The organism is Pseudomonas sp. W2-17 (assembly GCF_041060445.1).
Lineage (GTDB): Bacteria > Pseudomonadota > Gammaproteobacteria > Pseudomonadales > Pseudomonadaceae > Aquipseudomonas.
Genome location: NZ_JAUFNS010000019.1, coordinates 57,672 through 104,782 on the forward strand (window position 1 = coordinate 57,672; position 47,111 = coordinate 104,782).

Here is a 47,111-nt window from a genome sequence, read left to right on the forward strand (position 1 = left end):
TTGTACAGATCGGCGGGCGAGCCGATGAGCTTCTCGTCCACCAGTTGCTCGATGGTCTTGTCGCCCAGCCCCTCGATGTCCATCGCCCGGCGCGAGACGTAATGGATGATCGCCTGCTTGAGCTGCGCGCCGCAGGCCAGACGGCCGACGCAGCGATACACCGCGCCTTCGCTGATGGTTTCCTTGCCCTTGCTGCGCTTGATCAGCTGGGTGCGCTCGACCTGTGAGCCGCACACCGGGCAGGTCTGTGGGATCTCGACGGCGCGCGCGTCCTTCGGGCGGCGCTCCTGCACCACTTGCACCACCTGGGGAATCACGTCACCGGCGCGGCGGATGATCACCGTGTCGCCGATCATCAGGCCCAGACGCGCCACTTCGTCCATGTTGTGCAGCGTCGCGTTGGCGACGGTCACACCGGCGACTTTTACCGGTTTCAAACGGGCCACCGGCGTAACGGCACCGGTGCGGCCGACCTGGAATTCCACGTCCAGCAGTTCAGTGAGCTCTTCCATGGCCGGGAATTTGTGGGCGATCGCCCAGCGCGGTTCGCGGGCGCGGAAACCCAGCTCGCGCTGGGCGGCAATGCTGTTCACCTTGAACACCACGCCGTCGATTTCGTACGGCAACGACAGACGTTTCTCGCCGATGTCGTGGTAGTACGCCAGACACTCTTCGATGCCGTGGGCGATTTTCATCTCGCGGCTGATCGGCATGCCCCACTCTTTCAGCTGCTGCAGATTGCCGGTGTGGGTGTCGGCGATGTCATGGGACACCTGGCCGATGCCATAACAGCAGAATTCCAGCGGGCGGTTGGCGGTGATTTTCGAATCCAGTTGACGCAGGCTGCCGGCGGCCGCGTTGCGCGGATTGGCGAAAGTCTTGCCACCGACTTCCAGCTGGCTGGCGTTCAGACGCTCGAAGCCGGCCTTGGACATGAAGACCTCGCCGCGCACTTCGAGGGTGTCCGGCCAGCCCTTGCCGTGCAGCTTCAGCGGGATATTGCGCACGGTGCGCACGTTGACGCTGATGTCTTCGCCAGTGGTGCCGTCGCCGCGGGTGGCGCCGCGAACCAGCGCGCCGTTCTGGTACAGCAGGCTCACCGCCAGGCCGTCTAGCTTGGGCTCGCAGCTGTATTCCACCTTCTTCGACGCAGCGGGCAGGTCCAGCCCTTCGTTGACCCGACGATCGAACTCGAGCATGTCGGTTTCTTCGAAGGCGTTGCCCAGGCTGAGCATGGGGATTTCGTGGCGCACCTGGGTGAACGCCGACAGGGCCGCTCTGCCCACCCGCTGGGTCGGCGAGTCCGGGGTCACCAGATGCGGGTTCTCCGCCTCCAGCGCCTTGAGTTCGTGGAACAGCCGGTCGTATTCGACGTCCGGGATGCTCGGCTCGTCAAGGACGTGATAGCGGTAGTTGTGCTGATCAAGCTCAGCGCGCAGTTCAAGGATGCGGGTTTCGGCGGCTTTCATAGGTGTGTTCTCGAAATGCAAAAGAGCAGCCGAAGCTGCTCAATTGGTGATGCTTGAATCTGTGGGAGTGCCAATCAACGACGCTGGGTCAGGGCGCGACGTTCGAACTCGACGATGCGCTGACGGTAATGCTCGATGGTCTGCGCGGTCATGACGCTGCGCTGGTCGTCTTTCAATTCACCGTTCAGCTCATGGGCCAGTTTGCGAGCGGCGGCGACCATGACATCAAACGCCTGCTTCGGATGACGCGGCCCTGGCAGACCCAGGAAGAAGCTGACGGCGCGGGTGCTGAAGTGGTCGATATCGTCCAGATCGAACACGCCCGGCTTGACCGCATTGGCCATCGAGAACAGCACTTCGCCGTTGCCGGCCATGCTTTCGTGACGGTGAAAAATGTCCATTTCGCCGAAGCGCAGACCGCTTTCCAGAATGTTCTGCAACAGCGCCGGGCCCTTGAAGCCGCTTTCGTCACGGGAGATCACGCTGATCACCAGCACTTCTTCAACGGGCGGCAGGTCCTTTTCCTCGGTGATGCGCTGGTTCGGCTTGTCGTCCGGGAAATCATCGTCGCGGGCACTGAACAGGTCAGGGCCGGCGCTCAGGTTCAGGTCGCCCTGGTGCGGCTCGTCCTTGCGCTTGCCGCGTCGCGGTTCACGTTCAGCGCGCTCGCGGGGCGCTGCACTCATCGTCGGCAGGTCGTGCTCGTCGAGTTTCGGTTCTTTATGGGTGTCCAGAACGCGCGCAGGGCCCAGCACTTCGGCGGACGTCGGTTCGTCGTCGTCCGGCAGGTTGGATAAGCTGCGGTCCAGTCTGAATTTCAATTTGCCCTTGCCGCCGCGCATACGGCGCCAGCCGTCAAACAGAATACCGGCAATGACAATAATGCCGATGACGATCAGCCACTCTCGCAGACCGATTTCCATGTAGTCCCGTGCCTCTAATAAAATTCTGAAAATTAAGGGCGTCAAACCCCTTTAAAACGTGGAGCCAACTCTATGTTCTGAATGGCCTTTTACCCACGCGAAATGGAAAAGTGGACATTAAGCTAGCACGACCAAAGGCAACTTTACACCGTCTGTTACATCTGGCAGGTCACAAGCATCTGTCACCCTGCGGCGGTGGTTCCTGTACTGGACGTCCGTGCGCCACTTTTCCCTGCAAATCTGCATGATCGCCACGCGATCAACTGCGCATCCCGCTATGACTCCACCAGCGCCATCGCCTCCTCTACGTCCACCGCCACCAGCCTCGAACAACCTGGTTCGTGCATGGTGACGCCCATCAACTGGTCAGCCATTTCCATGGCGATCTTGTTGTGGGTGATGTAGATGAACTGCACGGTCTGCGACATCTCTTTGACCAACCGGGCGTAGCGCCCCACGTTGGCGTCGTCCAGCGGCGCATCGACTTCGTCGAGCATGCAGAACGGCGCCGGGTTGAGTTTGAAGATGGCAAAAACCAGCGCCAGCGCGGTCAGGGCTTTCTCACCCCCGGACAGCAAATGGATCGTGCTGTTTTTCTTGCCGGGAGGACGCGCCATGATCGTCACCCCTGTATCGAGTAAATCTTCGCCCGTCAGTTCCAAATAAGCGCTGCCGCCACCGAAAACTTTTGGAAAAAGTGCCTGAATTCCGCTGTTTATCTGATCAAAGGTCTCTTTGAAGCGGTTCCGGGTTTCCTTGTCGATCTTGCGGATCACGCTCTCCAGCGTGTCCAGCGCTTCGACCAAATCGGCGTCTTGGGCGTCCAGATAGCGTTTGCGTTCGGACTGCTGCTGATACTCGTCGATCGCCGCGAGGTTGATGGCGCCCAGACGCTGGATCCGCGCGGCGATGCGTTCCAGTTCGTCTTCGGCGTGTTTCTCGTTGGCTTCGGCGGTCAGGGTCGCCAGCACGCCATCCAGGTCGTAGCCGTCTTCGTGCAATTGCTCCTGAAGCGCCTTGCGTCTTACGGTCAGGGTCTGCCATTCCAGGCGCTGCTGCTCCAGTTGCCCACGCAACAGCGCCGATTGCTGCTCGGCCTGGTTGCGACGTTTCTCGGCTTCGCGCAGTTCGCGGTCGGCGTCCTCCAGGGCATTCTTGGCGGTGCGCATCTCTTCGTCGACGACCATGCGTTTTTCCAGCAGCTCTTCGAGCTTCATGCGCAGTTCTTCCAGCGGCGCGGCGCCCTCTTCCAGATTCAGGCTCAGTTGCTCGCGCTTCTCGGTCAGGCGCTCGGACTGCATTTCCAGCCGCTCCAGGGCCTGGCGCGTGGAATCATGCTGCGCGCGCAGCGAACCCAGGCGCACGGCCAACTGGTTGGCGTGATCCTTATGCTGACGGGCTTCCTGGCGCACCCGGTCCAGGCGCTCGCGCAGGCTGTCGCGCTGGGCCAGCAGCAACTCGCGCTGTTCGGTGTCCAGCGCCATGCTGTCGAGGGCGTCCTGCAATTGCAGGCGGGATTCGCCGAGTGTTTCCTGCTCCATGGCCCGCTGTTCGGCCAGTTCGGTCAATTCTTCGTCGAGCCGCGTGCGGCGCAGGGTCAACTGCTCGACCTTGGCTTTGGCAGCTGACAACTGCGCCTTGAGCTCGCTCTGCTGACGGGCTTCGTCCTGCAAGCGACGGCGCAATTGCTCGCGGTTGTCTTCCTGGGTGCGTTGCTGTTCGCGCCGGGTCGACAGCTGCTCATCCAGCGCGGCCAACGTTGCTTCGCGTTCTTCACGCTCGGCTTCCAGACGCTGCAATTCCTGACCCCGCGCCAGCACGCCGCTTTCGGCCTCGCTGGCACGGCGCACACGCAGAAAATCCCGACCGACCCAATAGCCGTCGCGGCTGATCAGGGTCTCACCGGCGCCCAGTTGCCCGCGCAGCGCCAGCGCATCGTCGAGGGTTTCAACGGGTTTGACCTGGCCCAGCCAGTGGGTCAGATCGACCTGCGTATCGACCTTGTCCAGCAGGCTGCCGGGGATGCGCGTGATGTCAGCGCCGGGACTCACCAGACGCAGGTCGCCCTGACTGAAGCCTGCGAGATCGAGCCCGGCGAAGTCGTCCACCAGCACCGCATTCAGGTCGGCGCCCAGCACGGTTTCCACGGCCATTTCCCAGCCGGCCTCGACCTGCAGCCCTTCGGCCAGACGCGGTCGTTCGATCATTTGATGGTCGCGCAGCCACTCGGCGGTGCCCGTGCCCGGGTCGAGTGCCGCCTGTTGCAGGGCTTCCAGCGACGCAAGACGGCCGTTCAACCGTTGCAGATCGCCTTGGGCCTGTTGTTGCGATTGGCTGGCCTGTTGCAGATCGACGCGCAGTTGCTCCAGGCGCTCGATCAGCTGTTCTTCCTCGGCGGTCAGCTCTTCAAAGGCCATGTCCCGCGCAGCGAGGTCTTCGCTCAGCTCGAGAATTGCGGCGTCTTCGGGGTCAGCCGCGAGCAATTGGCGCTCTTCGCCCAGACGCCGCTGACGCTCGGCCAGACGCTCCAGGCTGGTTTCCAGCTGCTGAATGCGCGACTGCTGCACTTCCGCCTGCCGCCGGGGTTCGGCGGACGTGAGGTTGAAGGCGTCCCACTGTTCCTGCCAGCCGTGCATGGCGGTTTCGGCGTCTTCCAGGGCGGCGGCGGATTCTTCGGCGGCCGCGAGGGTGATCTCCTGCTCCGGCTCGAGCATTTCCAGCTCTCCGCCGAGGGTCGCCAGCAGCGTGCGGTCGTGGCCCAGGTGGGATTCGGTTTCCAGGCGCGCACGCTCGGCTTCGCGCAGGTCGTCCTGCAACTGCCGCAAGCGTTGCTGACCGTGCTGAATGCTTTGCTCGACCCGGGCGATGTCGCCGCCCACGGAATAGAAACGCCCCTGCACCAGGTTGAATCGCTCGGACAGGTCGTGATGACCGTCGCGCAGACGCTCAATGGCGGCGTCGGCGCTGCGCTGATCGGCGACCAACGACTCGAAGCCGACCTCCTGATTGCCGATCACCGACTCGCGCTGGGCAACCTGCTCGTTCAGCGCCTGCCAGCGCAACGCCGACAGCTGCGCCTTGAGCTGACGCTCTTCGGCCTTGTATTCCTGATACTTCTCGGCCGCCTGGGCCTGACGCTGCAAGCGCTCCAGCTGCCGACCCAGTTCGTCGCGCAAATCGGTGAGGCGCGCCAGGTTTTCGTGGGTGCGGCGAATGCGGTTTTCGGTGTCGCGGCGGCGCTCCTTGTACTTGGAGATGCCGGCGGCTTCTTCGATGAAATTGCGCAGGTCCTCGGGCTTGGCTTCGATCAGCTTGGAGATCATGCCCTGCTCGATGATCGAGTAGCTGCGCGGGCCCAGGCCGGTGCCGAGGAAGATGTCGGTGATGTCGCGGCGACGGCATTTGGTGCCGTTGAGGTAATAGCTGTTCTGGCTGTCGCGGGTGACTTTGCGGCGAATGGAAATTTCTGCGTAGCTGGCGTATTCGCCGACCAGAGTGCCGTCGGAGTTATCGAAAACCAGCTCGATGCTCGCCTGGCTCACCGGTTTGCGGCTGGTGGAGCCGTTGAAGATGACGTCGGTCATCGACTCGCCGCGCAGGTTCTTGGCCGAGCTTTCGCCCATGACCCAGCGCACCGCGTCGATGATGTTGGATTTGCCGCATCCATTGGGGCCGACCACGGCCGCCATGTTGCTGGGGAAGTTCACCGTCGTCGGGTCGACGAACGATTTGAACCCGGCCAGCCTGATGCATTTGAGGCGCATGAATCAGCTGGCCGCCAGGGCGGAGAGCACCGATTGGCAGCTGCGCTCGGCGTAGCAGGTCAGTACGTCGCGGATCCGCGCCAGATCCCGCGCCACCACCGCTTCGAGCAACTGGCCGAAGAGGGTCAGGTATTCGCTCATTTCCGCCTGGCGTTGATCCAGGGCGAGGAAATAGAAACGGCTCATGGACGGCTGCAGGTTCTCGACGGTCTCTTCCAGGTACGGGTTGTTGGCGAACGGATAGGCCGCGCGCATGACATTGAAGCTCTCTTCGACGAAGCCTTTCACGTCCTGGCGCTCGCAACTGGCGATGAGCCGCTGCTGAATCTGCTGGAACGCTGCGAGGTCGACGGGCTCCTTCCAGCTTCGCGCCACGGCCAGACCGAGGAGGATGTACATCTCACTCATCAGGGCGCAGAGGCTGGTGATGTTGTGCGGGGTCAGGACCGAGACCTGCGCGCCGCGACGGGGCAGGATCACGATCAGATGGCGGCGCTCGAGAATCAGCAGCGCCTCGCGCACCGAGCCACGGCTCACGTTGAGCGCGGCCGTGACCTTCTGCTCCTGAATCCGCTCCCCTGGCTTGAGCTCGCCGCGGATGATGCGCTCGGCAAGGTGGTGAGCGATCTGCTCGGCGAGGCTGTCAGGTGCCTTGAACGTCATTTCTTACCTTCAACTTCTTTGGTCGCAAACAAGCGGCGGAGTGTATCGCACTGCAGGTCTGTGGCGCAGGGCCATACTGTGGAAACTGGCACGAATTAAGCAGAAACACGGACATGTTCTGATCACAGGCACTCAGTCTTTAAACGTCATCGTCAGGTGGGTTATCGGCCATTTCTCGAAATAATGAATTTCTTGACCTTTGAGTCAGAAATTAATTGACCCGATAGTCAGAGCTGATAGATTCATCGACATGTTCGATGACCCATCCGCCGGCAGCTGTGACCAGTGCTTATTAACGACAAGAACGAGGCGCGACCCGTGATCCAGTTTCTCCTGAACCAAGAGCTGAAAACCGAACAGGCTCTGGACCCCAATGTGACGGTGCTCAACTACCTGCGCGAGCACCTGCATAAGTCCGGCACCAAAGAAGGCTGCGCCAGCGGCGATTGCGGCGCGTGTACCGTGGTCGTGGGCGAGCTGACCACCGACGCGGCGGGCCGGGAGCAGCTGAGTTATCGCAGCCTCAATTCGTGCCTGACCTTCGTGGCCTCGCTGCACGGCAAGCAATTGATCAGCGTCGAAGACCTCAAGCATCAGGGCCGCTTGCACAGCGTTCAGCAGGCGATGGTGGACTGCCACGGTTCCCAGTGCGGTTTCTGCACGCCAGGTTTTGTGATGTCGCTGTTCGCCCTGCAAAAGAACAGCGCCGAGTCCGCCTCCTCCGACACCAGGCACGCCCAGGCCCACGAAGCCCTGGCCGGCAATCTGTGCCGCTGCACCGGCTATCGCCCGATTCTCGCGGCGGCCGAGCAAAGCTGCAGTCAACCGCCAGCGGACCAGTTCGATGCCTTGAAGGCTCAGACCATCGCCCGCCTGAAGGCCATCGCACCGACGCAAACCGGCGAGTTGAACAGCGGCGACAAGCGTTGCCTGGTGCCGCTGACCGTCGCCGATCTGGCGGATCTCTACGACGCCTACCCGCAAGCCAGGCTGCTGGCCGGCGGCACCGATCTGGCCCTCGAAGTGACGCAATTCCATCGCCCGCTGCCGGTGATGATCTACGTCGGCAACGTTGCGGCGATGAAGAAGATCGAGCACTTCGAAGACCGCATCGAGATCGGCGCGGCAACGGCCCTCACCGATTGCTACGAAGCCTTGAGCCGCGAGTACCCGGATTTCGGTGAATTGCTGCACCGTTTTGCATCGCTGCAGATCCGCAATCAGGGCACCCTCGGCGGCAACATCGGCAACGCCTCTCCGATTGGCGACTCCCCGCCTCTGCTGATCGCGCTGGGCGCGAAGATCGTGCTGCGCAAGGGCGAGCAGACCCGCACCCTGGCGCTGGAGGATTACTTCATCGATTACCGCGTGACGGTGCGTCAGGAAAGCGAGTTCATCGAGCGCATCATCGTGCCTCGCGCCAACCCCCGGCAGACGTTTCGCGCGTACAAAGTGTCCAAACGGCTGGACGACGACATCTCGGCGGTCTGCGCAGCGTTCCGCGTGCACATCGAAAACGGCGCCATTGTTGACGCCCGCGCGGCGTTCGGCGGCATGGCGGCGATCCCCAAACGTGCGGCCCATTGCGAGCAGGCGCTGATCGGCCAGCCGTGGACGTCTGCCACCATCGAGCGCGCCTGCGCCGCACTGGCCGATGATTTCACGCCGCTGACGGACTTCCGTGCGAGCAAGGAATACCGCCTGCTCAGCGCGCAGAATCTGCTGCGCAAATACTTCATTGAAGTGCAAACGCCTCACATCCAAACGCGGGTGACAGCTTATGTCTAATCATCATTCAGCCAGGTCCCAGGAAGAAATGGTCGCCCTGTTTCAACAGGACCTGACCACCGGCGTCGGCCGCAGCGTCAAGCACGACAGCGCCGACAAGCACGTTTCCGGCGAAGCAATCTACATCGACGACCGCCTCGAATTCCCCAACCAGCTGCACGTGTATGCGCGGCTGTCCGACCGTGCCCACGCGCGCATCGTCCGCGTCGACGTGTCGCCCTGCTACGCCTTCGAGGGCGTGCGCATCGCCATCACCCACGAAGACATTCCCGGCCTCAAGGACATCGGCCCGCTGCTGCCCGGCGATCCGTTGCTGGCCATCGACACCGTCGAGTTCGTCGGTCAGCCGGTGATTGCCGTGGCCGCCCGGGATCTGGAAACCGCACGCAAGGCAGCGATGGCCGCGATCATCGAATACGAAGACCTGGAACCCGTGCTCGACGTGGTTCAGGCCTATTGCAACAAACATTTCGTGCTCGACAGCCATACCCACCAGCGCGGTGATTCGGCCACGGCGCTGGCGTCCGCTCCCCACCGGATTCAGGGCACGCTGCACATCGGCGGTCAGGAACACTTCTACCTGGAGACGCAGATTTCGTCGGTGATGCCCACGGAAGACGGCGGCATGATCGTCTATTGCTCGACGCAGAACCCGACCGAGGTGCAGAAGCTCGTCGCCGAAGTGCTGGACGTGTCGATGAACAAGATCGTCGTCGACATGCGCCGCATGGGCGGCGGGTTTGGCGGCAAGGAAACCCAGGCCGCGAGCCCCGCGTGCCTGTGTGCCGTGATTGCACGCCTGACCGGCCAGCCGACCAAGATGCGCCTGCCGCGGATGGAAGACATGATCATGACCGGCAAGCGGCACCCGTTTTACGTCGAGTACGACGTGGGCTTTGACAACGACGGGCGCCTGCACGGCATTCAGCTGGAGCTGGCAGGCAACTGTGGTTATTCGCCGGACCTGTCGGCGTCCATCGTCGACCGGGCGATGTTTCACGCCGACAATTCGTACTACCTGGGCGACGCCACGATCAATGGCCATCGCTGCAAGACCAACACCGCGTCGAACACGGCCTACCGGGGTTTCGGCGGCCCCCAGGGGATGGTCGCCATCGAGGAAGTGATGGACGCCATCGCTCGGCACTTGGGCAAAGACCCGCTGGCGGTGCGCAAGGCCAACTATTACGGCAAGACCGAGCGCAACGTCACGCACTACTACCAGACGGTCGAGCACAACATGCTCGAAGAAATGACCGCCGAGCTGGAAGAAAGCAGTGACTACGCCGAGCGGCGTAAAGCGATCAAGGCCTACAACGCCAACAGCCCGATTCTGAAGAAAGGCCTGGCGCTGACCCCGGTGAAATTCGGCATTTCCTTCACCGCCAGCTTTCTCAATCAGGCCGGCGCGCTGATCCACATCTACACCGACGGCAGCATCCATCTCAATCACGGCGGCACCGAGATGGGCCAGGGCCTGAACGTCAAGGTGGCGCAGGTGGTGGCCGAGGTGTTTCAGGTCGACATCGACCGCGTGCAGATCACCGCGACCAACACCGACAAGGTGCCGAACACGTCGCCAACCGCAGCCTCAAGCGGCGCCGACCTGAACGGCAAGGCCGCGCAGAATGCTGCGGAAATCCTCAAGCAACGGCTGGTGGAATTCGCAGCCAAGCATTACCAGTGCGATGAATCGCGGGTCGAGTTTCGCAACGGCCACGTGCGCGTCGGCGAGCAGGTCATCAGCTTCGACACCTTGGCGCAGCAGGCATGGATGGGCCAGGTGTCGCTGTCGAGCACCGGCTATTACAAGACGCCGAAGATTTTCTACGACCGCAGCCAGGCGCGGGGCCGGCCGTTCTATTACTTTGCCTTCGGCGCGGCCTGTACCGAAGTGCTGGTTGACACCCTGACCGGCGAATACAAAATGCTGCGCACGGACATCCTTCATGACGTCGGCGCCTCGCTGAACCCGGCCATCGACATCGGTCAGGTCGAGGGCGGCTACATTCAAGGGATGGGCTGGCTGACGACCGAAGAACTGGTCTGGAACGACAAAGGCAAGCTGATGACCAACGGCCCGGCCGGCTACAAGATTCCGGCCGTGGCCGACATGCCGGCGGACCTGCGGGTGAAGCTGGTGGAGAACCGCAAGAACCCCGAAGACACAGTGTTTCACTCCAAAGCCGTGGGTGAACCGCCGTTCATGCTGGGCATTGCCGCGTGGTGCGCGATCAAGGACGCGGTGGCGAGCCTGGGTGATTACCGGCACCAGCCGAAGATCGACGCGCCGGCGACCCCGGAGCGGGTGTTGTGGGGGTGTGAGCAGATGCGGGCGTTGCAGCGCGATGCGGAGTTGGCTGCCGAGATCGTTTCAGAACCTGCTCCGGGGCTCCGCGTGGGAATGCAGCCCGAGACGCTCCGGGTTGATTAAACAGTGGCGGCCTGTGCTGACGCTTTCGCGAGCAAGCTCGCTCCCACAGAGCGTGGGTACGATCGATCTGCCAACCCGCCGATCAGGAGAAATCACATGAATAACTGGATCAGCGCCCTCGCCGACTTGCAGCAGCAGGGCGAGGCCTGCGTGCTGGTGACCATCATCGAGGAGCGTGGCTCGACGCCGCGCAATGCCGGCTCGAAAATGGTCGTCAGCGCCGGGAAGATCTTCGACACCATCGGCGGCGGGCATCTGGAATACAAGGCGATGGAAATCGCCCGGGAGATGCTCGCCAGCGGCAGCCAGCAAACCCGTCTGGAGCGCTTCAGCCTCGGCGCCAGCCTGGGTCAGTGCTGCGGCGGCGTGAACGTGTTGCTGTTCGAACCCATGGGCCAGCCCCAGGCGCACATTGCGGTGTTCGGGGCCGGCCACGTCGGTCGGGCGCTGGTGCCGTTGCTCGCCAGCCTGCCCTGCCGCGTGCGCTGGATCGACTCCCGCGAGGCGGAATTTCCCGCACAGATGCCGGAAGGCGTGACGCAGATCCTCAGCGAGGACGTCATCGAAGAAGTCGATAACCTGCCCGCTGGCAGCTATTGCATCGTCATGACCCACAATCATCAGCTGGACCTGGAACTCGCCGCCGCCATTCTCAAGCGTGGCGACTTCAGCTATTTCGGCCTGATCGGCTCGAAAACCAAGCGCGTGAAATTCGAGCATCGCCTGCGTGATCGTGGCTTTGAGCCCGCAGTGCTGCAGCGCATGCGTTGCCCGATGGGCCTGACCGAGGTCAAAGGCAAACTGCCCATGGAAATCGCCGTGTCCATCGCCGGCGAAGTGATCGCCACCTACAACGCTCATTTCGGCGAGCAGAGCACCACCGCCGAACCTGTCGCCAAGCTGCTGCCGGTGTCCCGCCGCAGCCAGGCCCAATGAATCCCGGAAGAATGATCAACTGACATGACCCCTGATATCAGCACCGCCAAAAAAGCCTACCGCGCCGCCATTATTCACAGCATCGCAGACCCTGCCGACGTGGCGGTGGAAGCGTCGTATGAGTATTTCGAAGACGGCCTGATGCTGGTCGAAAACGGCAAGATCCTCGCCTTGGGCAACGCCGAAGACCTGCTCGGCACGCTCACTGACGACATCGAAATCGTCACCTATCAAGACGCGCTGATCACCGCCGGTTTCATCGACACCCACATCCATTTGCCGCAGACCGGCATGGTCGGGTCCTACGGCGAGCAGTTGCTCGACTGGCTGAATACCTACGTGTTTCCCTGCGAGAGGCAATTCGAAGACCCCGAGCATTCGGCGCAGGTGGCCGACATCTTTCTCAAGGAATTGCTGCGCAACGGCACCACCACCGCGCTGGTATTCGGCAGTCGTCACAAGGAGTCGGTGGAGGCGCTGTTCAGTGCCGCCGAGAAGCTCAATCTTCGCCTGATCGCCGGCAAGGTGATGATGGACCGCAACGCCCCGGATTATCTGGTGGACACCGCCGAATCCAGCTACGTCGACAGCAAGGCGCTGATCGAGCGCTGGCACGGCAAGGGCCGCCTGCATTACGCCGTCACCCCGCGCTTCGCACCGACCAGCACGCCCGAACAATTGACCCTCGCTGGGCAATTGCTGACCGAGTACCCCGACCTGTACATGCAGACCCACATCAGTGAAAACCTGAAGGAAGTCGAATGGGTCAAGGCGCTGTTCCCGGAGCGCAAGAACTACCTGGACGTGTACGACCATTTCAACCTGCTCGGCGAGCGCTCGGTGTTTGCCCACGGCGTGCACCTGTGCGACCAGGAGTGTGAGCGCCTGGCGGAAACCGGGTCCGCCATCGCCTTTTGCCCGACCTCCAACTTCTTCCTCGGCAGTGGGCTGTTCAACTTGCCGATGGCCGAAAAGCACAAGGTCAATGTAGGACTCGGAACAGACGTCGGCGCTGGCACCAGTTTCTCGCTGCTGCACACGCTGAACGAGGCGTACAAAGTCATGCAGCTGCAAGGCGCCAAATTGAGCCCGTTCAAATCGCTGTACCTGGCGACGCTGGGCGGCGCACGGGCGCTGCGGCTGGAAGACAAGATCGGCAACCTGCAGCCGGGCAGCGAAGCGGACTTCGTGGTGCTGGACTTTAACGCCACGCCGCTGCTGCAGTACCGCATGAGTCAGGCGACGAGCATCGAAGAGCAGCTGTTTGTGTTGATGACCCTGGGGGATGACCGGACCGTGAGCGAAACGTATTCGGCGGGGGTATTGGTGCATAAGCGTTGAGGCGATGCCGCAAACGGTAGGAGCGCCTACCCGCGATGCAGTGTGTCAGCCGACGTTGATGTCGCAGGCCCGCCGCTTCGCGACCGTCGTAACCTCCGATTGCTTCTACAGGAGATCTGCGCTCGACGCGGATTTTCGATGACAGCTGGAAACTGTAGGAGTGAGCTTGCTCGCGAAGACTGAGGTACATCCAACACTAATCTGTCAGCTGTGCCGCAGCATTCATGAGCAAGCTCACTCCCACAGGTCCTCGGTCCTACCAGAGTTACCGGAGTCAGCATAGAATTTGTGGGAGCGACCGGGGTGGCGCTCCACCTTGCTCGCGAAGACTGAGGTACATCCAACCTAAATCTGTCAGCTGTGCCGCAGCATTCGTGAGCAAGCTCACTGCCACATTCAGACCGACGTGCTGCGCCCTGCTTTTTTCTTCGGCAGCATCAGGTGCGAGAACACCGCATGGAGGTCGTCGGAGGCGCTGTCTTCGTCGAGGTTGAGCTTGCTGTCGATGTGATCCATGTGATGCATCATCAGGTTCACCGCCAGGGTCGCGTCGCGGGCTTCGATTGCGTCGATCAGCTGAGTGTGTTCATCGTACGAGCAGTGCGAGCGGTTGCCGCTTTCGTACTGGGCGATGATCAGCGAGGTCTGCGAGACCAGGCTGCGCTGAAAGCTGATCAGTGGGGCGTTCTTGGCCGCGTCCGCCAGCTTCAGATGAAATTCTCCCGACAGACGAATCCCCGCCCCGCGATCCCCTTTCGAAAAACTGTCGCGCTCGTCGCTGACCATCTGGCGCAGCTCGCTGAGCTGTTCCGCCGTGGCGTGCTCGACCGCCAGTTCCGTGATCGCCTTCTCCACCAGACGCCGGGCGAAGAACACCTGTCGTGCCTCTTCGACGCTCGGGCTGGCCACCACCGCGCCACGGTTCGGGCGCAGCAGCACCACGCCTTCGTGGGCCAGTCGCGACAGTGCACGACGAATGATGGTGCGACTGACGCCGAAGATTTCACCGAGGGCTTCTTCACTCAGCTTGGTGCCGGGCGCCAGACGCTGTTCGAGAATCGCCTCGAAAATGTGGGCGTAGACGATGTCGTCCTGGGTGCCGCTACGGCCTGATTTGGCCGTGCGTGAGTGTTTCTTGAGGGGTTGCAGCTGATCGTTCATGGGCACTCGTGGTAACAGAATCCGGCGCGGGGCCTTGCCGTGATCAGGGCGGGTACGACCACTGTTGGAGCAACCAATAGCAGATATCCCGGCAAAGTCACAGTAAAAGTAATGGCGCATTGTACACAGCCGGCAAAGTCTGCGCAGGCCCGGAAATGACGGGGCGTTATGCACACAATCCGACAAATACTCCGCACAGGATCGAAAACATTATTTGCATTATTTGTATACAAAAGCATAATCCCTTCGTGCACGTTTCTGACCTTTCAGTCAACAAATCGGCCTGACAGGTCTACCCGCTTCCCGGAGCCAACAGTCGGCTTTGTCATAACAACAAAAACGTCCCGAGGATTTCACTGTGGAAAGTCGCAAAACCGAAGCCACGCCGCTGGATCTCACGCTGCCGCGCAAAGGCCTGCTTGAACGCCTGTTCAAGCTGAGCCTGCACGGCACGACCGTCCGAACCGAGCTGCTGGCAGGGCTCACGACCTTCATCACCATGGCCTACATCATCTTCGTCAACCCGAACATCATGGCCGACGCCGGCATCGATCATGGCGCGGCCTTCGTCGCCACCTGCATCGCCGCCGCGCTGGGTTGCCTGCTGATGGGGCTGTACGCCAACTGGCCGGTGGGCCTGGCGCCGGGGATGGGCCTGAACGCATTCTTTACCTACACCGTGGTCGGCACCATGGGCTACAGCTGGGAGACGGCGCTGGGCGCGGTGTTCGTCTCGGGTGTGATCTTCATGTTCCTGACGCTCTCACGCATCCGCGAATGGCTGCTCAACAGCATCCCGGTCAGCCTGCGTTACGCCATGGGCGCGGGGGTCGGTCTGTTTCTCGGGCTGATCGGCCTGAAAACCGCCGGCATCGTGGTCGACAGCCCGGCGACGCTGATCAAGCTCGGCTCGTTGCGCGAGCCCGGTCCGCTGCTCGCCGCCATCTGTTTTCTGATGATTGCCGTGCTCAGTTATCACCGGGTGTTCGGCGCGATCCTTATCAGCATCATCGCGGTGACGCTGGCCGGCTGGGGCCTGGGGCTGGTGCATTACAACGGCATCTTCTCCATGCCGCCGAGCCTGGCGCCGACCTGGATGGCCATGGACCTGGCCGGCGTGTTCAACGTCAGCATGATCAGCGTGGTGCTGGCGTTTCTGTTCGTGCACATGTTCGACACGGCCGGCACGCTCATGGGTGTGGCACAGCGCGCCGGTTTGGTGCGCGAAGACGGCCGCATCGAGAACCTCTCGCGGGCGTTGAAGGCGGACAGCGCGTCCAGCGTGTTCGGTGCGATGGTCGGTGTGCCGCCGGTCACCAGCTACGTGGAAAGCGCTTCGGGCGTGGCGGCCGGGGGTCGGACTGGTCTGACCGCCGTGACCGTGGGCGTGCTCTTCGTGGCAGCGATGTTCTTCGCCCCGCTGGCTGGCATGATTCCCGCTTACGCGACCGCAGGTGCGTTGATTTACGTGGCGATGCTGATGATGGGCGGCATGGCGCACATCGACTGGGACGAAGCCACCGACAGCATTCCGGCGATCGTCACGGCGATCATGATGCCGCTGACGTTTTCGGTCGCGGACGGGATCGCGCTGGGGTTCATCACCTACGTGGTGCTGAAAGCCGGCACCGGCCGCCATCGGGAAATCTCCATCAGCCTGTGGGTGCTGTGCGCGATCTTCATCGCCAAGTTCGTGTTTTTGTAGGACTGCATGAATAGCTAAACGTAAGGGCGCGCTTGCCCGCAGTTGCAATGGGTCGATGACCGCACTGGGCATTGATGCACCGTCATCGCGGGCATGCGCGCTTCTACACAGACAAAGTCAGAAATCGTTGGCGATACGCTCGACGAACACCTGAATCCCGCTGTCCGAAGAATTGCTGACCCTGATGCCACCCACCAACTTCACCAAGCAGCCATCGTTGCGAGCCTGGGCCACGGCATCGATTGCACGCTCACCCGGGTGAGCCGTCACCCACTCGTCAATCCAGCGGTTGGACATCGGGATCGCACTGTCCAGGCCGCGCAGATCGAATCCGAGCATCGACGTCGACCCGCGCGTCATCTTCAGCAGGTACAGCGGTTCCTGACCGGGCCGGCGGAACAGCAAAATAGAGCGACTGTGCAGCACCGCCTCATTGGCCGACACCACGATATAACCGGCGTGAGTGACCAGCGCCGACAGGTAATCGCGCAGGTTTTTCCTGCTTCCCATGCCGCCCCTGTTTTCGGCTGCCGCCCTCGTGAGGAGGTGGAGCAGCGAGGGTTCCTGGGTCGAGAAGTCCAGACGACTGAACCGTTGCAGCGAGGGTCCGTAACTGATGCTGAGCCGGGCATTCAGCGTTCCCTGGCCGGTCAGATGTGACCCATCGAGCATCAGCAACGGGTCGTTGAGCCCCGGCATCGGCGACGGCTGGCCGTGCTGCCAGGCATTGATAGTGGCCCGCAGATTGATAAGTCGTGACGACGTCATGCCGGTATGGCCAGGGTCTGCACGATCAAAGATCTTTTCCGCCAGCACCCGGTAGCTGGTCGGGGTCATGCCTGGTCGGGCCTGTTCCACCAGTTGCTGAATCTTGCGTTTGAACAACGGGCCATGCACGGTCCACTTCCCCTCTTGAAAGGAGGCCATGATGGGCTGCTCGAATCGATTGCGGCGAATGGTCTCGTTGAGGCCGGAAAAGCTGTCCTCCAGAGTGGCCGGGTTTTTCAGGAGCACAATCGAGGGGTGCTGCGTGCCGCCACTGGGCAGGATGTCGTAGCGCTTGCCGTCCAATTGGATGAAGTCGCTGCCCTGCGTTTCGCCTATCCGGAAAACCGGTGGCTGCTGCGTGATCTGCCGGACGTCATCGGTCTCGATCATCGGCCGCGCCCAGGTTTTCCAGGTGTCGGGGCCCGCGAGTCTCGCGGACGCCGTTGACGGTCCTGCTTCGGGCGCGCGCTTTGCCGGGTTATCCGCAGTCGGCGGGTCCTTGCGCTTGACGCCGCTCGGCCCAGGCTGAGGTGAGGCGTCCGGCACCGCGACGGGACGGCGGTAGGCCTCGGCCCAGTCTGGCAATGCCCGGTGCTTTTCAAAGTGAACGGCGAGGTCCAGCTCCAGGCGCCGTTGATGCTCGGACGGGAATTCAAACTGATCGAGCAATTGCCGCGCCTGTCGATGGGTGAACGCAGGGTCCGGATGGGCCTTGGCGATCAGGGTTTCGGCGATGGTCGACTTCACACCGCCGCGCAGCCCGACGTCGGTGTGATACACCCACTCGCCCTGTTCGAAGCGCACGGGGGGCTCATAGCCCTGGCTGGCGGTTTTCTGCAGCCGCAGGGTGTGTTCGCCGGGACGTCGGTAGGCGGCATAGGCCTGGCCGTCGCGTTGAATCCACAACTGGCCATCCTTGAGCACTGTCCCTAGGTCGCGCCCTGATTGCGGCAGTGCGCCCGCTAGCGAGGCCTGCACTGCGTAGCCATCAAACGGCTTGAGCACATGGGAACCGGCCGCCGACATTGCATTTCGGATACCGGCGCTGCGACGGCCCGCGCGGGTCAGCACGCGAATGCTCGCTGCGCCCGGCACAATCGACAGCGCCACATCCAGCACGCTCAAAGCCACGGCCCCCGAGGCCAGCAGCCCGTCATCAAGACGCCCGCGGCTGAAAGCGTTCACTGCCTCATGCGCGCTGGCCAGGCCCTCGGGCAGACTGATCAGCGTGCCAACGCCGGGCAATAGGCACAACATCGCCGTGAAATACATCAAAAATCCGTCGTTCTGCGCCCTTGATCGCTCGCGTGCAAGATCGAACTGGCTGCGGGCGTCGGATTCGGTCTGCCGATGCAGCATCCATGCGCGACAGTGCAATTGCTGTGCGGGCAATTGCAGATCCAGCGCCGGGGCGAAATCGATGAACCCTTCGAATCGGCGCGCCAATGCCTGATTGATGTAACTGACGTGACGCGCCTGATGGGGCCTGTCCATTGTCCGCTCGGCCAGATACTCGACTAACGCAGCGTCCCGGATGAGCCTTTGAATCAGCCGGGATTTGGCCTGCGCAGGGCTTGACCCTTCAATCAATGTCACATCGCCGGGCGCGTCGGGCAGGTAGATGACCGTCAAGTTGGTCTGGCGATCACGCATCACGCACAACCCGGCCAGTGTGTGACCGTCACGCTCCCCTGTGACAGCGACGCCGGGTTTGAACCGCACCCAGTTCATCTCCAGCTCAGCGGCATCGGTGTGGTAACGCGAGCGTGCCAGCGCCGCCATCTGGAACAACTGATAGCCGGCCTCGCTCAGCCGGTGACGGGAAAACTCACAAAAACCTTCGAGCAACAATTTGTGTTCGTAGGGATCGAGCAGCAGGTCGGCGTCGGCCCAGGCGTATGCGGCGCCAGCTTCGGGCGCAGCGCCGGGAACGCGGAAAACGGCATCGAGCAGCGTTCGATAACGTTGAGCTACGTCCAGTTGCGGGATCATGCGATGCAGGTAGGAGGCGGTCAGGCCGGCTTCGATGTAATGCGCTGCGTTGAGTTCAGACTCGGCCAGCACCAGGCGTTGGGCCATCTGCTCATCATCGCTGGCGAAATTGCGCCGAGCCAACTGACCAAGGCTGAGGTGTTCGCGTTCGCTGCTCGCCACCCAGGGCGCAGCGTAACTTTTGATCCGGCCAAATTGCGGGTCGATGTCGTAATCGCGCCTTACGTTTTTGGGCAGGTCGATAACGATGGTCTCTGGCGCAATATCGATGCCCAGATCCGCCTTGATGCGCGCGGCAATCTGGTTGTCGGTGAAGGTCTCAAACGATGGCAGCACCTTCCTCAAATGCGCTTCGAGCCGGGCGGCGGCGACGTGATAAGCCGTCAAACCCTCGCGATAGGTCTCCAGCACCGTATCGCTGGCAGTGAGCAGCCACTCGGGCAGTGGCGCGGTGATTTCCAGCAGCGTTTGATCAAGGGAAGCATGGGTCGACATCAAGTCGCCCGGGGTCATGTCAGTTGTGGTCATGGGGTGTGTTCTCCAACACGCTATAAGACGGTTGGAGTGTTCACAGTCCACGCAGCGGCCTGACATACATATGTATTGGCAGGACATTATTTATCCGCGGTGCAACGACATTCTGGATCTGCGCCCCTGACACCGGGTCTGCGGGCAGCGGTCCGCTACGCCCGTTCGAAAAGGATCTCCTGGGCGCCTTCCCATAACGTCTTTACACCCAACGCCCGGAGGTTTTCCTGACCCTGAACGACGGTCAAAAAGTGATTGCCGGCCAACTGGCCCATTTTGCTGGCGAAACAGCACGAGCCGTAAGCCACCAGTATTTCGGTTTCGCTGTAAGGGCCGGGGTAAAACAGAATGTCGCCCACTGAAGGGTGGCTGGTGTGATTTTCAAAGCCGATAGGTTGATCATCCTTGATGAGCTGATACTCATCCAGAGGCACCCAGCAGCCTTCGCCACTCCAGCGCACATGGATGAGTTTCTGGCGGTAAGGCAACAGCGCAAGAAAGGCGGCCACGGTGTGCGGCGCATCGGGATGGGTCTGGGCAAGGAACTGATACCCGCCTGCGGTGATTCTCAAAGTGGTCATGGACGCTTTTCTCCGGAACTGGCAAAGGGTCAATCAGGGGGTGACCTAGCTGCCGCGATACGTGGAATAGCTGTAGGGCGAAATCAGCAGCGGCACGTGGTAGTGGTCTTGCCCGGCGTCGATGCCGAAGCGCAGCACCACCTCATCAAGGAACCCATGCTCGCCGGATTGCACGCCTTTGCCGCGAAAGTAATCGCCGGCCTGAAACTGCAGTTGATAGACGCCAGACTGGTAGTCATCGCCCTGCAACAGCGGAGCGTCGCAGCGGCCGTCGTTGTTGGTCACTGCTTCGGCGACTTTCTCCAGCCGGTCGCCATCGACCCGATAAAGCGCAACGCGTATGGAGCTGCCGGGGCAGCCATGTGCAGCGTCCAGCACGTGAGTGGTGAGTCGTCCCATGGCGTGTCGTTGCCTCATTCAGTGAGAGATTAAGAGAGGGCCTGCACCCGAAAAGGGCATGAGCGGTATGAGATGAACAGGATTAAGACAGTTTAAGCACGGATTGTACACAATTAAAATTACCTAAATTTTCACTGATCACCCGCCGCGGCTCCATGCCCCGGATAGCGACGCAAGGCAGACGAATACGCGATGACAAGTGCCATATCTGACCACTCAGGCAGGTTTCTTGCACAGTGATCCCATGGGGCCGAGAGTGGCGGGAAGTGAAAAAACAGGGTTACACGTTGTAAATAAAGTTGTATACAATCTCACCATCGCAGCGACCGTCGCGGCACCTTGATGCATCGCCCTGACGACCACCGCCACAGAACACAGGCTAGATAAGGAAGATTGCAGTGAGCGCCGACTACCCACGCGACCTGATCGGTTACGGCAGTAACCCGCCCCACCCCCGCTGGCCAGGCAACGCCCGTATCGCGCTGTCGTTCGTGCTCAATTACGAGGAAGGCGGCGAACGCAATATTCTGCATGGCGACAAGGAGTCCGAAGCGTTTCTCTCCGAAATGGTCGCCGCGCAACCGCTGCAGGGCCAGCGCAACATGAGCATGGAATCGCTCTACGAATACGGCAGCCGGGCTGGCGTGTGGCGCGTGCTCAAGCTGTTCAGGCAATTCGACATCCCGCTGACGGTCTTCGCGGTGGCCATGGCCGCCCAGCGTCACCCGGACGTGATCCGCGCCATGGTCGACGCGGGCCATGAGATCTGCAGCCACGGCTATCGCTGGATCGACTACCAGAACATGGACGAGGCGCAGGAACGCGAGCACATGCTCGAAGCGATCCGCATCCTCACGGAACTCACCGGCGAACGTCCGCTGGGTTGGTACACCGGGCGCACCGGCCCGAACACCCGGCGGCTGGTGATGGAAGAAGGCGGTTTTCTCTACGACTGCGACACCTACGACGACGACCTGCCCTACTGGGAGCCGAACAACCCCACCGGCAAGCCGCATCTGGTGATCCCCTACACCCTGGACACCAACGACATGCGCTTCACCCAGGTGCAGGGTTTCAACAAGGGCGACGACTTTTTCGATTACCTGAAAGACGCCTTTGACGTGCTCTACGCCGAAGGGGCCGAGGCGCCGAAAATGCTGTCGATCGGCCTGCACTGCCGCTTGATTGGTCGCCCTGCCCGACTGGCCGCGCTGCAGCGTTTCCTTGAGTACGTCAAAGGCCACGAGCAGGTCTGGTTTGCGCGCCGGGTGGAAATCGCGCGGCACTGGCATCAGGTACACCCCTTCAATGGAGCCGCCCAATGAGCCGCTTTCAGACCCTGACGCCCTCGTCCCTCAGTCGCGATGAATTCGTCCAGGCGTTCGCCGACATCTACGAACATTCGCCCTGGGTCGCCGAACAGGCTTATGACCTGGGCCAGCGGCATGAGCTCGATGATATCGAAACGCTGCATGCACGCATGAGCGACATCCTGTTGAGTGCCGATCACGCCGCGCAACTGGCGCTGATCAACGCTCACCCGGACCTTGCTGGCAAAGCCGCCGTGCAAGGCCAACTGACCGAAGCCAGTACCTCTGAACAGGCTGGCGCCGGTATCCACCAATGCACGGCCGAAGAGTTTCAGCGCTTCACCGAGCTGAACGACGCCTATAAAGCGAAGTTCGCGTTCCCCTTCATCATGGCGGTGAAAGGCAGCAACCGGCATCAGATCCTCGCGGCCTTCGAGACGCGCATTCACAACCCGGCCGACGCCGAGTTCGCCTGCGCCCTCGCCGAGATCAACAAGATCGCGATGTTCCGCCTGCAAGCCCTCTGACCGACCTTTCCCACGCCCACTATCAAAGGCAGACAAAAAGAATGAAAGCTTACGCCGCACCCTTCGAGAAGTTCGTCAACCTGGCCGATGCGCGTCTGGGGACGAAGATCCTTTCCGTCACCGATGACTGGTTTGCCGACGCCAACCGCCTGTTCCAGCCGACCCCGGCAGTCTGGAAAGAAGGCGTGTTCGACGACAACGGCAAGTGGATGGACGGCTGGGAGTCGCGTCGCAAGCGCTTCGAAGGTTACGACAGTGCGGTGATTCGTCTGGGCGTCGCCGGTTGGATCAAGGGCGTGGACATCGACACCTCGTTCTTCACCGGCAACTACCCGCCCTCGGCCTCGCTGGAAGCGTGCTTCCTGGCGTCGGGCGAGCCGGACGAAAACACCGTGTGGACCGAAGTGCTGCCGGCTGTGGAGCTCAAGGGCGACAGCCACCATTACCACGAGATCGGTGACGCCAAGGCCTACAGCCACTTGCGTTTCAATATCTATCCGGACGGCGGCGTGGCGCGTCTGCGCGTGTACGGCGTGCCCCATCGGGACTGGTCGGCGGTGGGTGACAACGAGCAGATTGATCTCGCCGCTGCGCTGAATGGCGGTCGTGCGCTGGCCTGCTCCGACGAGCATTTCGGGCGCATGAGCAACATCCTCAACCCGGGCCGTGGCGTGAACATGGGCGACGGCTGGGAAACCGCACGTCGCCGCACCCCTGGCAATGACTGGGTGATTGTGGCGCTGGGGCATGCGGGCGAGGTCGAGCAGATCGTCGTCGACACCCTGCACTTCAAGGGCAACTACCCGGACAGCTGCTCGATTCAGGCAGCCTTCGTCAAAGGCGGCACCGACAGCCAGATCGAAACCCAGAGCCTGTTCTGGCGCGAACTGCTGCCGAGCCAGAAACTGGAAATGCACGCCGAACACACCTTCGTCGAGCAGATCAAGGCACTGGGGCCGATCACCCATATCCGCCTGAACGTGTTCCCGGATGGCGGCGTGAGCCGGCTGCGGGTGTTGGGCAAGGTTGCGAAGTAACGAGGATGCCGTTGTCACACAATGCGGGAACGGACAAAACATAAACCTGTAGGAATGAGCTTGCTCGCGAATGCGGTGGGATGATCGCTGTAGCTGTGGCGGATTCACTGGCCTCTTCGCGAGCAAGGTGGAACGCCACCCCGGTCGGCTCCCACAGGACGGATGTCAGACCAAGAACCTCCGTTGGGCATGACGCACGTTTAGCAACGACGCACATTTATCTTCAACCTGAAAACAGAAGACTCCGCATGCGCACACTGATCATCGAGCCGTTGACCAAGGCAGCCTTCGCCCCTTTCGGCGATGTCATCGAAACCGACGGCAGCGATCATTTCATGATCAACAACGGCTCGACCATGCGCTTTCACCGTCTGGCCGAGGTTGAAACGGCCACGCCGGACGACAAGGCGATCATCAGCATCTTCCGCGCCGAGGCGCTGGAGATGCCGTTGACCATCAGCATGCTGGAGCGCCATCCGCTGGGCAGCCAGGCCTTCATTCCGCTGCTCGGCCATCCTTTTCTGGTCGTGGTCGCGCCACTTGGCGATGCACCTGAACCCGAGTTGACCCGCGCCTTCATCACCAATGGCAGGCAGGGTGTTAATTACCATCGCGGCGTCTGGCACCACCCGGTGCTGACGATCGAAAAGCGGGATGACTTCCTGGTGGTTGATCGCAGTGGCAGTGGCAATAACTGCGATGAGCATTTCTTCGAAGAGAGTCAGAAGATGGTTCTCGATCCCCAACTATAAGAAGGGTCTGACCACCCGTTAAGCGGTGGAAGGCAAAGGGTAAAGACTGTGGCTGCACATCTGATGGAATGGCTGAATCTGGGCGTGCGCTGGATTCACATGATCGTCGGGATCGCCTGGATCGGCGCGTCCTTTTATTTCGTCTGGCTGGAGAACAACCTCAACCGCGCCAACCCCCGTGACGGTCTGTCGGGCGACCTCTGGGCGATTCACGGCGGCGGTATCTACCACCTGGAAAAGTACAAGCTGGCTCCGCCGACCATGCCGGACGACCTGCACTGGTTCAAATGGGAAGCCTACTGGACCTGGATGTCGGGCATCGCGCTGCTGTGCATCGTGTTCTATTCCAACCCCACCCTTTACCTGCTGGCACCCGGCAGCACGCTGAGCGGCGGCGCAGGCATCGCCATCGGCGTCGGCTCATTGATCGCCAGCTGGACGATCTACGATATTCTGTGCGATTCACCGCTGGGCAAGCGCCCTGCCCTGCTGGGCCTGGTGCTGTTCGTGCTGATCATCGCAGCCTGCTTCGGCTTCAGCCAAGTGTTCAGCGGGCGGGCGGCTTACCTGCACACGGGTGCAATCATCGGCACGATCATGGTCGGCAACGTGCTGCGCATCATCATGCCGGCCCAGCGCGCGCTGGTCGCCGCCATCGCCGAGAACCGTACGCCGGACCCGTCGCTGCCGGCCAAAGGATTGCTGCGTTCGCGGCACAACAACTACTTCACCCTGCCGGTGCTGTTCATCATGATCAGCAACCATTTCCCGAGTACCTACGGCAGTCAGTACAACTGGCTGATTCTGGCGGGGATCGCGGTGTGTGCGGTGCTGGTCCGTCACTTCTTCAACACCCGTCACAACAGCCATAAATATGCCTGGGCCCTGCCGGTCGGTGCATTGGGAATGATGTGCCTGGCCTACGTCACCGGCCCGGCGCAAACATCTCGCGGCCCGGACGTGGCGGAGAAAATCCAGTACCAGCCACTGCCGGGCACAGCCATCGGCGGCCATCGCGCTGATGAGCCGAAGCCTGAAATCGCGCCAGCGCCAGCCCCTGCAACTGCAGCTGCCCCGGCACCTGCCGCAGAGGCCGCAGCCCAACCGGCGCAAGCCAGCAGTGGTGGCGTGGATTTCGAGAAGGTCCACAGCGTGATTCAGGAGCGCTGCACCGTCTGCCACTCCGCCAAACCCACCAGCCCGCTGTTCAGCAGCGCGCCGGCCGGGATCATGTTCGACACGCCGCAGCAGATCCAGCAACTCGCGCCGCGCATTCAGGCCCAGGCGGTGACCGCGCAGATCATGCCGCTGGGCAACATCACCCAGATGACCCAACAGGAACGTGACCTGCTGGGGCAGTGGATCGATAAAGGGGCGCAGACGAACTAAGCAGCTGCAAGCTTCAAGCGGCAAGCCACAAGTAAAAAGCAGTACGCGATCGGCTTTAGCTTGTAGCTTGCCGCTAACCGCTCCATCCGCTCCGACCAAAAAATAAAAACAATGAGGTGTTGCATGTCCGAGTCAACTCACGCGCGCATTCCTGCCGCGCCGCCACGACAGCCCCTGCCATTGCTGCAACTGATTCTGGTGGGCCTGCAACACGTCCTGTTGATGTACGGCGGTGCCGTTGCGGTGCCGCTGATCATCGGCCAGGCCGCCGGGCTTTCCCGGGAAGAAATCGCCTTTCTGATCAACGCCGACCTGCTGGTCGCCGGCATCGCCACGGTGGTGCAATCCCTGGGCATCGGTCCGCTGGGGATTCGCATGCCGATCATGATGGGCGCCAGCTTTGCCGCCGTCGGCAGCATGGTGGCGATGGCCGGAATGAGCGGCGTCGGCCTGCCGGGCATCTTCGGCGCGACCATCGCAGCAGGCTTCTTCGGTATGCTGATCGCGCCGTTCATGTCGAAAATCGTGCGTTTCTTCCCGCCGCTGGTGACCGGCACCGTGATCACCTCCATCGGCCTGTCGCTGTTCCCGGTAGCGGTCAACTGGGCGGGCGGCGGCAGCAAGGCGGTGAGCTTCGGCGACCCGGTCTACCTTGGCGTCGCCGCGCTGGTGTTGCTGACCATCCTGCTGATCAACCGCTTCATGCGCGGGTTCTGGGTCAACATCTCGGTGCTGATCGGCATGGGCCTGGGCTACATCCTCTCCGGCTTCATGGGCATGGTCGACCTCAGTGGCCTGGGTCAGGCCGAATGGCTGAAGGTGGTCACGCCCCTGCACTTCGGCCTGCCGCAATTCAGCCTCGCGCCGATCCTGTCGATGTGCCTGGTGGTGGTGATCATTTTTGTCGAATCCACGGGGATGTTTCTCGCGCTGGGCAAGATCACCGACCGCGAAGTCACCCCCGGCATGCTGCGCCGGGGCCTGTTGTGCGACGCGGCGGCCTCGTTTCTCGCGGGCTTTCTCAACACCTTCACCCATTCCTCGTTTGCGCAGAACATCGGCCTGGTGCAGATGACCGGCGTGCGCTGCCGCTCGGTGACCATTGTCGCGGGCGGGTTCCTCATCGTGCTCAGCCTGTTGCCGAAAGCGGCGTATCTGGTGGCTTCGATTCCACCTGCCGTACTGGGCGGCGCGGCCATCGCGATGTTCGGCATGGTCGCCGCCACCGGGATCAAGATCCTCCAGGAAGCGGACATCGCCGACCGGCGCAACCAGCTGCTGGTCGCAGTGAGCATCGGCATGGGCCTGATACCCGTGGTGCGACCGGAGTTCTTCAGCCAGCTGCCGCAGTGGATGGGGCCGATCACCCACAGCGGCATCGCCATGGCGACATTGAGCGCGGCGTTGCTGAACCTGCTGTTCAACGTCCTCGGCGGTGCCGAACGCGCGGCGATGGCCGGGCCGCTGCATTCACACTGAGGGGTTGCCCTGTTTTCGACGGGAGTGCTCTGTGACAGAGCACTTGAGCACGGCTGCGCGAGTCAGTATCCTCCGCCGCCGCTCGAATTCAGTCCAATAACAACACTGCAACTAACCTGACTGACCGGACAACTCTCCGATCAGCCCGTGCATCTTCCAAACGGCATCGATAAATCGACCAATCGACTGTTCTTTGAACAGCCGGCGGGGCTTTTTCGTCTTTTTTCAAGGTGTTGGCTCAGCTCTTGCTATCAACTCGAAGCTGACCAAACAGACAACTTAATCGATTAAAACCAAGGCGCCATAACAGAGCGTCCGTTCGCAAAAAACCACGACGTCAATCCAAGGGAGTATTTACATGAACCGCACGCTTTCCAGCCTGATGGCCGCCAGTAGCCTGCTTGCCGCTGCGCCGGCCATGTCGGGTGATCTGCTGCAGTGGCAGAGCAACAGCCTGACTTATCTCTACGGCAAGAACTTCGCCGTGAACCCTGAGAACCAGCAGACGTTCACCTACGAACATGCCGATGGCTGGAAATACGGCGATAACTTCGTCTTCCTCGATTACATCAACTACAACGGCAAGAAAGACGGCAGCCTGGGCAACGCCTCGACGTACGGGGAGATTTCCCCTCGCCTGTCGATGGGCAAGATCTTCGATCAGAAATTCGAGTTCGGCCCTGTCACCGACGTGTTGCTGGCAACCACTTACGAGTTTGGCGAAGGCGATGTCGAGTCGTATCTCATCGGCCCGGGTTTTGATTTGAAGATCCCCGGCTTCGATTACTTCCAGCTGAACTTCTACAAGCGTTACAACGACGGCCACCGCGCCGGTTACGGCGCCTGGCAGATCACCCCGGTGTGGTCCTACACCATTCCGGTGGGCAAGTCGGACATTCTTATCGACGGGTTCATGGACTGGGTTGTGGACAACAAACAGTCCAACAGCAAAGGCGATTACCACTCCAACCTGCACTTCAACCCGCAGATCAAATACGACCTGGGCAAGGCGCTTAATCTTCCGGACCGGCAGTTGTATGTGGGCGTCGAGTACGACTACTGGAGCAACAAGTACGGGATCAACGACACGCGCTCTTTCGACACCGACCAGAACACCGCGAGCTTGCTGGTGAAAGTGTTCTTCTGATCGCTTCGGGACGGTGCTGGCAAGCGCCTTCGCAGGCCGTTGCCATCCGGCGTCCACAGCAGAATGCCCGGAGCGTTGCGCTCCGGGCAATTAATGCGCTTTTCATTTTCATGTGACCGATTTTTAACTTCCGCTCCGGGAAGATAGGCACCGTCGGCCACTGTCGGGCAGACACTCGAACCTCCCTGTCTGAACCACCCGGTAATCACAATGAACAAACTTCCGCAGATTACGCTCGCGTTCTGGGTCATGAAGATCTGTGCCACCACGTTAGGCGAAACAGCAGGCGACTTGCTGTCAATGACCCTCGACGTTGGCTATCTGATCAGCTCCCTTATCTTGATCAGCGTGTTTGTCGTCACGCTCGTCACGCAACTGGCCTCCAAACGCTATAACCCGGCGCTGTACTGGTTGGTGATTCTTTCCACCAGCACCGCGGGCACCACCATGTCTGACTTCATGGACCGTACGCTGGGCCTCGGGTATGCGGCGGGTTCGGCCATTCTGGTGGCGATCCTGCTGGCGATCTTCTCGGCCTGGTACTGGAGCGAACGGTCGTTGTCAGTCAGCCGCGTCACGACCCTCAAAGCCGAGCTGTTCTATTGGTTCGCCATCCTGTTCTCGAACACCCTGGGCACGGCGCTGGGCGACTTCCTGGCGGATGACTCGGGGCTGGGTTTCATGGGCGGGGCGTTGCTGATCGGCTCGGCGATTGCCGTGGTCGTGGTGCTTCACTACACCACCCGATTGTCTTCGGTGGCGTTGTTCTGGATCGCCTTCGTGCTGACTCGCCCGTTCGGGGCGACGTTGGGCGACGTGCTGACCAAGCCCCATGAAAAAGGCGGCCTGGACTTCGGGACGGTGGGTTCGTCGATGGTACTGCTGGGCATTCTGGTGCTGCTGGTGGGCGCTGCCATGTATTACAACCGCAAGCCCGCGCCAGCCTATGCGGCGATCAGCGACAAGTAAGGGCACGCTCCATCGAAGTAAGGCGCGCTTGCCTGGGACCGAAGCACTTCAACCCTCGCTACACAGGCTGAGGTTCAACGGGCACAGGCAAACGCGGCCAGGGTCACCGCCTCAGGAATGCCCTTCCCACGGCAGCGGCTTGCCCGCTCGCACCCTCGCGTTCAGCGAGCGCAGCAGGTCGAGGGGATCACGGTCTTTCATCGCATGACTCTGCTCGTCGACCCAGGTCATGACCTGCTGCCGGTCGAGCGTCGGCCGGCGGTGCAGGATTTCCACCAGCTGACGCTCGCAATGCTGGGCATACGCAACGACGCTGGAAAACAATGGGCTGTTCATGCTGCCGACACCTCGCCACCGAATACGCGTTCAGCCTTGATAAGGCGCCAGTTTTGTTACTGCCATTCCGCTACTGCTCCCGGTACAACCCGCCACACAATAGCATTCGCGCGCCGCCGCGCCAGCGACAAAGCCGGTGGACAAAGGGGATGTTGTTGCGCAGCCGAGGCAATGTTGAGCCTGCTGCGAGGCCGGTGCTAACATTCGCCACCGCCGAGCAGGCAAGGACATACCGGTTTATGAGCAGCATCCGCGAGCGCAACAAAGAACTGATCCTGCGCGCAGCCAGCGAAGAATTTGCCGACAAGGGATTTGCCGCCAGCAAGACCAGCGATATCGCCGCCAAGGCGGGTGTGCCCAAGCCCAACGTCTATTACTACTTCAAGTCCAAGGACAACCTGTATCGCGAGGTGCTTGAAAGCATCATCGAGCCGATCATGCAGGCGTCGACGCCGTTCAATCGCGAAGGTGTGCCGGCTGAGGTGTTGACGAGCTACATCCGCTCGAAGATCCGCATCTCCCGCGATTTGCCCTTTGCGTCAAAAGTGTTTGCCAGCGAGATCATGCACGGCGCGCCGCATCTGACGCCCGAGCAGGTTGAGCAGCTGAATGGACAGGCCCGGCATAACATCGAATGTATTCAGGGCTGGATAGATGACGGTCTGATCGCGCCGATCGACCCCCATCATCTGATGTTCAGCATCTGGGCCGCGACCCAGACCTACGCCGACTTCGACTGGCAGATTTCCACCGTGACGGGTAAAGCGACCCTGGACGACGCTGATTACGAAGCGGCCGCCCAGACCATCATCCGGCTGGTGCTCAAAGGGTGTGAGCCGGACCGCTGAAGGTCACTGGCTTTCTTCTTTGTCGTAGCCCAAGGCCCTGCTCACCCCTTGCAACAGCTGGCCGAAACTCCAGGGCTTGCGGATGAACACGACCGGATTTACGACACCGGAGCTCTCTGGCGTTTCATGACCTGACATGATCAGGATCGGGATCTGCGGATACTTGTTGCTCGACAGATTCGCAAGGTCCGCACCATTCAAGGTGCCCGGCATGAGGATATCGGTCAGAAGGAGCGCCACGTCGCCCGAGTTGCTTTCGAGGTACTTCGCCGCCTCGTCCGCAGTCTCCAGCGCATGGGTGGTAAAGCCTTCATCCTCGAGGATTTCGCAAACGAACTCGCGAATGATCTCCTCGTCCTCAACCACCAGAATGAGTCCCATGTTTGGTACGTCTGCTGCCATTTGCGCCACATCCACAATAATTATTTCCCATGCCTGCCCGGCCGGCCCTGTCCTGGACTCGGGTGTAGTCCGTACTGTGAGCGGCGCAAGCGCCGGAAATTCCATTGGGAAACAACATTTGGTCGAAACGATGTGCAGATTCTGGAAATGAAACCGTACAAACAGGACTTTGCGGAATCGCAGGCAATAAAAAACCCGCCGAAGCGGGTTTGTGCAACACCGTCCAACTTCCTGTTGGCCGCCAATGCCTGGCAACGGTCGATCGTCCTTGATCCTGCAGCGGTCCGTTGCTGCAGTTGATGGATCCAATGTACCGCGTCGAGGTGTTTCAACCTAGAGCCAAGTTCCTCAGCTTGTGTAAGCCTTTCGCTATACCTGTGTCAGTGACCTGCGCCCACACTCAGGTTTATACCGCTGAGGCCGAGATGCTTAATGACGCCATGGCTTCCCTCCGCTGAGGGATGCGGGTCAATGGGCTGTCGTGCAAGCGGTTATAGAGCGACCTGGCCGAACAAGAAGAATAAAGAAGCGGAGTGACGATCATGAATATGCGCAATCTTTCAATCAGCCGGCGCTTGTGGCTGATTCTCATCGTCGCCGTGGTGATGCTGTTTACGCTGGCGGCGGCGATGCTCAAACAGATCCACGACGATCTGTACGAAGCCAAAACCATCAAGACCATGCACGTGGTGCAGACCGCCAGCGGCCTGCTCGATTACTACCATGGCCTGGAAACCGCCGGCACGCTGACCCGCGAGCAGGCCCAGCAGCAGGCGATGGATGCGATTCACGGGCTGCGCTACAACCAGACCGACTACTTCTGGATCAACGACCTGCGCCCGGTGATGATCATGCACCCGGCCAATCCCAAGCTGGTAGGCCAGGACCTGTCCGGCATCAAAGACCCGGACGGCTTTCAGGTCTTTAACGAGATGGTCACCCTGGCCAAGGCCAAAGGCGCCGGCCTGGTCAACTACCGCTGGCCCAAGCCCGGCGCCACTGATGCGGTCGGCAAGACCTCGTACATTTCGCTGTTCGCGCCGTGGGGCTGGATCATCGGCTCGGGCGTTTACATCGATGACGTGCAGGCCGAGTTCTACAAGCAAGTGGTCAAGGCGCTGTCGATCAGTGCCGGGATCATTCTGGTCATGGCGCTGCTGTTGATTCTGATCGCACGCAGCATCGCCGGGCCGCTCAAGGCCACCGTCGAGGCAATGGCCAATATCGCCAGCGGCGAAAGCGACCTGACCCGCACCCTGGAAACCCAGGGCAATGACGAAGTCACGCAGCTGGCCCGGCACTTCAATGCGTTCACCGCCAAGCTGCGGCGGGTGGTCAGTGAGCTGCAGTCGTCTGCGGTCGGCCTCGGTCAGGCGTCGAGTGAGCTGGGCAGCAATGCCATTCAGGCTCAGGAACGCAGCCAACAGCAGTCGTTGCAGATGGAGCAGGTGGCCACGGCGGTCAATGAGGTCACTTATGGCGTGCAGGATGTGGCGAAGAACGCCGAGCACGCCGCCAGCGAGATGCGCAACGCCGAATCCCAGGCGCAGCAGGGTCAGGCCAACATCGACAGCAGCCTGAAGCAGATCGGGCACCTGTCCGGCACCATCGATCAGGCCGTGGAAGTGATTCGCACGCTGGCCAGCGAAAGCACGCAGATCGGCGGGGTGCTGGAGGTGATCAGTTCGATTGCCGAGCAGACCAACCTGCTGGCGCTGAACGCCGCCATCGAAGCCGCCCGCGCCGGTGACCAGGGCCGTGGCTTCGCCGTGGTCGCAGACGAGGTTCGCCTGCTGGCCCAGCGCACGCAGAAATCCACGGCGGAAATCCAGGCGATGATCGAGCGCCTGCAAGCCCATTCGGACGCTGCGGTGAAAGTGATCGCCGACAGCAGTCGTTCGTCGCAGCTGACGATTGAACAGGCCAACCTGGCGGGCCAGAGCCTCACGTCGATCAGCCAGGCGCTGCGCAACCTCAACGGCCTCAACGCCTCCATCGCCAGCGCGACCCTCGAGCAATCCCACGTGGTGGAAGACATCAACCAGAACGTCACCCAGGCGGCGCAGTTGTCCCAGAGCACAGCGGTCGCGGCAGAACAGTCCAGCGCGGCGAGCAATCAACTCAAGGGGTTGAGTGAACAACTGAATGGGTTGTTGCGGCAGTTTCGGGTGTAACAACCAGACTGAGCCCCATGAGATTTGCGGTGTAACGCCTGACGCTTTCCCGGCTAAAGCCGGTCCCACAGGGGTACTCGGTGTGTTAGTGGGACCGGCTTCAGCCGGGAAGAGGCCCGATTTGACGCCATCAATTTTGCCGTGTGGCGGCTGACGCTTTCCCGGCTGAAGCCGGTCTACAAGGACATGCGGTGTGTCAGCTAGAGTGGCGATGAGCAAATGTAGCTCTCTTACAACCTTGCTGAACTACGTACCTCAAGCCATTATGTATACAATAAATACAATTATTGAATACATATATGCCACCCACCCTCTCTACACCCCCCTCCCACTGCCACGACTGGGCCGAAGCTCTTCTTAACGGTTTCAGTCAGGTACTGCTGCAACGCAGCCCCCTCTGCGGGGTTTTCTGTCTGTTGGCGATTCTGATCAGCGCGCCCTCCTCCCTGGGCGGCGCGTTGCTGGGCGCTGTCGCCGGTTTGCTCACGGCGCAACGGCGCGGCTACCCGAAAGTCAGGCGTCAATCCGGGCTTTATAGCTACAACGGCATTTTGCTCGGGCTGTTGATCGGCTCTCAGGTCGAATGGTCACCACTGGTGCGCTGCTGATCATTGCCTGCGGCGGGCTGAGCGCAATGCTCATGCACGCCTGGCTGGAACGCACGCCGCGCGCTACGTGCCTGAACGCCTACACCGCGCCCTTCGTGCTGTTTGGCTGGCTGTTGTTGATGTTTGTCGAACCGATGCAAGCGGCTATCGCGGACGTGAACCCGATCCACGCCCTGCCGCTGGGGTTCGGCCAGGTCTTCCTGCTCGATCATCCACTGGCCGGGGTGATGATCGGTGTCGGGCTGCTGATCGCCAATCGGCGCGCCGCGCTCTGGGCCTTTGTCGGTTGCATCAGCGGTGTCGCCTTCGTGCTGTGGCAGTCGCAGGCTGACTTGCCACTGCCCGCTCTGTGCGGCTACAACCCGGCGCTGGCCGGGCTGGCCTTCAGTCAGGCGCGGCACAAACCCTGGTTGCCGGCGAGCGCCATTGCGCTGTCGATTCTGTTGCAGCCGGGGTTTTCCGCCGTGGGTCTGGCGACGCTGACCGCGCCCTTTATTCTGGCGTGCTGGCTGGTGCAGGCCAGCGCCCGGCTGCTGCGTCAGGCTATACGTGATGACCGGTTGCGCTCCTGAGCGCTTTGTCCCACGCTCTGCCGACCTTGCACGCGGAACGACCCCATGGACAGCAACATCAGCTGGCGCGAACAGCTACGCATCATCATTTTTCAAAGTGACACTAAACCCGGCCGACGCTTCGACAAGATCCTGCTGGTGCTCATTCTCTGCAGCCTGCTCGTGGCGATCGTCGACAGCATCGAGGCCGTTCACCGCAACTACGCTGCGCCCCTGGCATGGATCGAGTGGACCCTCACCTTCATCTTCGCGGTCGAGTACCTGCTGCGCCTGTACTGCTCGCCCAAACCCCTCAAATACGCGTTCAGCTTCTACGGCCTGATCGATTTGCTGGCGATCGTGCCGGGCATCCTGGCAATCTATTACAGCGACGCGCAGTACCTGCTGATCGTGCGCGTGGTGCGCATGCTGCGGATCTTCCGCGTGCTCAAGCTCAGCCCTTATTTGAAACAGGCCAACTACTTGCTCGCCGCCCTGCGTGGCAGCAAGCAGAAGATCATTGTGTTTCTCGCCACCGTGTCGACGCTGGTGACGGTGTTCGGCACGCTGATGTACGTCGTCGAAGGGCCGGAGCACGGCTTCACCAGCATTCCCAAGGGCATCTATTGGGCGATCGTCACCCTGACCACGGTGGGCTTTGGCGACATTGTGCCGAAGACGCCGATCGGGCAGATCCTGTCGTCGCTGGTGATGATCACCGGTTACTCGATCATCGCCGTGCCCACCGGGATTTTCACCGCCGAACTGGCCAATGCCATGCGCGGCGATCAGTTGCAGCACGACTGCCCGGTCTGCGCCAAGAACGCCCATGAACCCAACGCGGCGTTCTGTTCGCGCTGCGGTAATGCGCTGTTTCCCAAGCTCGGCGCGATGGCCGCACCGGCAGACGCGCAACCGGACATAAGCACATGAGTTTTTGATCTATTGAGCCGCTGGGGACTTTGGTTATAGTCGCCAGCCATTGGCCATCCTGCCTGGTTATAACAACGGCTCTTCCGAGAGCGAATCACCAAACGCCCCTGCTCAACGCCACAAGGAATCCACAGTGAAAAAGATCTTCGCCGCTTCCCTGCTCGCCGCAGGACTGGCTCTGGGCAGCGCTGCACAGGCCGCCGCGCCGTCGCTGCTCAACGTGTCGTATGACGTGATGCGCGACTTTTACAAGGACTACAACGCCGCGTTCCAGAAGCACTGGAATGCCGAGCACCAGGAAACCCCGACGATTCAAATGTCCTTCGGCGGGTCGAGCAAACAGGCGCGTTCGGTGATCGATGGCCTACCCGCCGATGTCATCACCATGAACATGGCCACCGACATCAACGCGCTGGCCGACAACGGCGAGCTGGTGCCGAAGAACTGGGTCACCCGCCTGCCGAACAACAGCGCGCCGTTCACCTCGGCCACGGTGTTCATCGTGCGCAAGGGCAACCCGAAGGCGCTGAAGGACTGGCCGGACCTGGTCAAGGATGGCGTTGAAGTCGTAGTGCCGAACCCGAAAACCTCCGGCAACGGCCGCTACACCTACCTCTCGGCCTGGGGCTACACGCTGAAAAACGGCGGCGATGAAGCAGCTGCGAAGAAGTTCGTCGGCGAGCTGTTCAGCCACGTGCCCGTGCTCGACACCGGCGGCCGTGGCGCGACCACCACGTTCATGACCAACCACATCGGCGACGTGCTGGTGACTTTCGAAAACGAAGCGGAAATGATCGCCCGCGAGTTTGGTCGTGATCAGTTCGAAGTGGTCTACCCGAGCGTCTCCGCCGAAGCCGAACCGCCGGTGAGCGTCGTGGACAAAGTGGTCGACAAGAAAGGCACCCGCGCGGTGGCCGAGGAATACCTGAAGTACCTGTGGTCGCCAGAAGGCCAGGAAATCGCGGCCGCCAACTACCTGCGTCCACGGGACCCTGCGGTGTTGGCGAAGTACACCGACCGCTTCCCGAAAGTGGACTTCCTGTCAGTGGAAAAAACCTTCGGCGACTGGCGCACCGTGCAGAAGACCCACTTCAACGATGGTGGGGTGTTTGATCAGATCTACCCGGCCAAGTAAGCACGGGATGATGCGAAAACGGCGACCTGAAGAGGCTGCCGTTTTTATTGGCTTGAACGTTGACTCATATGGGAATGCAGAACTTGTGGGAGCGAGCTTGCTCGCGAATGCAGTGAGACAGACAACCTATAAGTCACAGACAGATCGCATTCGCGAGCAAGCTCACTCCCACATGAACCGGGTTTGCCACGCGACATCTCGGCGACCTGAAGAGCCGCCGTTTTGATCTGCCTTGATATGCGTCTTATGCGGGACGCGGAGCGTCCGGGGCGGCGTTACCACGCGGAGCGTGGGAACGATCAGATCAAAAGCTTCCCGGCTAAAGCCGGTCCCACTAACAGACCCCGTGCCCATAGGACCGGCTTCAGCCGGGAAGCTCTTGATCTGCTTTAAAGCGCTTTTGATCTGCTTTAAAGCGCTTTTGATCTTCATACGCAAATGGCTCAAACACCGCCAATCGCGACTTGGGTGCAGGCTGAACGCAGGTCTCGCGCAGTGGGCCGAGCGGCATGGATGCCGCGAGAGCCGCCCCCCGCCATGGATGGCGGATGGCGGCGGGCCCACGGAGCGAGGCCGGAGTGAAGGAACCCTGACGAAGGAAGGGCCCAACCGAGAGCAGGCACTTTTGGTTACTTTTAGTGCTTTTTAAAAGTAACTCGCCGAAGGCGAAACAGTCTGCCCCCAGGCAGACGCCCTTGATCTTGATCTTGATCTTGATCCTGGCGTACTAGGCCCCCCGCCTAATTCAATTCCCGAACTGCTTGCTCAACCCCGGCGGTACCCCGCTGGCATCGGTCTCCTGCCAAGGACCGCTGGGCGAGGTCGACCAGGTCCAGCCGTTGTTCCAGCGGTAATACGTGCGCTGGCGATAGAACGTGTTCGGCACGTTATCCAGTACATGCACACCCAGGCGCGCATCCCAGTGACTGTTGCCACCCGGCGGCGGGGCGAAGTGCGAAGAGGTTTTCGGGCCCGGCGCCGGGATCGGCGTGGACGGCGGCGTCTCTGGCGCAGTGCGCGGCGTGCCGGGCTGCGGCGTCGGCGACGGACCGGGGATGGTCGGGATCGGCTCGGAGCTCTGTTCGGAGCTATGGGACCCCGGATGCTGCACCGCACAGGCTGCGGTCAATCCCACCACCAGACTCAACAAGGCAAAACGGGCGACGCGATACATAAGGGCTCTCTACTCGCTGCGTTAACGGGGTTACTGATCGGGGCTGTCGATGGTCAGGGCCTGCAGCGCCGTCACGTTGCTCGGCAACGGCTGGCTGCGACCGATCCATTCCCCCGCCGTGGGCTGACCGGCGCGGGACACCCGGGCCACCAGTTGGACTTCGGCGAAGTTCGACAGTTTCAGCTGCGGCATCATCGCGTCGGCGTCGGTCAGCTCGACCTCCACCGGCAAGTCGGCCACGGTCACGCGCTTGACCGCCAGCGGCGCCGGCGGGCCTGACACCGCGCGGGCAAACACAAACACCGTGTCGCCCGGCTGAACTTTGGCTTTCAACGCTTCCGACAGCGTGACGCGCACCTTCAGACGTGCGCCCTGCACCGCCACCGGCTGGGTGTTTTCCAGCTTGCCCCCGCTTTGCACGACCTTGTCGCTGGCCCGTTTGATCCCGCCTTCCAGCGCCCCACGGGACGGATCGTCCGGCGGCAAAACCGCCAGCAAGCGCGTCCAGTAACTCACCGCCTGATCGAACTGCTGGCTCTCGAAGGCGTTGATGCCCATCAGGCCCAGGCTGGTGACTTCCCTGGGGTCGAGCTTCAACGCTTCTTCGGCGATCCCTTGAATCTGCGGCGTCCAGGTTTTGTTGCCCGCGAAATACAGCGCTTGGGCCCATTGACCCAGCAGCTGCGGTTGACGCCCGGCCAGCTTGGCCGCGCGCTCGAACATCCGTGCGGCGTCAGCGGGGCGATCCTGGGCCATGTAGGTGCGCGCCAGAAAGTACGCACTCTCGGCGGAATCCGGTTGCGCCTTGACCGCACGCTCCAGCCGCTCGGTCATCTGCGCCAGTGAACCCGGTGGCTGGGAAAACTCCCGCGTCAGTTCGACTTTGTCCGACGCACCGAAATGGAGATACAGACCCAACGCCAAGACAGGGACCAGAATCGCCGCCAGCAACGGCAGCGGCTTGCCCAGGCGCGACACACGTTCGGCGCCCACGCCCTCAGTGTCCGCAAGCAATTCACGCGCAGCCTCGGCACGGCCGCCGTCCATCTGCGACGCCGAGAGCACGCCCTCCTCCTGCTGCGCTTGCAGCTCGGCGATGCGCTCCTGATACAAGGCGACGTTGAGGGCGGTGCGATCTTCCTCAGTCTGTGCGCGACGGCCGCGCACCACGGGGATCAGCAGGAAACTCAGGGCCACCAGCAACAACAGGCCGGCGGCCATCCAGAAATCGATCATTCGCGGTTCTTATCCAGCAAGTGGGCGAGGCGCTGACGCTCCTCGTCGGAAAGCACGTCGGCGTCTTCGCGGCCTGAGCGGCGCCGACGCACGACAATCACACCAATCAACACCGCGCCCCCCAACAGCAGGCCGGCCGGACCGAACCAGAGCAGCCACGTGTGGGCGTTGAGCTCCGGCTTGTAGCGCACGAACTCGCCGTAGCGATCGACCATGAAGTCGATGATCTGCTGATTGCTCTGGCCTTCGCCGAGCATGCGGTAGATCTCTTTGCGCAGGTCGGCCGCGATGGGCGCGTTGGAATCGGCGATGTCCTGATTCTGGCATTTCGGGCAGCGCAGCTCTCGGGTCAGCTCGGAGTAGCGGGCACGCTCGGCATCGTCCTTGAAGGTGTAGGCATCAATCGCTGCCTGGGCCGCACCTGCAAAGCCCAACGCCAATACCGCAGCAGCCGCCAGCCGCCGCACTCCCTTCAGTAGCAAGCCAGCAGACACACCCCCAATCCCCTGTGGGAGCGAGCTTGCTCGCGAAGAGGCCCTAACATTCAACACATCTCCATGGGCTGAACTTAAGCCTTCGCGAGCAAGCTCGGCTCCCACAGAAGCTCTATCACCACCAGCCGCCACATCATGCCGGGTGATCATTCTGAGCCCTCATCCACCAGCGCCTGATACTGACCCGCCAGCTTCTCCCGCCACACGGTCTCGTCAATCACGCCCACATGCTTGTAGCGAATGACGCCCTTGGCATCGATCAAAAAAGTCTCCGGCGCGCCATACACACCCAGGTTCAAACCCAGGCTGCCGGCCTCATCATTAATGTTCACCTTATACGGATCGTGAAAATCCTTGAGCCACTTCTGCGCATCGGCATTCACATCCTTGTAATTGACGCCGTAAATCACCACGCCCTGCTGCGCGAGTTTTGTCAGCACCGGGTGCTCGACGCGACAGGCCACGCACCAGGTGCCCCAGACGTTGACCAGCGCCGGTTTGCCCAGCAGATCCGCGCGGGTCAGCGGTTTGCCGTCCTGCACCGCAGGCAAGCTGAATTCAGGGAATGGCTTGCCGATCAGCGCCGACGGCAATTCCGACGGATCCAGATACAAGCCTCGGTACAGCAACCCCGCCATGCCGAGAAACAGCACCAGCGGGATCAGCAACATCCAGCGATTCATACCGCCGCTCCCGTCATGCCCAGTGCGTCACGCACTTTCGCGCGGACTTTGACGCGATAACGTTTGTCCAGCGCCGCCAGCAGGCCACCCAGTGCGGTGATCAGCCCGCCAAACCAGATCCAGCGCACGAACGGCTTGACGTGGACACGCACCGCCCACGCGCCGTTTTCCAGCGGTTCGCCCAGCGCCACGTACAGATCGCGAGTGAAACCGGCGTCGATGCCGGCCTCGGTCATCATCGAACGCTGCACGGTGTACAGGCGTTTTTCCGGGTGCAGCACAGTGATTTCCTGGCCGTCCTCCAGCACGCGAAGGGTGCCGCGGTCGGAGGTGAAATTCGGGCCTTGGTAATGCTGGGCGCCCTCGAACACGAACATATAGCCGCCCAGCTCCACCGACTCTCCGGGTGCCATGCGCAGGTCACGTTCGGCGCTGTTCTGGCTGGACAACACCACGCCCAGGGCCAGCACCGCGATGCCGAGGTGCGCCACTTGCATGCCCCAGTAACTGCGGGTCAGCGAGCGCATGCCTTTGAGCAGGCCTTTGTGCCGCGTCTTGTCGAACAGATCGCGCACCCCGGCCAGCAACACCCAGGCCGCGAGCAGGCAGGTGGCAAGCACCGCCCAGTGGAAGTCGGCCATGGCAAAACCGGCGATTACTGCCAGCACCGCGCTGCCGACCAATACCGGCGCGAGCATGCTCAGCAGCCACTTGACCGGCGTGTCCTTCCAGCGCACCAGCACGCCCACGGCCATGACGGCCATCAGCAAGCCCATCAGCGGCACGAACAACGCATTGAAATACGGCGGGCCGACGGACATCTTCGCCCCGCTCAACGCATCCAGCACCAGCGGGTACAGCGTGCCGAGCAGGATCATCGACGCCGCCACCACCAGCACCAGGTTATTGCCCAGCAGCAAGGTTTCCCGCGACCACAGGCCAAAGCCAACGTGGCTTTTCACCACCGGCGCGCGGATGGCGAACAGGGTCAGTGAGCCGCCGACTACCATCAGCAGGAAGATCAGGATGAACACACCGCGGGCCGGGTCGGAGGCGAAGGCATGCACCGAGGTCAGCACGCCCGAGCGCACAAGGAAGGTGCCGAGCAGGCTCAACGAAAATGCCGCGATGGCCAGCAGCACGGTCCAGCTCTTGAATACGCCGCGCTTTTCGGTGACTGCCAGGGAGTGAATCAGCGCCGTGCCCACCAGCCATGGCATGAACGAGGCGTTTTCCACCGGGTCCCAAAACCACCAGCCACCCCAGCCGAGTTCGTAATACGCCCACCACGAACCGAGGGTGATGCCGATGCCAAGGAAGGCCCAGGCAACGATGGTCCACGGCCGCGACCAGCGCGCCCACGCCGCATCAAGCCGTCCGCCGAGCAAGGCCGCGATGGCGAAAGCGAAGGCCACGGAAAACCCGACATAGCCCATGTACAGCATCGGCGGATGGACGATCAGGCCGATGTCCTGCAGCAACGGGTTGAGGTCGCGCCCGTCCTGGGGAATCTGCGGCAGGATCCTGCTGAACGGGTTGGAGGTGAAAATCAGAAACAGCAGAAAGCCGACGCTGATCATGCCCATCACCGCCAACACGCGGGCGAGCATGACCTGAGGCAACTGTCGGGAAAAGATCGACACGGCGAAGGTCCAGCCGCCGAGGATCAGCGCCCAGAGCAGCAACGACCCTTCGTGTGCGCCCCACACGGCGCTGAATTTGTAGTACCAGGGCAACGCGCTGTTGGAGTTTTCGGCGACATAGGCCACGGAAAAGTCGTCGACCATGAACGAATGGGTCAGGCAGCCAAAGGCGAACACCAGAAAGGCAAACTGCCCCCACGCGGCGGGCTGGGCGAGGCTCATCCACAGACGGTCGCCGCGCCAGGCGCCCAGCAGCGGCACGATGGCCTGCACGAGGGCGAAGCACAGGGCCAAAATCATGGCCAGATGGCCGAGTTCGGGAATCATCGTTTACCCCTGTCTGTCCGGGAGAGCGGCGGGCGTGGCGGCGGGCGCGGGCTGGCCGCTGTCTTTCAGCGCTTTGGCGACTTCCGGCGGCATGTATTTTTCGTCGTGTTTGGCCAGCACTTCATCGGCGACGACCACGCCGTCGGCATTGAGCCTGCCGAGGGCAACGATGCCCTGCCCTTCGCGGAACAGGTCCGGAAGGATGCCGCGATAGCTGATGGGCACCGACTTGTTGAAATCCGTGACCACGAACGTGACGTCCAGGGAATCCGACGAGCGCTGCAGCGAGCCCTGGACGACCATGCCACCGGCGCGAATCCGCGTGTCACGGGGCGCTTCGCCGCCGGCGATCTGGGTCGGGGTGTAGAACAGATTGATGTTTTCCTTCAGCGCGCTGAGTGCAAGGCTGACCGCGATGCCGACCCCGGCGAGAATCGCCACGATGATCAACAGGCGCTTTTTTCGCAGCGGATTCACGTAATGCTCTCCCGGCGCAGACGGCGCGCCTCTTGTTGCAGGTAACGCCGACGCGCGAAAACCGGTGCCAGGACGTTGATCGCCAGCACGATGGAACAGATGCCATAGGCCGACCAGACATACAGCCCGTGCTTGCCCATGGCGAGAAAATCGCTGAAAGACTCGAAACTCATCGGTCGGCTCCATTGCGAGGAGGCGCTGGGTGACCAAGGCTTTTCACCAATACATCCTTGACCCATCCGGCGCGGGCCTCGCGCTTGAGCACGTCCAGTCGCATGCGCATCAGCAGCACCGCCCCGAAGAAGCAATAAAACCCGAGCACGGTGAACAGCAGCGGCAGCCACATTTCAGCGGGCATGGCCGGCTTTTCCGTCAGGCTGAAAGTCGCGCCCTGATGCAAGGTGCTCCACCATTCCACCGAGTACTTGATGATCGGGATGTTGATCACGCCAACGATGGCCAGCACGGCGCAGGCCTTGGCGGCACTGTCGCGGTTGGTAATGGCGTTGCCCAGCGCGATCAGGCCGAAATACAGAAACAGCAAAATCAGCATCGAGGTCAGCCGCGCATCCCAGACCCACCACGAGCCCCATGTCGGCTTGCCCCAGATCGCGCCGGAGACCAGCGCCAGGGCGGTCATCCACGCGCCGATGGGCGCTGCGCATTGCAGGGCGACGTCGGCCATCTTCATCTTCCACACCAACCCGACCACCCCGCACACCGCCATCATCACGTAGCAGGACTGAGCCAGCATCGCCGCCGGCACGTGGATATAAATGATGCGAAAGCTGTTGCCTTGCTGATAGTCGGGCGGCGCGAACGCCAGGCCCCAGACCACGCCGATGCCGATCAACAGGGCCGCAGCGATGCTCAGCCACGGCAGCAGACGGCCGCTGATGCCGTAAAACCATTTGGGCGAACCGAGTTTGTGGAACCAGGCCCAACTCATGCCGCCTTTAGCCTTGGCGCTTGTGTTCATCTCGCTGCCTTTTCATCACGGTGCTTGTTATCACAGTGCGTCTCAGCCAGAGGCGCTATCAGGGCAAGGCGCTTCTTATGGCTGAAGCGTCCGGGACCTGCCGACGGAAAAACTGTCCGCTCGGTCAGGGTGCGATTATTCGCCAACGCTGATCTTCAAACCAGCGGCAATTGCAAAGGGCGTCAGGGTTACCGCCAGTGCGGTCAGGCTGCCAAGCCAAAGCAGATAACCGGTCGCGGGCATGCCCTCAAGTGCAGCCTGCAACGCGCCGCTGCCGAGAATCAGCACCGGGATGTACAGCGGCAAAATCAACAACGCCAGCAGCAAACCGCCGCGCTTGAGCCCCACGGTCAAGGCCGCACCCACCGCGCCGAGCAGGCTCAGCACCGGCGTGCCCAGCAGCAGCGACAGCAGCAACACCGGCAAACACGCAGTGGGCAGGCCCAGCATCAGCGCCAGCAGCGGAGACAGCAACACCAGCGCCAGCCCGGAAAACGCCCAGTGCGCCAGTACTTTGGCCAGCACCAGCAGCGCCAACGGCTGCGACGACAGCACCCACTGTTCGAGGGAGCCGTCTTCGAAATCGCTGCGGAACAGGCCGTCCAGCGACAACAGCACGGACAACAGCGCCGCCACCCACACCAACCCCGGCGACAGGCGCTGCAGCAGTTGCGTGTCAGGGCCGACGGCCAGGGGAAACAGCGCGATGACGATGGCGAAGAACACCAGCGGGTTGAGCAGCTCGGCCGGACGCCGAAACAGCAGGCGCGCTTCGCGGGCGATCAGCAGGGTAAACACGTGACTCATGCCGCCCACTGCCCCAGGTCCAGATCGCGATAACCCGACGGCGTGAGGCTCAGCGTGTGGTGCGTGGTCAGCACCACGGCGCCGCCGTTTTCACAGTGAGCCGCCAGGTGCGCTTCGAGTTGCGCAACGCCCTGTTTGTCCAGCGCGGTGAAGGGCTCGTCGAGCATCCACAGGCCGGGGCCGGGCAAATACAGGCGGGCCAGTGCCACCCGGCGGCGCTGGCCGGCCGACAAGGTGTGACACGGCACGTCTTCAAAGCCGCGCAGGCCGACCGCTTCGAGGGCGCGCCAGATGTCGGCGGTTTCCACGGGCGTGTGCAGCGCGCAGAGCCAGGCGAGGTTTTCCAGGGGGGTGAGTAAATCTTTGATGCCGGCGGCGTGACCGATCCACAGCAGGTGGCGGGTCAGCTCGGCGCGTTGACTGGCGAGGGGTTTGCCGTCCAGCAACACGCTGCCGGCGGTGGGCTGCATCAGCCCGCATAAAAGGCGCAGCAGGCTGGTCTTGCCGCTGCCGTTGGGACCGCTGATCTGCACCATGTCACCCGCGCTCAACCGCAATTCGAGGTTCTCGAACAGCAGGCGCCAGTCACGCTCGCAACTCAGCGCCACGGCTTCAAGAACGGGGATGGACATGAGGACCTTCTTTTCGGTAGCAGCGGCACGGCGGTTCAAGTCGGGATCATGACGGCCGTTATACTGATGCAGCTTAACGGTGGACCGCCGACGCAGTCGGTGCCGGATTATACATGCCCGGCCCCGCCACTCAGAGCGCAAATTTACCGAGTCGGGATCTGATGACAGGCGATATACCCAATCTTTCTCCAGTAGCAGCGGCCACGGCCTTGCTGCGCGCAGGCGTGCCGGCGGGCGAAGTGCTCAAGCTGATGGAGCCGCGCGAGGGGCTGTTGACCTCCGGCCAGGTGGCCAGTGCTGAAGTGGTGAGCCTCAAGCAGTTGGGGCAGGACTTTCAGCTGCTGCTCAAACTGACCATGGACAACGGCCGGCAAACCACCCTGCCCGTCAGCAGTTCGCTGCCGCTGACGCCGGGCACCAGCGTCAATGTCGCCCAGGGTTCGGCCGACACCCTGACCATCAGCGTGCTGGACCTGCAGAAAGCCGTCACCAACAGCCTGACCAGCATCGACACGCAGCAGCTGCCCGCCGGCACGCTGTTGCAGGGCAAGGTGCTGACCACTCAAGTGGCGGCGCAGAATGTCGCGCAGTTGGCGGGGCAGCCCCCCGGGCAATCAGCGGCCAGCGGGCAGCCAGCCAATTACCGCTCCATCGTCATTCTGCTCAATACCGCCCTGGCCGGCACCAGCCTGACCGTCGACAGCCCGCAGCCGTTGCGGGTCGGCAGTCTGCTCAGCGCTCAGGTGCAGAACAGTCAGGCGCTGAATTTCGTTGCCCTGCCCAATCGTCTGGACGAACTGGCCCTGGCCCAGCAGCTGTCGACACAGCAAAGCCGTCAGGGCTCGCTGCAGGGCCTGATCACGGCGCTGCAAAACATGCCGCCGCCGGCTGCCGATGGCGACGATCTTTCGCCGTCGCTGCGGGCCAGCATCGAGCAGCTGTTGGCCGATCTGCCGGACCTCCCGCAGATGACCACCGCCAAGGGCGTCGCCCAGGCGCTGAATGCCAGCGGGCTGTTCATGGAGTCGCGCTTGCTCGCCGGACAGAACCCGACGCTGGTGCCGGACATGAAAGCCAACCTGCTGCGGCTGGTCACTCAACTCCTGCCGGGGCTGCCAGGCAACGTCAGTTATGACGCTGCTGCCGCCGGCAATACCCTGGCGCGGGCCATGCCCAGTGTGTTGCGCAGCGCCTTCGGCACCCTGGGGCTGGTGGCGCCGCCGAGCGATACGATCAACTTCCCATTACCACCGCGCACCCTCGGCCATCCGGAAAGCAAGGACGATCTGGAGATGCTGCTGAAGCTGGCGGCAGGCGCGATTTCGCGCCTGCAGAGCCATCAGCTGGGCGGCCTGGAGCAGACCCGCACCAATGCCGACGGCACCCAGGTGACCACCTGGCAGCTGGAGATTCCGATGCGCAACGCCCACGACATCGTGCCGTTGCAAGTCAAGGTTCAGCGCGAGGACACGCCTGAGCGCGACGAGCCTTCCGACACGCCAGTGCAGGAAGCCAAAGAGCGAGAAAAGCTCTGGCGTGTGGAGCTGGCGTTTGATCTGGAGCCCCTCGGCCCGTTGCAAGTGCAGGCGCAACTGATCGCCGGCAGCATCGCCAGCCAGTTGTGGGCTGAACGCGAAGGCAGCGCCGAGTTGATTTCCAGCGAACTGGATAATCTGCGGGCGCGGTTGGTGGCGTGCGGTCTGAACGTCAAGGAACTGGAATGCAACCGAGGCGTGCCGCCCCAGGGCCCACGGACCGTGCTCGAACAACGCTGGATCGACGAGAACGCCTGATGAGCAAACCCGAACAGACCCCGCGTCAGGCCATTGCCCTGAGCTACGACGGCCACCACGCCCCGACGCTGACGGCCAAGGGCGATGACAGCCTGGCGGAAGCCATTCTGGCGATCGCCCGGGAGTACAAGGTACCGATCTACGAAAACGCCGAACTGGTGAAAATGCTCGCCCGTCTCGAACTGGGCGACAGCATCCCCCAGGAGCTGTACCTGACCATCGCCGAAATCATCGCGTTTGCCTGGCACCTGAAAGGCAAGTTTCCGGTGGGCTTCGACCCGAATGCCGGGCCGGTGGAGCGGGATATCACACCGCGTTGAGTGGAGGCCCGCCCGCGGCTTACGCCACGCGGTCGCTCGGCCAACATTGCCCCTGTGGGAGTGAGCTTGCTCACGAAGAGGCCGGGGCATTCAGCCACTTTCTCTGGGGCTGAAAGTACGCCTTCGCGAGCAAGCTCGACACCGGGGGTGATTCGGCTCGGGATTTCCGGTTGTTGCAGGACCTGTGGGAGTGAGCTTGCTCACGAAGAGGCCGGGGCATTCAGCCACTTTCTCGGGGGGCTGAAAGTAAGTCTTCGCGAGCAAGCTCGACTCCCACGGGAGGGTGATTCGGCTCGGGATTTCCGGTTGTTGCAGGACCTGTGGGAGTGAGCTTGCTCACGAAGAGGCCGGGGCATTCAGCCACTTTCTCGGGGGGCTGAAAGTAAGCCTTCGCGAGCAAGCTCGACACCGGGGGTGATTCGGCTCGGGATTTCCGGTTGTTGCAGGACCTGTGGGAGTGAGCTTGCTCACGAAGAGGCCGGGGCATTCAGCCACTT

At 61.8% G+C, this 47,111-nt stretch carries 39 protein-coding genes and 1 pseudogene (1 of these 40 only partly in view); 20 read left to right on the forward strand and 20 right to left on the reverse strand.

Translation table 11 applies throughout. The features are described 5' to 3' along the window. From ligA to QWI20_RS21350, 4 genes are all read right to left on the reverse strand, one after another. Positions 1-1,469, reverse strand: the 5' portion of a protein-coding gene (ligA, locus tag QWI20_RS21335) for an NAD-dependent DNA ligase LigA (protein ID WP_369307109.1). Its footprint begins 880 nt before the window's first position; the window shows 1,469 of its 2,349 coding nt (coding positions 1-1,469); its start codon is at positions 1,467-1,469; its stop codon lies beyond the left edge, outside the window. Between the two features lie 74 nt (positions 1,470-1,543). Beyond that, positions 1,544-2,392 (reverse strand): cell division protein ZipA, encoded by an 849-nt coding sequence (zipA, locus tag QWI20_RS21340; protein WP_369307110.1) that lies wholly within the window; start codon positions 2,390-2,392, stop codon positions 1,544-1,546. 275 nt (positions 2,393-2,667) lie between these two features. Beyond that, the gene (smc, locus tag QWI20_RS21345; protein WP_369307111.1) at positions 2,668-6,156 is read right to left on the reverse strand and encodes a chromosome segregation protein SMC; all 3,489 of its coding nucleotides are present in this window, start codon (positions 6,154-6,156) and stop codon (positions 2,668-2,670) included. A 3-nt stretch (positions 6,157-6,159) separates the two neighbouring features. Continuing rightward, positions 6,160-6,819: a GntR family transcriptional regulator gene (locus tag QWI20_RS21350; RefSeq protein ID WP_192174194.1), complete on the reverse strand. Its 660-nt coding sequence runs from the start codon at positions 6,817-6,819 to the stop codon at positions 6,160-6,162. Between the two features lie 318 nt (positions 6,820-7,137). Here QWI20_RS21350 and xdhA point away from each other — a divergent pair, with 318 nt between their 5' ends. From xdhA to guaD, 4 genes are all read left to right on the forward strand, one after another. Next, positions 7,138-8,607 (forward strand): xanthine dehydrogenase small subunit, encoded by a 1,470-nt coding sequence (gene xdhA / locus QWI20_RS21355; RefSeq protein ID WP_369307112.1) that lies wholly within the window; start codon positions 7,138-7,140, stop codon positions 8,605-8,607. Beyond that, the gene (gene xdhB / locus QWI20_RS21360) at positions 8,600-11,041 is read left to right on the forward strand and encodes a xanthine dehydrogenase molybdopterin binding subunit (RefSeq protein ID WP_369307113.1); all 2,442 of its coding nucleotides are present in this window, start codon (positions 8,600-8,602) and stop codon (positions 11,039-11,041) included. The genes xdhA and xdhB overlap by 8 nt, the downstream gene beginning before the upstream one ends. A 96-nt stretch (positions 11,042-11,137) precedes the next feature. Then, complete coding sequence (xdhC, locus tag QWI20_RS21365) at positions 11,138-11,977, forward strand: xanthine dehydrogenase accessory protein XdhC (RefSeq protein WP_369307114.1); 840 nt, start codon at positions 11,138-11,140, stop codon at positions 11,975-11,977. Between the two features lie 36 nt (positions 11,978-12,013). Then, positions 12,014-13,318: a guanine deaminase gene (gene guaD / locus QWI20_RS21370; RefSeq protein ID WP_369307143.1), complete on the forward strand. Its 1,305-nt coding sequence runs from the start codon at positions 12,014-12,016 to the stop codon at positions 13,316-13,318. A 396-nt stretch (positions 13,319-13,714) separates the two neighbouring features. On the opposite strand, the gene QWI20_RS21375 is transcribed toward guaD, so the two are convergent. Continuing rightward, complete coding sequence (locus QWI20_RS21375) at positions 13,715-14,479, reverse strand: GntR family transcriptional regulator (RefSeq protein ID WP_369307115.1); 765 nt, start codon at positions 14,477-14,479, stop codon at positions 13,715-13,717. 358 nt (positions 14,480-14,837) lie between these two features. Here QWI20_RS21375 and QWI20_RS21380 point away from each other — a divergent pair, with 358 nt between their 5' ends. Beyond that, entirely contained in the window at positions 14,838-16,184 is a 1,347-nt protein-coding gene (locus QWI20_RS21380; RefSeq protein ID WP_237254334.1) for an NCS2 family permease, read from the forward strand. Positions 16,185-16,301: 117 nt separating this feature from the next. Here QWI20_RS21380 and QWI20_RS21385 read toward each other — a convergent pair whose 3' ends face one another. The 3 genes from QWI20_RS21385 to uraH form a co-directional block, all read right to left on the reverse strand. Then, positions 16,302-19,472 (reverse strand): DUF6543 domain-containing protein, encoded by a 3,171-nt coding sequence (locus tag QWI20_RS21385; protein WP_369307116.1) that lies wholly within the window; start codon positions 19,470-19,472, stop codon positions 16,302-16,304. Between the two features lie 155 nt (positions 19,473-19,627). After that, on the reverse strand, positions 19,628-20,053 hold the full coding sequence (locus tag QWI20_RS21390) for a DUF3830 family protein (RefSeq protein WP_369307117.1): 426 nt from the start codon (positions 20,051-20,053) through the stop codon (positions 19,628-19,630). A 45-nt stretch (positions 20,054-20,098) separates the two neighbouring features. After that, a complete protein-coding gene (gene uraH, locus QWI20_RS21395) occupies positions 20,099-20,452 on the reverse strand; it encodes a hydroxyisourate hydrolase (RefSeq protein ID WP_369307118.1) in 354 nt (117 codons plus the stop codon). A gap of 398 nt (positions 20,453-20,850) precedes the next feature. Between uraH and puuE the strand changes: the two genes are divergently transcribed. The 8 genes from puuE (at position 20,851) to QWI20_RS21435 (ending at position 29,062) form a co-directional block, all read left to right on the forward strand. Then, positions 20,851-21,777 (forward strand): allantoinase PuuE, encoded by a 927-nt coding sequence (puuE, locus tag QWI20_RS21400; protein ID WP_369307119.1) that lies wholly within the window; start codon positions 20,851-20,853, stop codon positions 21,775-21,777. Beyond that, a complete protein-coding gene (gene uraD / locus QWI20_RS21405) occupies positions 21,774-22,289 on the forward strand; it encodes a 2-oxo-4-hydroxy-4-carboxy-5-ureidoimidazoline decarboxylase (protein WP_369307120.1) in 516 nt (171 codons plus the stop codon). The genes puuE and uraD overlap by 4 nt, the downstream gene beginning before the upstream one ends. A 41-nt stretch (positions 22,290-22,330) precedes the next feature. Then, on the forward strand, positions 22,331-23,326 hold the full coding sequence (gene alc / locus QWI20_RS21410) for an allantoicase (protein WP_369307121.1): 996 nt from the start codon (positions 22,331-22,333) through the stop codon (positions 23,324-23,326). 248 nt (positions 23,327-23,574) lie between these two features. Beyond that, the gene (locus QWI20_RS21415) at positions 23,575-24,078 is read left to right on the forward strand and encodes an ureidoglycolate lyase (RefSeq protein ID WP_346626677.1); all 504 of its coding nucleotides are present in this window, start codon (positions 23,575-23,577) and stop codon (positions 24,076-24,078) included. Between the two features lie 48 nt (positions 24,079-24,126). Further along, positions 24,127-25,467, forward strand: coding sequence for a urate hydroxylase PuuD (locus tag QWI20_RS21420; protein ID WP_369307122.1), 1,341 nt, complete (start codon positions 24,127-24,129; stop codon positions 25,465-25,467). Positions 25,468-25,590: 123 nt separating this feature from the next. Further along, positions 25,591-26,946 (forward strand): nucleobase:cation symporter-2 family protein, encoded by a 1,356-nt coding sequence (locus tag QWI20_RS21425; protein ID WP_369307123.1) that lies wholly within the window; start codon positions 25,591-25,593, stop codon positions 26,944-26,946. Positions 26,947-27,304: 358 nt separating this feature from the next. Then, positions 27,305-28,093 carry an outer membrane protein OmpK gene (locus QWI20_RS21430; protein WP_192174181.1) on the forward strand — a complete coding sequence of 263 codons (789 nt, stop codon included), beginning with the start codon at positions 27,305-27,307 and terminating at the stop codon, positions 28,091-28,093. Positions 28,094-28,303: 210 nt separating this feature from the next. Beyond that, positions 28,304-29,062: a hypothetical protein gene (locus QWI20_RS21435; protein WP_369307124.1), complete on the forward strand. Its 759-nt coding sequence runs from the start codon at positions 28,304-28,306 to the stop codon at positions 29,060-29,062. Between the two features lie 111 nt (positions 29,063-29,173). Here the strand turns inward: QWI20_RS21435 and QWI20_RS21440 are convergent, their stop codons facing one another. Next, positions 29,174-29,398 (reverse strand): hypothetical protein, encoded by a 225-nt coding sequence (locus QWI20_RS21440; protein ID WP_065988731.1) that lies wholly within the window; start codon positions 29,396-29,398, stop codon positions 29,174-29,176. A gap of 239 nt (positions 29,399-29,637) precedes the next feature. On the opposite strand from QWI20_RS21440, the gene QWI20_RS21445 reads away from it, so the two are divergent. Continuing rightward, positions 29,638-30,246, forward strand: coding sequence for a TetR/AcrR family transcriptional regulator (locus QWI20_RS21445; protein WP_369307125.1), 609 nt, complete (start codon positions 29,638-29,640; stop codon positions 30,244-30,246). A 3-nt stretch (positions 30,247-30,249) separates the two neighbouring features. Here the strand turns inward: QWI20_RS21445 and QWI20_RS21450 are convergent, their stop codons facing one another. Then, positions 30,250-30,648 (reverse strand): response regulator, encoded by a 399-nt coding sequence (locus QWI20_RS21450; protein ID WP_369307126.1) that lies wholly within the window; start codon positions 30,646-30,648, stop codon positions 30,250-30,252. A gap of 542 nt (positions 30,649-31,190) precedes the next feature. On the opposite strand from QWI20_RS21450, the gene QWI20_RS21455 reads away from it, so the two are divergent. The 4 genes and pseudogenes from QWI20_RS21455 (at position 31,191) to QWI20_RS21470 (ending at position 36,049) form a co-directional block, all read left to right on the forward strand. Next, positions 31,191-32,822, forward strand: a complete 1,632-nt coding sequence (locus QWI20_RS21455; RefSeq protein ID WP_369307127.1) for a methyl-accepting chemotaxis protein — start codon at positions 31,191-31,193, stop codon at positions 32,820-32,822. A 299-nt stretch (positions 32,823-33,121) separates the two neighbouring features. Then, positions 33,122-34,002 (forward strand): annotated as a pseudogene (locus tag QWI20_RS21460) (urea transporter). A 45-nt stretch (positions 34,003-34,047) separates the two neighbouring features. After that, positions 34,048-34,914 carry an ion transporter gene (locus tag QWI20_RS21465; protein WP_369307128.1) on the forward strand — a complete coding sequence of 289 codons (867 nt, stop codon included), beginning with the start codon at positions 34,048-34,050 and terminating at the stop codon, positions 34,912-34,914. A gap of 133 nt (positions 34,915-35,047) precedes the next feature. Continuing rightward, positions 35,048-36,049, forward strand: a complete 1,002-nt coding sequence (locus QWI20_RS21470) for a sulfate ABC transporter substrate-binding protein (protein ID WP_369307129.1) — start codon at positions 35,048-35,050, stop codon at positions 36,047-36,049. A 745-nt stretch (positions 36,050-36,794) separates the two neighbouring features. Here the strand turns inward: QWI20_RS21470 and QWI20_RS21475 are convergent. The 10 genes from QWI20_RS21475 to ccmA all read right to left on the reverse strand — a co-directional run bounded on the left by QWI20_RS21475 (position 36,795) and on the right by ccmA (position 44,501). After that, positions 36,795-37,223 (reverse strand): hypothetical protein, encoded by a 429-nt coding sequence (locus tag QWI20_RS21475; protein WP_369307130.1) that lies wholly within the window; start codon positions 37,221-37,223, stop codon positions 36,795-36,797. Positions 37,224-37,253: 30 nt separating this feature from the next. Then, positions 37,254-38,459 carry a c-type cytochrome biogenesis protein CcmI gene (gene ccmI, locus QWI20_RS21480; protein ID WP_369307131.1) on the reverse strand — a complete coding sequence of 402 codons (1,206 nt, stop codon included), beginning with the start codon at positions 38,457-38,459 and terminating at the stop codon, positions 37,254-37,256. Beyond that, positions 38,456-38,926, reverse strand: a complete 471-nt coding sequence (locus QWI20_RS21485; RefSeq protein WP_369307144.1) for a cytochrome c-type biogenesis protein — start codon at positions 38,924-38,926, stop codon at positions 38,456-38,458. Before QWI20_RS21485 ends, ccmI begins: the two co-directional genes overlap by 4 nt. Before the next feature lie 173 nt (positions 38,927-39,099). Then, a complete protein-coding gene (locus tag QWI20_RS21490) occupies positions 39,100-39,636 on the reverse strand; it encodes a DsbE family thiol:disulfide interchange protein (protein ID WP_369307132.1) in 537 nt (178 codons plus the stop codon). Beyond that, positions 39,633-41,606, reverse strand: coding sequence for a heme lyase CcmF/NrfE family subunit (locus tag QWI20_RS21495; protein WP_369307133.1), 1,974 nt, complete (start codon positions 41,604-41,606; stop codon positions 39,633-39,635). The genes QWI20_RS21490 and QWI20_RS21495 overlap by 4 nt, the downstream gene beginning before the upstream one ends. Positions 41,607-41,609: 3 nt before the next feature. After that, positions 41,610-42,083 carry a cytochrome c maturation protein CcmE gene (ccmE, locus tag QWI20_RS21500; RefSeq protein WP_369307134.1) on the reverse strand — a complete coding sequence of 158 codons (474 nt, stop codon included), beginning with the start codon at positions 42,081-42,083 and terminating at the stop codon, positions 41,610-41,612. Then, on the reverse strand, positions 42,080-42,256 hold the full coding sequence (gene ccmD, locus QWI20_RS21505) for a heme exporter protein CcmD (protein WP_369307135.1): 177 nt from the start codon (positions 42,254-42,256) through the stop codon (positions 42,080-42,082). Before ccmD ends, ccmE begins: the two co-directional genes overlap by 4 nt. Further along, a complete protein-coding gene (locus tag QWI20_RS21510) occupies positions 42,253-43,032 on the reverse strand; it encodes a heme ABC transporter permease (protein ID WP_369307145.1) in 780 nt (259 codons plus the stop codon). The genes ccmD and QWI20_RS21510 overlap by 4 nt, the downstream gene beginning before the upstream one ends. Before the next feature lie 165 nt (positions 43,033-43,197). Next, complete coding sequence (ccmB, locus tag QWI20_RS21515; protein ID WP_122536817.1) at positions 43,198-43,869, reverse strand: heme exporter protein CcmB; 672 nt, start codon at positions 43,867-43,869, stop codon at positions 43,198-43,200. After that, positions 43,866-44,501 (reverse strand): cytochrome c biogenesis heme-transporting ATPase CcmA, encoded by a 636-nt coding sequence (ccmA, locus tag QWI20_RS21520; protein ID WP_369307136.1) that lies wholly within the window; start codon positions 44,499-44,501, stop codon positions 43,866-43,868. The genes ccmB and ccmA overlap by 4 nt, the downstream gene beginning before the upstream one ends. A gap of 161 nt (positions 44,502-44,662) precedes the next feature. Between ccmA and QWI20_RS21525 the strand changes: the two genes are divergently transcribed. Both QWI20_RS21525 and QWI20_RS21530 read left to right on the forward strand, forming a co-directional pair. Continuing rightward, complete coding sequence (locus QWI20_RS21525) at positions 44,663-46,294, forward strand: flagellar hook-length control protein FliK (RefSeq protein WP_369307137.1); 1,632 nt, start codon at positions 44,663-44,665, stop codon at positions 46,292-46,294. After that, entirely contained in the window at positions 46,294-46,614 is a 321-nt protein-coding gene (locus tag QWI20_RS21530; RefSeq protein WP_369307138.1) for an EscU/YscU/HrcU family type III secretion system export apparatus switch protein, read from the forward strand. The genes QWI20_RS21525 and QWI20_RS21530 overlap by 1 nt, the downstream gene beginning before the upstream one ends. Positions 46,615-47,111 lie beyond the last annotated feature (497 nt).

What these genes read in the sequence shown, in the direction of transcription:
- QWI20_RS21530 (WP_369307138.1), top strand. Translation starts at nt 46,294, where the DNA reads ATGAGCAAACCCGAACAGACCCCGCGTCAGGCCATTGCCCTGAGCTAC.
- QWI20_RS21465 (WP_369307128.1), top strand. Translation starts at nt 34,048, where the DNA reads ATGGACAGCAACATCAGCTGGCGCGAACAGCTACGCATCATCATTTTT.
- QWI20_RS21390 (WP_369307117.1), bottom strand. Translation starts at nt 20,053, where the DNA reads ATGACCACTTTGAGAATCACCGCAGGCGGGTATCAGTTCCTTGCCCAG.
- QWI20_RS21425 (WP_369307123.1), top strand. Translation starts at nt 25,591, where the DNA reads ATGTCCGAGTCAACTCACGCGCGCATTCCTGCCGCGCCGCCACGACAG.
- uraD (WP_369307120.1), top strand. Translation starts at nt 21,774, where the DNA reads ATGAGCCGCTTTCAGACCCTGACGCCCTCGTCCCTCAGTCGCGATGAA.
- QWI20_RS21455 (WP_369307127.1), top strand. Translation starts at nt 31,191, where the DNA reads ATGAATATGCGCAATCTTTCAATCAGCCGGCGCTTGTGGCTGATTCTC.
- QWI20_RS21450 (WP_369307126.1), bottom strand. Translation starts at nt 30,648, where the DNA reads ATGGCAGCAGACGTACCAAACATGGGACTCATTCTGGTGGTTGAGGAC.
- QWI20_RS21495 (WP_369307133.1), bottom strand. Translation starts at nt 41,606, where the DNA reads ATGATTCCCGAACTCGGCCATCTGGCCATGATTTTGGCCCTGTGCTTC.
- QWI20_RS21435 (WP_369307124.1), top strand. Translation starts at nt 28,304, where the DNA reads ATGAACAAACTTCCGCAGATTACGCTCGCGTTCTGGGTCATGAAGATC.
- QWI20_RS21490 (WP_369307132.1), bottom strand. Translation starts at nt 39,636, where the DNA reads ATGAATCGCTGGATGTTGCTGATCCCGCTGGTGCTGTTTCTCGGCATG.
- QWI20_RS21350 (WP_192174194.1), bottom strand. Translation starts at nt 6,819, where the DNA reads ATGACGTTCAAGGCACCTGACAGCCTCGCCGAGCAGATCGCTCACCAC.
- ccmI (WP_369307131.1), bottom strand. Translation starts at nt 38,459, where the DNA reads ATGATCGATTTCTGGATGGCCGCCGGCCTGTTGTTGCTGGTGGCCCTG.
- ccmD (WP_369307135.1), bottom strand. Translation starts at nt 42,256, where the DNA reads ATGAGTTTCGAGTCTTTCAGCGATTTTCTCGCCATGGGCAAGCACGGG.
- QWI20_RS21415 (WP_346626677.1), top strand. Translation starts at nt 23,575, where the DNA reads ATGCGCACACTGATCATCGAGCCGTTGACCAAGGCAGCCTTCGCCCCT.
- QWI20_RS21510 (WP_369307145.1), bottom strand. Translation starts at nt 43,032, where the DNA reads ATGAGTTGGGCCTGGTTCCACAAACTCGGTTCGCCCAAATGGTTTTAC.
- QWI20_RS21525 (WP_369307137.1), top strand. Translation starts at nt 44,663, where the DNA reads ATGACAGGCGATATACCCAATCTTTCTCCAGTAGCAGCGGCCACGGCC.
- zipA (WP_369307110.1), bottom strand. Translation starts at nt 2,392, where the DNA reads ATGGAAATCGGTCTGCGAGAGTGGCTGATCGTCATCGGCATTATTGTC.
- ccmA (WP_369307136.1), bottom strand. Translation starts at nt 44,501, where the DNA reads ATGTCCATCCCCGTTCTTGAAGCCGTGGCGCTGAGTTGCGAGCGTGAC.
- QWI20_RS21430 (WP_192174181.1), top strand. Translation starts at nt 27,305, where the DNA reads ATGAACCGCACGCTTTCCAGCCTGATGGCCGCCAGTAGCCTGCTTGCC.
- QWI20_RS21440 (WP_065988731.1), bottom strand. Translation starts at nt 29,398, where the DNA reads ATGAACAGCCCATTGTTTTCCAGCGTCGTTGCGTATGCCCAGCATTGC.
- ccmB (WP_122536817.1), bottom strand. Translation starts at nt 43,869, where the DNA reads ATGAGTCACGTGTTTACCCTGCTGATCGCCCGCGAAGCGCGCCTGCTG.
- xdhC (WP_369307114.1), top strand. Translation starts at nt 11,138, where the DNA reads ATGAATAACTGGATCAGCGCCCTCGCCGACTTGCAGCAGCAGGGCGAG.
- QWI20_RS21475 (WP_369307130.1), bottom strand. Translation starts at nt 37,223, where the DNA reads ATGTATCGCGTCGCCCGTTTTGCCTTGTTGAGTCTGGTGGTGGGATTG.
- uraH (WP_369307118.1), bottom strand. Translation starts at nt 20,452, where the DNA reads ATGGGACGACTCACCACTCACGTGCTGGACGCTGCACATGGCTGCCCC.
- QWI20_RS21445 (WP_369307125.1), top strand. Translation starts at nt 29,638, where the DNA reads ATGAGCAGCATCCGCGAGCGCAACAAAGAACTGATCCTGCGCGCAGCC.
- smc (WP_369307111.1), bottom strand. Translation starts at nt 6,156, where the DNA reads ATGCGCCTCAAATGCATCAGGCTGGCCGGGTTCAAATCGTTCGTCGAC.
- QWI20_RS21385 (WP_369307116.1), bottom strand. Translation starts at nt 19,472, where the DNA reads ATGACCACAACTGACATGACCCCGGGCGACTTGATGTCGACCCATGCT.
- xdhB (WP_369307113.1), top strand. Translation starts at nt 8,600, where the DNA reads ATGTCTAATCATCATTCAGCCAGGTCCCAGGAAGAAATGGTCGCCCTG.
- QWI20_RS21375 (WP_369307115.1), bottom strand. Translation starts at nt 14,479, where the DNA reads ATGAACGATCAGCTGCAACCCCTCAAGAAACACTCACGCACGGCCAAA.
- alc (WP_369307121.1), top strand. Translation starts at nt 22,331, where the DNA reads ATGAAAGCTTACGCCGCACCCTTCGAGAAGTTCGTCAACCTGGCCGAT.